At 50.5% G+C, this 56,355-nt stretch carries 61 protein-coding genes (2 of these 61 only partly in view); 28 read left to right on the top strand and 33 right to left on the bottom strand.

Features of this window, described 5'->3' with window-relative positions; genetic code table 11:
• Nucleotides 1-392, bottom strand: partial view of a lipoteichoic acid stability factor AuxA gene (gene auxA, locus WN59_RS09135; RefSeq protein ID WP_046516147.1) — the beginning only. The gene continues 853 nt to the left of window position 1, outside the view; only the first 392 of its 1,245 coding nucleotides appear in the window; it begins with the start codon at nucleotides 390-392; its stop codon lies beyond the left edge, outside the window.
• 197 nt (nucleotides 393-589) lie between these two features.
• Here auxA and WN59_RS09140 point away from each other — a divergent pair, with 197 nt between their 5' ends.
• Nucleotides 590-781, top strand: a complete 192-nt coding sequence (locus WN59_RS09140) for a hypothetical protein (RefSeq protein WP_046516150.1) — start codon at nucleotides 590-592, stop codon at nucleotides 779-781.
• Between the two features lie 220 nt (nucleotides 782-1,001).
• Here the strand turns inward: WN59_RS09140 and purD are convergent, their stop codons facing one another.
• The 11 genes from purD to purE form a co-directional block, all read right to left on the bottom strand.
• The gene (purD, locus tag WN59_RS09145) at nucleotides 1,002-2,246 is read right to left on the bottom strand and encodes a phosphoribosylamine--glycine ligase (RefSeq protein WP_046516154.1); all 1,245 of its coding nucleotides are present in this window, start codon (nucleotides 2,244-2,246) and stop codon (nucleotides 1,002-1,004) included.
• 68 nt (nucleotides 2,247-2,314) lie between these two features.
• Entirely contained in the window at nucleotides 2,315-3,793 is a 1,479-nt protein-coding gene (purH, locus tag WN59_RS09150) for a bifunctional phosphoribosylaminoimidazolecarboxamide formyltransferase/IMP cyclohydrolase (RefSeq protein ID WP_046516157.1), read from the bottom strand.
• Nucleotides 3,793-4,362 (bottom strand): phosphoribosylglycinamide formyltransferase, encoded by a 570-nt coding sequence (purN, locus tag WN59_RS09155; RefSeq protein ID WP_046516160.1) that lies wholly within the window; start codon nucleotides 4,360-4,362, stop codon nucleotides 3,793-3,795. Before purN ends, purH begins: the two co-directional genes overlap by 1 nt.
• The gene (purM, locus tag WN59_RS09160) at nucleotides 4,352-5,374 is read right to left on the bottom strand and encodes a phosphoribosylformylglycinamidine cyclo-ligase (RefSeq protein WP_046516163.1); all 1,023 of its coding nucleotides are present in this window, start codon (nucleotides 5,372-5,374) and stop codon (nucleotides 4,352-4,354) included. The genes purN and purM overlap by 11 nt, the downstream gene beginning before the upstream one ends.
• Before the next feature lies 1 nt (nucleotide 5,375).
• Complete coding sequence (gene purF, locus WN59_RS09165; RefSeq protein ID WP_046516167.1) at nucleotides 5,376-6,794, bottom strand: amidophosphoribosyltransferase; 1,419 nt, start codon at nucleotides 6,792-6,794, stop codon at nucleotides 5,376-5,378.
• Nucleotides 6,773-8,953 carry a phosphoribosylformylglycinamidine synthase subunit PurL gene (gene purL / locus WN59_RS09170; protein ID WP_046516170.1) on the bottom strand — a complete coding sequence of 727 codons (2,181 nt, stop codon included), beginning with the start codon at nucleotides 8,951-8,953 and terminating at the stop codon, nucleotides 6,773-6,775. Before purL ends, purF begins: the two co-directional genes overlap by 22 nt.
• Nucleotides 8,937-9,617, bottom strand: a complete 681-nt coding sequence (gene purQ / locus WN59_RS09175) for a phosphoribosylformylglycinamidine synthase subunit PurQ (RefSeq protein WP_046516174.1) — start codon at nucleotides 9,615-9,617, stop codon at nucleotides 8,937-8,939. Before purQ ends, purL begins: the two co-directional genes overlap by 17 nt.
• The gene (gene purS / locus WN59_RS09180; protein WP_046516177.1) at nucleotides 9,614-9,871 is read right to left on the bottom strand and encodes a phosphoribosylformylglycinamidine synthase subunit PurS; all 258 of its coding nucleotides are present in this window, start codon (nucleotides 9,869-9,871) and stop codon (nucleotides 9,614-9,616) included. Before purS ends, purQ begins: the two co-directional genes overlap by 4 nt.
• Entirely contained in the window at nucleotides 9,871-10,575 is a 705-nt protein-coding gene (gene purC / locus WN59_RS09185; protein WP_046516181.1) for a phosphoribosylaminoimidazolesuccinocarboxamide synthase, read from the bottom strand. Before purC ends, purS begins: the two co-directional genes overlap by 1 nt.
• Nucleotides 10,572-11,696 carry a 5-(carboxyamino)imidazole ribonucleotide synthase gene (purK, locus tag WN59_RS09190; RefSeq protein WP_046516185.1) on the bottom strand — a complete coding sequence of 375 codons (1,125 nt, stop codon included), beginning with the start codon at nucleotides 11,694-11,696 and terminating at the stop codon, nucleotides 10,572-10,574. Before purK ends, purC begins: the two co-directional genes overlap by 4 nt.
• The gene (gene purE / locus WN59_RS09195; protein WP_046516189.1) at nucleotides 11,683-12,165 is read right to left on the bottom strand and encodes a 5-(carboxyamino)imidazole ribonucleotide mutase; all 483 of its coding nucleotides are present in this window, start codon (nucleotides 12,163-12,165) and stop codon (nucleotides 11,683-11,685) included. The genes purK and purE overlap by 14 nt, the downstream gene beginning before the upstream one ends.
• Nucleotides 12,166-12,494: 329 nt before the next feature.
• Here purE and folD point away from each other — a divergent pair, with 329 nt between their 5' ends.
• A complete protein-coding gene (gene folD, locus WN59_RS09200) occupies nucleotides 12,495-13,346 on the top strand; it encodes a bifunctional methylenetetrahydrofolate dehydrogenase/methenyltetrahydrofolate cyclohydrolase FolD (RefSeq protein WP_046516193.1) in 852 nt (283 codons plus the stop codon).
• 118 nt (nucleotides 13,347-13,464) lie between these two features.
• Here the strand turns inward: folD and WN59_RS09205 are convergent, their stop codons facing one another.
• From WN59_RS09205 to WN59_RS09230, 6 genes are all read right to left on the bottom strand, one after another.
• Nucleotides 13,465-13,683: a hypothetical protein gene (locus WN59_RS09205; RefSeq protein WP_046516197.1), complete on the bottom strand. Its 219-nt coding sequence runs from the start codon at nucleotides 13,681-13,683 to the stop codon at nucleotides 13,465-13,467.
• 128 nt (nucleotides 13,684-13,811) lie between these two features.
• Nucleotides 13,812-14,768, bottom strand: a complete 957-nt coding sequence (locus WN59_RS09210; RefSeq protein ID WP_046516202.1) for a calcium/sodium antiporter — start codon at nucleotides 14,766-14,768, stop codon at nucleotides 13,812-13,814.
• Between the two features lie 96 nt (nucleotides 14,769-14,864).
• Nucleotides 14,865-15,257, bottom strand: coding sequence for a hypothetical protein (locus WN59_RS09215; protein ID WP_046516205.1), 393 nt, complete (start codon nucleotides 15,255-15,257; stop codon nucleotides 14,865-14,867).
• Nucleotides 15,258-15,348: 91 nt separating this feature from the next.
• Nucleotides 15,349-16,788 carry a sensor histidine kinase gene (locus tag WN59_RS09220; protein WP_052747370.1) on the bottom strand — a complete coding sequence of 480 codons (1,440 nt, stop codon included), beginning with the start codon at nucleotides 16,786-16,788 and terminating at the stop codon, nucleotides 15,349-15,351.
• Nucleotides 16,788-17,474 carry a response regulator transcription factor gene (locus WN59_RS09225; protein WP_046516209.1) on the bottom strand — a complete coding sequence of 229 codons (687 nt, stop codon included), beginning with the start codon at nucleotides 17,472-17,474 and terminating at the stop codon, nucleotides 16,788-16,790. Before WN59_RS09225 ends, WN59_RS09220 begins: the two co-directional genes overlap by 1 nt.
• A gap of 158 nt (nucleotides 17,475-17,632) precedes the next feature.
• The gene (locus tag WN59_RS09230) at nucleotides 17,633-18,766 is read right to left on the bottom strand and encodes a globin domain-containing protein (RefSeq protein WP_046516213.1); all 1,134 of its coding nucleotides are present in this window, start codon (nucleotides 18,764-18,766) and stop codon (nucleotides 17,633-17,635) included.
• A 181-nt stretch (nucleotides 18,767-18,947) separates the two neighbouring features.
• Here WN59_RS09230 and WN59_RS09235 point away from each other — a divergent pair, with 181 nt between their 5' ends.
• Both WN59_RS09235 and WN59_RS09240 read left to right on the top strand, forming a co-directional pair.
• Entirely contained in the window at nucleotides 18,948-19,364 is a 417-nt protein-coding gene (locus WN59_RS09235; RefSeq protein ID WP_046516216.1) for an RrF2 family transcriptional regulator, read from the top strand.
• Between the two features lie 5 nt (nucleotides 19,365-19,369).
• The gene (locus WN59_RS09240) at nucleotides 19,370-20,107 is read left to right on the top strand and encodes an immunoglobulin-like domain-containing protein (RefSeq protein ID WP_046516221.1); all 738 of its coding nucleotides are present in this window, start codon (nucleotides 19,370-19,372) and stop codon (nucleotides 20,105-20,107) included.
• 57 nt (nucleotides 20,108-20,164) lie between these two features.
• Here WN59_RS09240 and WN59_RS09245 read toward each other — a convergent pair whose 3' ends face one another.
• Nucleotides 20,165-20,677 (bottom strand): type 1 glutamine amidotransferase domain-containing protein, encoded by a 513-nt coding sequence (locus tag WN59_RS09245; protein ID WP_046516225.1) that lies wholly within the window; start codon nucleotides 20,675-20,677, stop codon nucleotides 20,165-20,167.
• Between the two features lie 165 nt (nucleotides 20,678-20,842).
• Here WN59_RS09245 and WN59_RS09250 point away from each other — a divergent pair, with 165 nt between their 5' ends.
• The gene (locus tag WN59_RS09250) at nucleotides 20,843-21,082 is read left to right on the top strand and encodes a hypothetical protein (protein WP_046516228.1); all 240 of its coding nucleotides are present in this window, start codon (nucleotides 20,843-20,845) and stop codon (nucleotides 21,080-21,082) included.
• A 19-nt stretch (nucleotides 21,083-21,101) separates the two neighbouring features.
• On the opposite strand, the gene WN59_RS09255 is transcribed toward WN59_RS09250, so the two are convergent.
• Entirely contained in the window at nucleotides 21,102-21,557 is a 456-nt protein-coding gene (locus WN59_RS09255) for a hypothetical protein (protein WP_046516232.1), read from the bottom strand.
• 94 nt (nucleotides 21,558-21,651) lie between these two features.
• On the opposite strand from WN59_RS09255, the gene WN59_RS09260 reads away from it, so the two are divergent.
• From WN59_RS09260 to WN59_RS09275, 4 genes are all read left to right on the top strand, one after another.
• Nucleotides 21,652-21,870, top strand: a complete 219-nt coding sequence (locus WN59_RS09260; protein WP_046516236.1) for a hypothetical protein — start codon at nucleotides 21,652-21,654, stop codon at nucleotides 21,868-21,870.
• 37 nt (nucleotides 21,871-21,907) lie between these two features.
• Nucleotides 21,908-22,087 carry a CsbD family protein gene (locus WN59_RS09265; RefSeq protein ID WP_046516239.1) on the top strand — a complete coding sequence of 60 codons (180 nt, stop codon included), beginning with the start codon at nucleotides 21,908-21,910 and terminating at the stop codon, nucleotides 22,085-22,087.
• A gap of 36 nt (nucleotides 22,088-22,123) precedes the next feature.
• Nucleotides 22,124-22,360 (top strand): hypothetical protein, encoded by a 237-nt coding sequence (locus WN59_RS09270; RefSeq protein WP_046516242.1) that lies wholly within the window; start codon nucleotides 22,124-22,126, stop codon nucleotides 22,358-22,360.
• Between the two features lie 119 nt (nucleotides 22,361-22,479).
• Complete coding sequence (locus WN59_RS09275) at nucleotides 22,480-22,704, top strand: hypothetical protein (protein ID WP_046516245.1); 225 nt, start codon at nucleotides 22,480-22,482, stop codon at nucleotides 22,702-22,704.
• A 101-nt stretch (nucleotides 22,705-22,805) separates the two neighbouring features.
• On the opposite strand, the gene WN59_RS09280 is transcribed toward WN59_RS09275, so the two are convergent.
• The 3 genes from WN59_RS09280 to WN59_RS09290 all read right to left on the bottom strand — a co-directional run bounded on the left by WN59_RS09280 (nucleotide 22,806) and on the right by WN59_RS09290 (nucleotide 26,901).
• Nucleotides 22,806-23,531, bottom strand: a complete 726-nt coding sequence (locus WN59_RS09280) for a hypothetical protein (RefSeq protein WP_156172421.1) — start codon at nucleotides 23,529-23,531, stop codon at nucleotides 22,806-22,808.
• 162 nt (nucleotides 23,532-23,693) lie between these two features.
• Entirely contained in the window at nucleotides 23,694-25,124 is a 1,431-nt protein-coding gene (locus WN59_RS09285; protein ID WP_046516251.1) for an APC family permease, read from the bottom strand.
• A 157-nt stretch (nucleotides 25,125-25,281) separates the two neighbouring features.
• Nucleotides 25,282-26,901 carry an SLC13 family permease gene (locus tag WN59_RS09290; protein ID WP_017548353.1) on the bottom strand — a complete coding sequence of 540 codons (1,620 nt, stop codon included), beginning with the start codon at nucleotides 26,899-26,901 and terminating at the stop codon, nucleotides 25,282-25,284.
• 410 nt (nucleotides 26,902-27,311) lie between these two features.
• On the opposite strand from WN59_RS09290, the gene WN59_RS09295 reads away from it, so the two are divergent.
• The 3 genes from WN59_RS09295 (at nucleotide 27,312) to WN59_RS09305 (ending at nucleotide 30,388) form a co-directional block, all read left to right on the top strand.
• Nucleotides 27,312-28,613 (top strand): acetamidase/formamidase family protein, encoded by a 1,302-nt coding sequence (locus WN59_RS09295; RefSeq protein WP_046516254.1) that lies wholly within the window; start codon nucleotides 27,312-27,314, stop codon nucleotides 28,611-28,613.
• 140 nt (nucleotides 28,614-28,753) lie between these two features.
• Entirely contained in the window at nucleotides 28,754-29,809 is a 1,056-nt protein-coding gene (locus tag WN59_RS09300; RefSeq protein ID WP_046516258.1) for an LLM class flavin-dependent oxidoreductase, read from the top strand.
• Nucleotides 29,810-29,821: 12 nt separating this feature from the next.
• Nucleotides 29,822-30,388, top strand: coding sequence for an NADPH-dependent FMN reductase (locus WN59_RS09305; protein ID WP_046516261.1), 567 nt, complete (start codon nucleotides 29,822-29,824; stop codon nucleotides 30,386-30,388).
• 45 nt (nucleotides 30,389-30,433) lie between these two features.
• On the opposite strand, the gene WN59_RS09310 is transcribed toward WN59_RS09305, so the two are convergent.
• Both WN59_RS09310 and WN59_RS09315 read right to left on the bottom strand, forming a co-directional pair.
• The gene (locus WN59_RS09310; protein WP_046516264.1) at nucleotides 30,434-31,408 is read right to left on the bottom strand and encodes an LLM class flavin-dependent oxidoreductase; all 975 of its coding nucleotides are present in this window, start codon (nucleotides 31,406-31,408) and stop codon (nucleotides 30,434-30,436) included.
• A gap of 60 nt (nucleotides 31,409-31,468) precedes the next feature.
• Nucleotides 31,469-33,247, bottom strand: coding sequence for an SLC13 family permease (locus WN59_RS09315; protein WP_046517241.1), 1,779 nt, complete (start codon nucleotides 33,245-33,247; stop codon nucleotides 31,469-31,471).
• A 263-nt stretch (nucleotides 33,248-33,510) separates the two neighbouring features.
• Between WN59_RS09315 and WN59_RS09320 the strand changes: the two genes are divergently transcribed.
• A complete protein-coding gene (locus tag WN59_RS09320; protein WP_017548346.1) occupies nucleotides 33,511-33,726 on the top strand; it encodes a hypothetical protein in 216 nt (71 codons plus the stop codon).
• A gap of 393 nt (nucleotides 33,727-34,119) precedes the next feature.
• Nucleotides 34,120-34,701 (top strand): pyridoxamine 5'-phosphate oxidase family protein, encoded by a 582-nt coding sequence (locus tag WN59_RS09325; RefSeq protein ID WP_046516268.1) that lies wholly within the window; start codon nucleotides 34,120-34,122, stop codon nucleotides 34,699-34,701.
• A 26-nt stretch (nucleotides 34,702-34,727) separates the two neighbouring features.
• On the opposite strand, the gene WN59_RS09330 is transcribed toward WN59_RS09325, so the two are convergent.
• Nucleotides 34,728-36,188, bottom strand: a complete 1,461-nt coding sequence (locus WN59_RS09330; RefSeq protein ID WP_231577190.1) for a protein adenylyltransferase SelO — start codon at nucleotides 36,186-36,188, stop codon at nucleotides 34,728-34,730.
• A gap of 185 nt (nucleotides 36,189-36,373) precedes the next feature.
• Between WN59_RS09330 and WN59_RS09335 the strand changes: the two genes are divergently transcribed.
• Nucleotides 36,374-37,306, top strand: coding sequence for an aldo/keto reductase (locus tag WN59_RS09335; protein ID WP_046516277.1), 933 nt, complete (start codon nucleotides 36,374-36,376; stop codon nucleotides 37,304-37,306).
• Between the two features lie 94 nt (nucleotides 37,307-37,400).
• On the opposite strand, the gene WN59_RS09340 is transcribed toward WN59_RS09335, so the two are convergent.
• A complete protein-coding gene (locus WN59_RS09340; RefSeq protein WP_046516279.1) occupies nucleotides 37,401-38,051 on the bottom strand; it encodes an HAD family hydrolase in 651 nt (216 codons plus the stop codon).
• Nucleotides 38,052-38,159: 108 nt separating this feature from the next.
• On the bottom strand, nucleotides 38,160-39,224 hold the full coding sequence (locus tag WN59_RS09345; RefSeq protein ID WP_052747372.1) for a S8 family peptidase: 1,065 nt from the start codon (nucleotides 39,222-39,224) through the stop codon (nucleotides 38,160-38,162).
• A 266-nt stretch (nucleotides 39,225-39,490) separates the two neighbouring features.
• Here WN59_RS09345 and WN59_RS09350 point away from each other — a divergent pair, with 266 nt between their 5' ends.
• From WN59_RS09350 to WN59_RS09405, 12 genes are all read left to right on the top strand, one after another.
• Nucleotides 39,491-40,681, top strand: coding sequence for a M20 metallopeptidase family protein (locus WN59_RS09350; RefSeq protein WP_046516286.1), 1,191 nt, complete (start codon nucleotides 39,491-39,493; stop codon nucleotides 40,679-40,681).
• A 30-nt stretch (nucleotides 40,682-40,711) separates the two neighbouring features.
• On the top strand, nucleotides 40,712-41,422 hold the full coding sequence (locus WN59_RS09355) for a DUF5058 family protein (protein ID WP_046516289.1): 711 nt from the start codon (nucleotides 40,712-40,714) through the stop codon (nucleotides 41,420-41,422).
• A gap of 26 nt (nucleotides 41,423-41,448) precedes the next feature.
• On the top strand, nucleotides 41,449-42,159 hold the full coding sequence (locus tag WN59_RS09360) for a small-conductance mechanosensitive channel (protein WP_231577192.1): 711 nt from the start codon (nucleotides 41,449-41,451) through the stop codon (nucleotides 42,157-42,159).
• Between the two features lies 1 nt (nucleotide 42,160).
• A complete protein-coding gene (locus WN59_RS09365; RefSeq protein WP_046516291.1) occupies nucleotides 42,161-43,405 on the top strand; it encodes a M20 family metallo-hydrolase in 1,245 nt (414 codons plus the stop codon).
• A gap of 157 nt (nucleotides 43,406-43,562) precedes the next feature.
• Nucleotides 43,563-44,489 (top strand): DMT family transporter, encoded by a 927-nt coding sequence (locus WN59_RS09370; protein WP_046516295.1) that lies wholly within the window; start codon nucleotides 43,563-43,565, stop codon nucleotides 44,487-44,489.
• A 164-nt stretch (nucleotides 44,490-44,653) separates the two neighbouring features.
• Complete coding sequence (locus WN59_RS09375) at nucleotides 44,654-46,783, top strand: BglG family transcription antiterminator (protein ID WP_046516299.1); 2,130 nt, start codon at nucleotides 44,654-44,656, stop codon at nucleotides 46,781-46,783.
• Nucleotides 46,749-47,189 (top strand): PTS sugar transporter subunit IIA, encoded by a 441-nt coding sequence (locus tag WN59_RS09380; protein WP_046516301.1) that lies wholly within the window; start codon nucleotides 46,749-46,751, stop codon nucleotides 47,187-47,189. Before WN59_RS09375 ends, WN59_RS09380 begins: the two co-directional genes overlap by 35 nt.
• A gap of 2 nt (nucleotides 47,190-47,191) precedes the next feature.
• Nucleotides 47,192-47,461, top strand: coding sequence for a PTS sugar transporter subunit IIB (locus WN59_RS09385; RefSeq protein ID WP_046516304.1), 270 nt, complete (start codon nucleotides 47,192-47,194; stop codon nucleotides 47,459-47,461).
• 22 nt (nucleotides 47,462-47,483) lie between these two features.
• Entirely contained in the window at nucleotides 47,484-48,794 is a 1,311-nt protein-coding gene (locus tag WN59_RS09390; protein WP_046516307.1) for a PTS ascorbate transporter subunit IIC, read from the top strand.
• 24 nt (nucleotides 48,795-48,818) lie between these two features.
• Nucleotides 48,819-49,811: a phosphotriesterase family protein gene (locus WN59_RS09395; protein WP_046516309.1), complete on the top strand. Its 993-nt coding sequence runs from the start codon at nucleotides 48,819-48,821 to the stop codon at nucleotides 49,809-49,811.
• 12 nt (nucleotides 49,812-49,823) lie between these two features.
• Nucleotides 49,824-50,555 carry a creatininase family protein gene (locus tag WN59_RS09400; protein WP_046516312.1) on the top strand — a complete coding sequence of 244 codons (732 nt, stop codon included), beginning with the start codon at nucleotides 49,824-49,826 and terminating at the stop codon, nucleotides 50,553-50,555.
• Complete coding sequence (locus WN59_RS09405; RefSeq protein ID WP_046516315.1) at nucleotides 50,552-51,280, top strand: SIS domain-containing protein; 729 nt, start codon at nucleotides 50,552-50,554, stop codon at nucleotides 51,278-51,280. The genes WN59_RS09400 and WN59_RS09405 overlap by 4 nt, the downstream gene beginning before the upstream one ends.
• Before the next feature lie 65 nt (nucleotides 51,281-51,345).
• On the opposite strand, the gene WN59_RS09410 is transcribed toward WN59_RS09405, so the two are convergent.
• The 4 genes from WN59_RS09410 to WN59_RS09425 form a co-directional block, all read right to left on the bottom strand.
• Nucleotides 51,346-51,777, bottom strand: coding sequence for a RidA family protein (locus WN59_RS09410; protein ID WP_046516316.1), 432 nt, complete (start codon nucleotides 51,775-51,777; stop codon nucleotides 51,346-51,348).
• 174 nt (nucleotides 51,778-51,951) lie between these two features.
• Complete coding sequence (locus WN59_RS09415) at nucleotides 51,952-52,689, bottom strand: SDR family NAD(P)-dependent oxidoreductase (protein ID WP_046516319.1); 738 nt, start codon at nucleotides 52,687-52,689, stop codon at nucleotides 51,952-51,954.
• A 113-nt stretch (nucleotides 52,690-52,802) separates the two neighbouring features.
• Nucleotides 52,803-53,726: an AEC family transporter gene (locus WN59_RS09420; RefSeq protein ID WP_046516321.1), complete on the bottom strand. Its 924-nt coding sequence runs from the start codon at nucleotides 53,724-53,726 to the stop codon at nucleotides 52,803-52,805.
• A gap of 119 nt (nucleotides 53,727-53,845) precedes the next feature.
• Nucleotides 53,846-54,757, bottom strand: a complete 912-nt coding sequence (locus WN59_RS09425; protein ID WP_046516326.1) for a DUF7916 family protein — start codon at nucleotides 54,755-54,757, stop codon at nucleotides 53,846-53,848.
• Between the two features lie 83 nt (nucleotides 54,758-54,840).
• On the opposite strand from WN59_RS09425, the gene WN59_RS09430 reads away from it, so the two are divergent.
• Nucleotides 54,841-55,527: a copper homeostasis protein CutC gene (locus WN59_RS09430; protein ID WP_046516329.1), complete on the top strand. Its 687-nt coding sequence runs from the start codon at nucleotides 54,841-54,843 to the stop codon at nucleotides 55,525-55,527.
• A 162-nt stretch (nucleotides 55,528-55,689) separates the two neighbouring features.
• On the opposite strand, the gene WN59_RS09435 is transcribed toward WN59_RS09430, so the two are convergent.
• Nucleotides 55,690-56,355, bottom strand: the 3' portion of a protein-coding gene (locus tag WN59_RS09435) for a DUF998 domain-containing protein (RefSeq protein WP_052747374.1). 33 nt of this gene lie beyond the right edge of the window; 666 of the gene's 699 nt are visible here — the last part of the coding sequence; its start codon lies off the right edge, out of view; its stop codon occupies nucleotides 55,690-55,692.

Consider the following 56,355-nt stretch of genomic DNA (forward strand, 5'->3'; position numbering starts at 1 on the left):
AGTGAGAACCACCCGTATACCTGGTGCATCAGGACGGTCGTTATGATGAACAGGAAGAATGACAGACCGATGAAGAAGAACGACAGGCCTGTATCATAATCCGTCGTCTGTCTGATCGTCTGTGCAATCTTCAGCATCACACCGCCGAAAATTATGATGAGTATACCGGCGATGATCGGAAATTCACCGATCAGCATACTCAGGACAGTAGTCCCTTCCAGGAAGAATGCATTAACCAGATCGAAGACCGTCCTGATTGCAGACTCATCCACCTCCGCTGTTCCGCTGCGGATATGCCCTGTATTGAATAGTACGAATATGCCAAGCAGCACAAAGAATACACCGAGCAGTATACTGATATGGACTTCGCTCTGCTGTTTGATCTTTTTCATTCAGTTTCACCTCAATCCATTCCCATTATAGAGGATTATCCTTCACAATGCATTGAATCATAATACCGGCGGACACATAAATTTTCATGGCGGCGGTAAACCATGTTTATCATACATGACCTCTGGGTATCTATTAATAATACAGATGAGAAATAATATTATATGATATCTATACCTGATTGGGAGTGATGACACAAATGAGTTTCAAAGATGAGAAAGATAAAAAAGAAGAACTGGAAGACGCTGCCGAAGAGGCGCGTGAGCAGGAGAATCCTGCCGAGGAAGTAGAGAAGAACGAAGACCGTAAAGTGCCAAAGGGCAAAGACATCGAAAGCGACGAGGAAGGCACCGACCGGACTGAAAAGGAAATCCAGGATTCATTTGAATAGGCTGAATGGAAAAACCATAGAAGCAGTACCAGGTATCCGCTGTCTTTGATTTGTAAGTTACAGTTTACCGGACAGGAACGTTGTACTTTGCACTGTAAATCCGCAGATGTTTCGATTGATGGAAAACAGTTTGAAGAGACCTCGGATGCCTGTGGAATAAGCAATACCCCGGACGCTTTTCATCCGGGGTATTTCAGTGTTCCCATATTGTTTGGATTCATCATAAAGCTCTGTGGGCAATATCTTTTCTGAAGAACAGTTCGCCCTCCTCAAACTTCACCTGCCCGACATTTTCGTATGCCGTCTCCACTGCCTGATCCACTGTTTCACCATAGCCTGTGACGAGCAGGACCCGGCCGCCGGATGTCATATAGAGACCATCCATATCCTGGCATAATCCGCTGATATAGCAGTTTTCACGGACGGCATCGAACTCTACATACTTATCTTTTTGATAAGCTTTCGGATATCCGTGACTTGCGAGCATGACGCCGACCATGCACCCGGGTTTGAAGCGGAGCTCGAAAGGCTCTTTGCGGTGGACTTTCTCCAGTACCTCGCCGAGATCATCCTCCATCATCGACAGAAGGATTTGGGCCTCCGGGTCCCCGAAGCGGGCATTGAACTCTATCACTTTGACACCGTCTGCAGTCACCATGGCGCCGAGGTAGAGGATGCCGAAATAATCAAGCCCCTCCTCCACCATGCCTTTGGCGACGGGCCTGACGATTTTCTCGATCGCTTCAGCGCGGTGGGATTCACCGATATGGCTGACGGGCGCATAGGCGCCCATGCCGCCCGTATTGGGACCGGTGTCCCCGTCGAATGCCCGCTTATGGTCCTGTGCAATCATCTCGAACGGATGGGTATATTCACCATTGACGAGCACCATGAGTGAGAACTCTTCCCCTTCCAGGAACTCTTCGATGACAATCGTCCCGACCTCGCCCATCAGTTCATCCAGGCCGGCCAGCGCTTCATCCATATCCATCGCAACCACTACGCCTTTGCCTGCAGCAAGACCGTCTTTTTTCAGGACGATCGGAGTGCCCTCGCGCTCGATATAGGCACGGGCCGCTTCGTAATCATCAAAACGCGCAAACTTCGCCGTCGGTATATGGTATTTTTCCATCAGTTCTTTAGTGAAGGCTTTGGAGGACTCCATCTGCGCCTCTTTCCTTCTCGGACCGAACACTCTGATGCCGTGCTCATCCTCGAGGTAATCCACGATACCTGCAGTCAGTGGTGCTTCCGGTCCGACAACCACCCACTCGACTTCATTCTCGAGACAGACGCCGGCAATGGCTTCGAAATCATTTTCCGTAACACCGTGGATCACCTCGGCAACATCGGACATTCCGGCATTACCGGGTATCGCAAATATCCGGTCTACTTTACTGGATTCTGCAAATTTTCTCACTAAAGCGTGTTCGCGGCCTCCGCCGCCGATCACCGCTACATTCATAAGTCTGCTCCTTTCAGTGTAAGAGGGGCTCCCATGTCCGCTCGGGACCATCTGTTTTACCTGCCATATTAATGTTTGAAGTGGCGCATGCCTGTAACAACCATCGCCATGTCATGAACGTCACAGTAGTCGATGGATTCCTGATCCCGCTTGGAACCGCCGGGCTGGATAATGGACTTTATGCCGTGTTCATGCGCAAGTTCGACGGTATCCGGCATCGGGAAGAATCCGTCGCTTGCCATGACGACATTGTCTCCGAGCTCAAGCGCCCGTTCGATTGCGATTTTCAGAGCACCGACGCGGTTCATCTGTCCCGCGCCGATTCCCACTGTCTGCCGGTCGTTCGCAAGGACGATGGCATTGCTTTTGACGTGTTTGGCCACTTCCCAGGCAAGGGCCATGGCTTTCATCTGGTCCCTGGTCGGGCTGGCTTTTGTAACCACTTTGATGTCCTCTTCCCTGAGTGAACCGGTATCCTCAGACTGCACAAGGTAACCCCCGGATACACTGACAAACTCCTCAGCATGCTCATCTTCATGGAAGTCCACTTCGAGCAGGCGGACGTTCTTCTTCTGTGTCAGTACTTCCAGCGCCGCTTCATTGAAGGAAGGGGCGATGATCACTTCGAGGAAGATGCTGTGGAGCTGCTCGGCGGTCTCCTTATCCACCGTCTTGTTCAGTGCGACAATGCCGCCGAATATGGACTGGGAGTCTGCTTCATGCGCATTTTTGAACGCCTCTGCAACCGTCTCCCCTGTACCCACGCCGCACGGATTCATATGCTTCACTGCCACAGCTGCCGGCATGTCGAATTTCTTTGCCAGCGCAAAGGCCGCATCCGCATCCCGCAGATTGTTGTAGGAAAGCGCCTTGCCATGAAGAACATCCGCATTCAGGATGGTATTGTGCTTATCCGATGTGCGGACGAGACGGGCGGTCTGATGCGGATTCTCCCCGTAGCGCAGCGCCTCCTCCGCCTGGCTGAAATGATTCACGATCGCCTGGTCGTAATCATTCGTGTGGCTGAACACTTTGATCATCAGACCCCGCCGGTATGTAATATCCAGAGTGTCCTCCTCTATCTTCTGGATCACTTCCCCGTAATCCTCAGGATCAACGACCGTCGTCACATGGCTGAAATTCTTCGCTGCGGCGCGCAGCATCGTCGGGCCGCCGATATCGATGTTCTCGACCGCTTCATTTTCTGTGACCTCTTCTTTCCTGACGGTCTCCTTGAAGGGATAGAGGTTGACGGCTACGAGGTCGATCGTTTCAATGCCGTTCTTTTTCAGTTCTTCCATATGCTCCGGATTGTCCCGGTCGGCAAGTATGCCGCCGTGTACTGCCGGATGGAGCGTCTTGACACGGCCGTCCATGATCTCTTCAAAATCTGTCAGGGCGTCTACGCCTTTGACTGCCACCCCGAAGGATTCAATTGCTTTCTTTGTCCCTCCGGTCGAATAGATTTCATAATCATTCCGGACAAGACCGCGGACGAAAGCTTCCAGACCACTTTTATCAGAAACGCTGATCAATGCTTTTTTCATCATTCGACACCTTCAATCACTTTTTTTAACGCTTTTGGATAGAGTTCATATTCAAGACTGTGGATTTTTTCCTCCAGCACTTCAAGTGTATCATTTTCAGAGATTTCAATCGCCTCCTGGGCAATGATTTCGCCTGTATCGATGCCCGAATCCACGAAGTGGACCGTCACGCCGGTCACCTTCACCCCATAATCATATGCATCGGCTATCCCGTTTTTGCCCTTGAATGAAGGGAGCAGGGACGGATGCAGATTGATGATCCGGTGCTCATATGTTTCTATGAAGTGGCGTGAGAGTATGCGCATATAGCCTGCAAGCAGCACATACTCCACTTCGAATTCATGCAGTGCTTCGGTTATCGCATGCTCATGGGCCGCCCCTGATTCAAAATCCCCGCGCTGGAATACGCGCACCGGCACCCCGAGCCTGCCGGCACGCCTGATGGCATGGGCATCCTGTTGATCAGTGACCATGACTTCTATATCTATGCCGATGCCGCCTGCATGCCTGACGAGATTCTCGAAATTCGAACCGCCGCCCGAGGCAAGTACCGCCGCTTTAACGGCCATGGATCCTGACTCCGCTTTCTCCGGTCACAGTACCGATAATCTGTGGGGATTCACCGGCCGATTCAAGTGCCCGGAGTGCCTCGTCCGCATCATTTTCATCAACTGCAACTATGAATCCAATACCCATATTGAAAACGTTGTATGCTTCCCGGGAGTCGATTCCGCCGAGTTCGAGCAGCCATGAGATGATACGGGGCACTTCAATGCCGCTCACGTCAACATCCGCACCGAGATCTCCGGGCAGCGCGCGTGGAATGTTTTCAATGAACCCTCCGCCGGTAATATGACTCATCGCTTTGACATCCACTTTTTCCACGAGCGCCTGCACGCTTTTCACATAGATGCGCGTCGGCTCAAGCAGCTGGTCGATGATCGGCCGGCCGCCAAGGTCTTTGTTTACATCAATATCATTGTCGGCAATGAGTTTCCTCACCAGACTGTAGCCGTTGGAATGGATGCCGCTTGAAGCGAGTCCGATGATCCTGTCACCCGGTTTCACGCCGGAGCCGTCGATGTACTCATCCTTCTCAACCGCGCCGGCGGCGAAGCCGGCGATATCGTATTCGCCGCTTCCGTACATCTCTCCCATTTCGGCAGTCTCCCCGCCGATCAGTGCACAGCCGGCCTGCACGCAACCCTCCGATACACCGTCCACGATGTCAGCAACCATTTCCGGGATCACTTTATTGACAGCGATGTAATCGAGGAAATAAAGCGGCTCGGCGCCTGTCGTCAGAATATCGTTTACACACATCGCCACCGCATCGATGCCGATCGTATTATGACGGCCGTGATCGATCGCGAGCTTGAGTTTCGTGCCGACGCCGTCCGTGCCCGATACGAGCACCGGCGCCTTCATATTGAGTTTGGACAGGTCGAATGCCGCACCGAAACCGCCCAGGCCCCCGATGACTTCCCTGCGCATCGTACGCCGGACATGGGTCTTCATTCTTTCAACCGCTTCATAGCCGGCTTCGATGTCGACGCCGGCCTTCTTGTATTGTTCTGACATGTCAGACTCCTTTCGTCTTCAGGTCTTTTTCCTGAGGCAGGACCTGGTCGATGATCTCAATCGGATAGTTTCCCGTAAAGCATGCATCACACTGCCCTCTTGAGCCGTATGAATGATAGACATCATGCATCGCATCCACCGACAGGTATGTCAGGGAGTCCGCATCGATTTCCTCACGGATCTCCTCGGTGGATTTCTGTGATGCGATGATTTCCGCATGGGTGGACACATCGATGCCGTAGAAACATGGATTTTTAAGCGGCGGTGAGGATACACCCATATGCACCTCTTTTGCCCCCGCCTTCCTGAGTGCCTTCACGATGAAGCGGCTCGTCGTCCCGCGCACGATGGAGTCGTCGATGACGATGATGCGTTTCCCTTCGACAACATCCCGCACCGGTGAGAGCTTCATGCGCACAGCACGTTCGCGCGCCTCCTGCCCCGCGGAGATGAACGTCCTGCCGACGTAGCGGTTCTTCAGGAGCCCCTGCTCCTGTTTGATGCCCGCCTCCTCCGAGAACCCCTTGGCTGCAGCCAGACTCGAATCCGGCACACCAATGACGATGTCTGCATCCACATCCATCTCTCTGGCCAGCTGTTTGCCGAGCGATTTGCGGATCGTGTACGTTGAAGTGTGACGGAATTCTGAATCCGCCCGTGCGAAGTATATATATTCCATCGAGCACATATTCGGCTTCTCGCTGTCTGTGTACCTGTCGAAGTCGATGCCGTCATCACTCAGGGTGATCAGCTCTCCCGGCTCGATATCACGGATGTACTCCGCACCGGTCGCCGTAAATGCACATGTCTCACTGGCCACACAGTATGAGTCATCTATCTTGCCGAGCATGAGCGGGCGGACGCCGTGGTCATCGAGCGCAATCGTCAGTGAATCCTCATCCAGCACGACGAAGGCGAATGCACCCTTAAGCTGCCTGAGTGCCGACTTCATGCGCGTCTTCCTGTCACTGCTCTTGTTCTTGCGCAGCAGATGTGCCAGGACTTCCGAATCGGATGATGTCTGGAAGATCGCGCCGTCATCCTCCAGTGCCTCGCGGAGCCTCACCGCGTTCACGAGATTGCCGTTATGGGCGAGGCCGAGGTCGCCGCGGTGGCTCTTGAACAGGAACGGCTGTACATTGGACAGCTCGCTGCCGCCCGTCGTCGCATACCTCACGTGCCCGATGGCATGCGGGAACTCGCGCAGGGAGACCAGCTGGTCCTTGGACAGCGCCTCGGTCAAAAGCCCCATGCCGCGGGCGCCGAACAGATACTCGCCGTTTGCGCAGACGATGCCCGCGCCCTCCTGGCCCCTGTGCTGCAGGCTGTGGAGTCCGATATACGTCAGTTCGCTTGCGCGCTCATGATTCCATACTCCGAATATTCCACATTCCTCGTTCAATCCACGGATGTCATACATTTCGGGATTGCCCCTTCCCACGCTTCTGCAACTTCAGCAAGATCCCTGCTGATTTCAGCGTCGCGTGTTTTGATTCTAAATCCTTCTTCTGTCAGTCTTCCTATCTCCACTGCATCTTTGATTTCTTTTCCTGCATCCGCAACAATGATGTATCTCGATGCATTCTCGGCGAAGAGATCCTCGCCGTCGATGTCCACGGAAACATCCACTCCGAGCCCATGGAATGCAGCGAGCTGTGCCAGTTTGACAGCGATGCCGCCGCGCCCCAGCGGGGAAATCTTCCTGATGTCACCTTCTGTGAGGCGCCGGCGCAGATCCATGCCGCGGCTGTATTCGAGTTCAAGGTCGATGCCGCGGACCTGTTTCGACACTTCATCATCGATCAGTTTTTCGATCTGGCTGCCGGCGAACGATTTCTCCGTTTCGCCCACCAGGTACAGTGCGTCGCCCGCTCCGATGGACAGGCCGTCCATGAAATTCACATCCTCGATCAGCCCGACCATGCCGATGACCGGCGACGGCAGGATGGAAGCGGTCCTGTTTTCGTTATACAGGCTCACGTTGCCGGAGACGACCGGCGTTGCAAGTGCCCGGCAGGCTTCCGCCATCCCTTTCGTCGATTCTTCAAGCTGGCTGTAGATTTCAGGGTTTTCAGGGCTGCCGTAGTTCAGGCAGTCCGTCATCGCAAGCGGCTCCGCCCCTGTCGCGATGATGCTTCTGAACGTCTGCGCGACCACTTCCTTGCCGCCGTTGTATGGATCCGCGTACACATAGCGGCTCTTGCCGTCGATTGCCATCGCAATCGCCTTCTGTGTCCCTTCGACCCTGACAATGCCGGAGCCGAATCCGGACTTCTGTACCGTATTCGAACCGACCTGGTTGTCATACTGCTCGTAGATGTAGCGCTTGGAACCATGTGTCGGGTGGCCGGCCAGTTCATCGAACACTCTGTTCAGATCCTCTTTTGAATAGTCATGGACCTTTTCATCCGTCTCCGGTTTCTCTCCTTCAAGGATGTAGACCGGCGCTTCGTCGGACAGCGGCTGCACCGGGATGTCCGCATACAGTTCATCTTCATAATAAAGTTTCAGCCTGTCCGAATCCGTCACCTCGCCGATGACAGCCGCATCAAGCTCAAAGTCTTCGAACATGTCGAGGAACTTCTGCTCCGTACCGTCCTCGACAACGAGCAGCATGCGCTCCTGCGTTTCGGAAAGCATCATTTCATACGGGGAGATCCCCTCTTCCCTCACCGGTACCTGATCGAGGTAGAGGTTCATGCCCGCTTCGCCTTTGGCCGCCATTTCAGAGCTTGAGGAAGTAAGGCCGGCTGCGCCCATGTCCTGGATGCCGACGAGTTCAGGCTGGTCGATGGCGGCAAGCGTCGACTCCATGAGTTTCTTGCCAGTGAACGGATCGCCGATCTGCACGGACGGGCGTTTGGATTCCGATTCCTCACTCAGCTCTTCCGAGGCGAATGTTGCACCGTGAATGCCGTCGCGGCCTGTTTTGAGGCCGACGTAGATCACCTTGTTGCCTGCACCTTTCGCCGTACCCTTCTGCACTTTGTCATGGTCCATTACGCCCACGCACATTGCATTCACGAGCGGATTCCCGTCATATGACGGATCGAACTCCACTTCCCCGGAAACCGTCGGTATGCCGATGCAGTTGCCGTAGCCGCCGATGCCGGAAACGACGCCCCGCAGCAGGCGGCGGTTGTTCGCTTCAGTCAGCTCTCCGAACCTGAGGGAATTGAGCAGCCCGATCGGGCGTGCACCGATGGAGACGATGTCGCGGATGATGCCGCCGACACCCGTTGCCGCCCCCTGATAGGGTTCGACTGCAGACGGGTGGTTATGTGATTCCACTTTGAAGACGACCGCCTGGTTGTCACCGATGTCCACAACACCCGCACCTTCGCCCGGTCCCATCAGCACGCGGTCGCCGGAAGTCGGGAACTGTTTGAGGAAAGGTTTTGAATGCTTGTATGAGCAATGTTCACTCCACATTACAGAGAAGATGCCGATCTCCGTATAGTTCGGCTCACGGCCGAGAATATCGATCACCTTATCGTATTCCGCATCCGTCAGCCCCATTTCCGCATAGAGCTTCTGGTTTCTGATATCTTCTGTCGTCGGTTCAATGAATCTGGACATGATTTGCCTCCCACTTGGTCATTTCCTCAAATAATTTCAATCCGTCGTCGCTGCCGAGCAGCGTCTCAAGCGCCCGTTCAGGGTGCGGCATCATGCCGAGCACATTGCCGCGTTCGTTGATGATGCCCGCGATGTCATTCCTCGACCCGTTCGGATTTTCATTGTACGTCAGTACTATCTGGTTGTGCGCTTTGAGCTTTTCGTATGTCGCATCGTCACAGTAGTAGTGGCCTTCACCATGGGCCACCGGGTATACGACATCTTCGCCCTGCCCGTAGCCGCGGGTGAACAATGTCTCACTGTTGGCGATTTTCAGCGATTCGTCGCGCGAGATGAAAGTATGCTGGTCGTTGAAGATGAGTGCACCCGGCAGGAGCCCGATTTCGGTCAGGATCTGGAAACCGTTGCATATGCCGAGAACGGGTTTGCCCGCCTCCGCCGCTTCCTTGATCGCTTTCGTCACCGGGGCGACCGCCGCCATCGCGCCGCTGCGGAGATAGTCGCCGAAGGAGAAGCCGCCGGGGATCAGCACACCGTCGTATCCGGCGAGCGATGCCGCCCGGTAATCTACAAATTCTGCCTCAGCCCCCGCTTTCAGAGCGGCATTCAGCAGGTCGCGGTCACAGTTGGAACCCGGGAACTGTATTACAGCGAATTTCTTCATTCCGACACCTCATCCAGAATCGTATACTCATACGTTTCAATCACTGTATTGGTGAACAGGCGTTCAGACAGGGATTTGACGATCCTGTCAATGTTGTCTGCTTCTGTTTCGTCAATGTCAAAATAGAGGATCTTGCCCACGCGGATGTTGCTGATTTCATCATGGCCGAGTTCATGCACTGCACGGTTCAGCGCCTCACCCTGTGTATCGAGCACCTGCTGCTGTAATGTCACTTTAAGTTCTACCTTTTTCATTATTTTACTGCCTCCATCTTTTCATAGAATTTTGTATAAGTATCGATCAGTGAGCCTGTACTGTTGCGGTAGACATCCTTGTCGAAATTTTCATCGGTCTCGGCGTCCCATATGCGGCATGTATCCGGTGAGATTTCATCGGCGAGGAGGATGTTCCCTTCATTGTCCCTGCCGAATTCGACTTTGAAATCGGCCAGTTCCATGCCCATCATGTCCATCATCCTGATGAGGACTTTGTTGACTTTGAGCGCCGCCGCCTTCAGTTCCCCGATCTCCGCTTTTGTCGCAAGACCGAGCTTCAGCACATGGTCGTCTGTCAGTATCGGATCATCAAGTGCATCTTCCTTATAATAAAATTCCACAAGCGGCGGTTTGAATTCATCACCTTTTTTAAAGCCGAGCCGCCTGACGATGCTCCCGGCCGCCCTGTTGCGCACCGTCACTTCAAGCGGGATGATGCCCAACGGTTTCACCGTCTGTTCCGTATCGCTGATGCGTTCGATGAAATGGGACTTGACGCCATTTTTCTCAAGATATTTGAAGATATCGGAGGAAATCAGATTGTTCAGCCGGCCCTTGCCTTCCATGAAATCACGTCTCGCACCATTGCCTGCCGTCACTTCATCCTTATATTCAATGCGGAGCACTTCGGGATCTTCAGTCTTAAAGACTTTTTTCGCCTTGCCTTCATACAGCAGCATCACTTGGTCTCCTTTGTGAAATCGCGGCTGAGCGCGTCCAGTGTATTTTCGAGGTTGCCGGTGAGTACGGTGACATGTCCCATCTTGCGCGCCGGCTTGCGCGCCGGCTTGCCGTAGATATGGATGTGCCAGTCGGGATGGGTGAACAATTCATTGTCCAGCCGGTCCAGGTCCTCACCGAGCAGATTCATCATGACCGCGTTCTGATGGAGATGCACTTTTGGCATCGGATGATCCAGTATCGAAAGGATGTGCGCATCGAACTGGCTGATGTTGCATGCCTCGATCGAATAGTGCCCGGAATTGTGGGGCCGCGGCGCAATCTCGTTGACATAGAGTGTGCCGTCTGTGTCGATGAAGAATTCGATGGTGAATGCACCGACAAAGTGCAGCGCGTCCATGATCTTCGCCGCTTCCTCCTGTGCCTTTTCCGTATAATCCACCCTGGACGGGACGATCGTGCGGTAGAGGACCTGGTCCTTGTGCAGATTTTCCTGCAGCGGGAAATAGATGACCTGCCCGCTCACACTCCTTGCGATGGTCAGGGAGACTTCCCGCTCAAGCGAGATGTATTTTTCCGCCACAAACGCCGTCTCATCAAAAGGGATGCCGGCCCGATCGATGTCCGCCGCCGTCTCCAGCAGATACTGGCCTTTGCCGTCATAGCCGCCCGTCGCCGTCTTGACGATGACGGGCGCACCGTGCGCATCCATGAATCTGCGCACATCCTCTGCTGACGCGACTTTTTCATAAGGGACGATTTTCGCACCGGAGGCACTGATCGCCTCTTTTTCCGTCTCACGGTTCTGCAGCGTCAGCACCGTCTCTGCCCCCTGCGGCACATGGTAGTCGCCGACCAGTGTGTGCAGTATTCGCGCATCGATGTTTTCAAATTCATAGGTGACGACATCGGACATTTCGCACAGCGATTTCAATGATTCAAGGTCGCCGAATTCCGCATTGATGAAAGTGTGGCCCGTCGCGCTCGCCGGCGCATCCGCCGACGGATCGAGCACCGCCACTTTGTAGCCCATCCTGAGCGCCGACTGAGCCATCATCTTGCCGAGCTGTCCGCCGCCGATGATGCCGATGGTTGCTCCGGGTGCCAGTTTAATTGAGGTCATTCTGCATCTCCTCCACTTTATCTTCGAGTGACTTCTGATAGTCATCCAGTTTTTCATAAAGTTCCGGCGAGTTCACTGCCAGCATGCGCGCGGCAAGGATTCCCGCATTCTTGCTGCCCGCCTTGCCGATTGCCGTCGTGGCGACCGGAATGCCGCCCGGCATCTGCACGATGGATAATAAAGAATCCATGCCCTGCAGCGCTTTGGACTCGATCGGTATGCCGATCACCGGGACGTTTGTAAGTGACGCCACCATCCCCGGCAGGTGTGCCGCACCGCCGGCGCCGGCGATGATCACATCGATGCCGTCCGATTTGGCATTTCTCGCATAATCCACCATCATTCCCGGGGTGCGGTGCGCGCTCACCACCTTTTTCTCGTAAGCCACGCCGAAATGATCCAGCATATCGCATGCATGCTTCATCGTAGGCCAGTCGGAAGAGCTGCCCATGATTACTCCAACAGTCATAATAGTATAACCTCGCTTTGAAATATGTTTGTTTTCAACTCATGCCCAGTTTAACAATAGCAGGGGCTTTATTCAACTGAAAAACGAACAATTTAAATCTTATTATTTTAATTGTATGTGTTTACGAACGTTGTGGGTGTTGTTTTGGTTTATAAGTTCGGTTTTCGGGTTATTTTTGCGATTTATGGTGTATTTTGTCTTCATAAGTGTAATGCGGGGCGCAGCTTGCATCAGTATGACCCGAACGGTCGATCAGGATTCACTGTGGAAATTTTCAGGCAAGTTATGGATAATGGAGGGAGGCAGACTAAACAGATAGGAGAATGAAAATGACAGCAAATTTGTTGAACGGACGCGAAATCGCCAAAGATTACCGCGCCGGGCTCGCAGAAGAAGTTGAAAAACTCAAGGAAAACGGCATCACACCAAACCTGACGGTCATCATCGCCGGCAACGACGGCGCCTCCCTCAGCTATGTACGCTCAAAGAACAGGGCGGCCGAAAAGATCGGCATGACATCCGACATCGTCCATCTGGATGAAGATGCAACCGAAGACGAGGTCCTGGAAGAACTCGACCGCCTGAACAACGACGACAATGTCAGCGGAATCCTCGTGCAGGTCCCCCTGCCGGATCAGATCAGTGAAGAAAAGGTCCTCGAATCCATTGCACCCCATAAAGACGTCGACGGCTTCAGTCCGGTCAATATCGGCCGCATGTATACAGGTCAGCGCACATTCATCCCCTGTACACCACTCGGCATCATGGAACTCCTCAAGCATACAGGATCGCTTGAAGGGAAAGACATCGCCGTCATCGGACGCTCCCACATAGTCGGCCAGCCCGTCGCAAAACTGCTGACCGATCAGAACGCAACCGTCACACTGATGCACTCCCGCACAAAGAACATGACCGATAAACTGAGCGGCTTCGATGTCATCGTCAGTGCCGTCGGCTCCCCGGGACTCATCAAAGCCGAACATATCAAAGACGGTGCAATCGTGATCGACGTCGGCAACACAATGGTCGGCGACAAACTCGTCGGCGACGTAGACTTCGACGCCGCCAAAGAAAAAGCCGGCTGGATCACACCGGTGCCGGGCGGCGTCGGCCCCCTCACAATTACCATGGTCCTGAACAACACATTACTCGCCGCCAAATGGCACAACGGAGTGGAATAGCTTTACCGCAGTATACGTCCGCACCCTTTCACAGGGTGCGGTTTTTGGTTTTAATCTACGTTTTTGCCAACGGTCAGCCGTTTCTCATTCCATTGACCGTAATACTGACAAATTGTCCTCAGACACTTTTTTCTTTACCTTCACAAAACCCGCAATTCACACATCTCATAAACAGCCGCCACCCGTCCCCTCCGTATTGGCCGACAAACCGGTCGATCTCAATCTCACCTTCAAATCCACACTGGAGCCTCTCCAGTTCGCTGGCACCCCGGCCGTCCAGTCCCCGCCTGCATTCCGCTGCCTCCAGCCACTGATGCTCCAAAGTCTTCTTTCGCATTGAAACAAATCCTCCTTCCAATAAAAAAGCCCTTTCCCTATATATGCGGAAAAAGGCCGGTTTGATTATTTGTTCCATCAAGTATTTTATTTAGTCTGAGAAAATTGATTAACACATGGCCGAGCCGATCAGTTCCTGATGATAATGAAGATCATGTAGATGATGTATGCAAATACAAGTACAAAACCTTCTCCCCGGCCGATGTTGTAGCGGGTCCTTGAAAATATGAGCAGCAGCACCGTTAGAAGTATCATGATCCACATATCAGTGAAGATTTTCGCATCCAGTGTCAGCGGGGCAACTGATGCAGCACTGCCCGCCACAAAAAAGATGTTGAAAATGCTGCTGCCGACAGCATTCCCTATCGCGATGTCTCCCTGATTCTTCATCGCAGCCGTGACGGAAGTGATCAGCTCGGGGAGTGAAGTGCCAATGGCCACAATTGTAAGACCGACCAGCGTCTCGCTCATTCCGAGTGAAAGTGCAATCTCAGTGGCGCTGTCCACTACAAGGCGTCCGCCGAATATGATTGCAGCGAGTCCGCCAGCAGTGTAGAGTGCGTTCTTCCCCCACGGAGCACCAACATCCGTATCCACCGCATCACCGCCCTCAGACCTGTTCTTCATAGCCATTTCAAAGACGTAATACAGAAACACACTGAAGAACAGGAGGATGATCAGACCATCCCCGCGGGAGACAATATTCTCCACTGCCCCGTTCAGGAAAACGTCCGCCATCAGTATAAGCAGGACGACAGCTGCAAGCAGTGAGAAGGGAATCTCCTTTCGGATTGTTTCGCTCTTGACGGTGAGCGGGGTGATCATCGCCGTCACCCCGAGCACCATGGTGATGTTGAAAAGGTTGCTTCCCACGATGTTGCCGAGCACCATGCCGGCGTTATCATCCAGCGCAGCCAGTATGCTGACCGTTGCCTCGGGTGAACTTGTGCCGAGGGCAACGATCGTCAGCCCGACCAGCAGGGGCGATACATTGAGCTTGATCGCAATATTCGATGCACCTTCCACAAAATAGTCCGCCCCCTTGATGAGCAGGACGAATCCCGCAATCAGAATAATATAAGACAAATGACGCACTCTCCTTTAAAACACAGGCTATTATCCCTCTATTCCCGAAGACAGACAAAAAAACCCACTTTTCATACAAAAAGTGGGCATCATCAATCATTTTTTCTTTTCAACAAAGAACGTGACAACAACGAACAAAGCAAACGCAATCAGTGTAATACTGCCGCCGACGATGAAATACACGATCGTAAACGTCTCATTGAAGCCGAACGGATTAAGCATATAGAAATACATCCCCGAAGTCAGAACCAGGGCTCCCAAAATACCAAACGCACAGTGCAGATGCACGAGCAGCGGCTTAGAGACAGTGTACACACTGTAGAAGACCCCCCATGCAAACATCGACAGCCAGCCTACAAGGAGTATGTGCGTATGTATCGGACGCATCGCGTAATCCATCTCCCCTGCCATCTGCGAGCCGATGAACACACCGAGCAGCCCGAATACCGTCGCAATTCTGATCAGGTTGATTCCCCATTTTCTTTCCATTTTCCGCAATTCCTCCATTTATTCATTATTTTAATAAAATTCAAGTTGCCCCTGACACACCGCCGCAACGGGACATTCCCCCGGAATCATATCATTTCCAGAGCTTCACGATGAATTCCGTGCCGGCCCCCGGCGTACTGTCCACTTCAATCGTACCGCCGAGCATTTCCACAGTTTCGAGGACGATTGCAAGGCCGAGGCCGGAGCCTTCACTCGAACGCGCCGCGTCCACCCTGTAGAACCGTTCGAATACCTTGTCGAGGGCATCTTCAGGGATACCCATGCCCGTATCCCGGACACTGACCTCGACATGATCTCCCATGTCCTTCAGGGTGACGGCGATTTCATCACCGTCTGACGAATATTTCACTGCGTTCGACACCAGATTATCCCATACATTCCACAGGAGGTCGCTGTCGGACTCCACCGTCACTTCATCCAGGGAGTAGGACAGATCGATGCCGGACTCATCCAGCCGCCAGCGGAACACCCTTATTACGTCCCGGATCTGCCCGTCCAGCCGGACAGGCTCCATCTTCGCCGTATAAGACTGGTGATCAAATTTGCTGAGCAGCATCAGCTGACTCGCCAGCGACGACAGCCGCTTCGCCTCCGAATGCACGACCGAGGCAGCTTCCCGCGCCTCACCGCCTTCCACTTCACCGTCCTCAAGCAGTTTCGCGTACCCTTGTATATTGACTAGCGGCGACTGGAGATCATGCGTCACATCGCTGATGAATTTCTGGCGCATGCGGTGGTTTTCCTGCAGCTGCCCCTTCATCGCATCGAGGCTCACGGCAAGCTGACCGATCTCATCCCTGCTGTAGCTGCCGGAGGCGATATCATAATCGAAATTCTCCCGTCGGATTTCATTCGCCGCCGTCCTGAGACGGCCCAGGGGTTCTGTCAGACGGCGGCTCATCACGATGATGAATATGAGGCTCACCAGCACCGCCGTCACGAAGAACACAAGCAGGATGATATGGAATTCACTGAACATCAGGCTGCTGTCCTGCTTGATGAACAGCGCGTGGCGTTCGCCGCCAAGCATGACTGGCACACCGACGGTGTTACGCACATCATTCATGAAGTGCCCCATCATGAACCAGTTCGCGACAGCGGCATCCTCTCCTTCGTACACCCCGCCGGAGAGCACCGACTCGAGCGTCGACTGTTCCATGGTGGTCCGTTCAAACGGGATGCCGGCAAAGTGCGCCTCGTATCCGCCGTTAAACGGCCCTTCCGTCAGCGTCACTTCCCCGCCTGTACCATCCTCCCCCCCACCGGATACCAGCACCACCTGGTAGTCCAGCGCATCGAGCATATCCATGGCCACAGTGAGGCCGGAGCCGGCCGGAATATCCTGCTCCAGCGCATCCTTCAGATTTTCGGCAGTCACGAGCATCTGCTCATTCATCTTCGGTTTCGAGTAGACCGCATAGAGCACGTTCGACGCCAGCAGCGACACGGCCAGGCTGACGGCAACGACGGCAAAAAGCACCGCTATGAAGCGTTTATAGAGCATATCCATCACGCATCATCCTCCAACGCGCTCTGCTCCAGCCGGTAACCGACACCGCGCACCGTCAGCACGCGCACTTCTGCACCGAATCTGCCGAGCTTCTGCCGCAGCCGGTTCATGTGGGTATTGATCGTATATGTACTCGTCTCAAGATCGCCCCACACACTTTCGGCGATATGCTCGCGCGTCACCACTTTTTCAGGTGTCTCCATCAGGCAGCCGAGCATCTCGAGCTCCTTCACCGGCAGCATGTGCGTACGGCCCATGACTTCCACCTCATAATGCTCCCGGTCGATCGTCACCCCCGCAAAAGACAGCCTCGTATCCGACACAGGGTGCGCGCGTTTCAGCACCGCGCGGATGCGGAACAGGAGCTCCTTCGGCTCGAACGGTTTCACTATATAATCCTCGGCGCCTGCCGTGAACCCCTCCTCCTTGTCATCGAGCTGGCCCTTCGCCGTGAGCAGGATCACAGGAGTCTCAAGGTCCCCGCTCAGAATCCGCGTCAGTTCAAAACCATCCATCCCGGGCATCATCACATCCACGACCGCAATATCCACTTCCTCATCCTCAAGATGCCGGAGGGCGCCGTCGGCATCCCCGAAATCCGCCACATCGAAGCCGTTCCTCTCAAGGTAGAGTACGACCAGATTGCGGATGTTCGCATCATCCTCGACCACCATCACTTTGTTCATCTCCCATGCACCTCCGTAAAAAACTCTATCATCCTTATATAAACACAATATAAATATTTTAGAAATGAAAATCTCGCCCTGCCCAATTCCCGCACAAGCGAAAAAAACGCCCACCGCGCCATGCGGTGAACGTTTCAGTACAGCGAATCATCCGATTATTATGCGCCGAGGCTCATTTTCGGACCGAACGGCTCGAAGTGGATGCGGCTCTCGTCGATGCCCATCTCCTTGAGCTCCTTCATCATTGTGCCCATGAAGCCCATGGATCCGCAGATGTAGATCTGCCTGTCTTCCGTGCCCTTGAAGTCCTCCTTGTTCAGGAATCCTTCGGTTTCGCTGAATTTGACTTTGAGGTCAGCACCCTTTTCCCGGATTGCAGCCATCTGGTCCTTGAACGGCTGATGGTCTTCGTTGATGCAGCTGTAGACGTATTTGACATCCTTGCCTTTGGCCACAGCGTCCTCCGCCATGGACATTACCGGAGTCGCGCCGACGCCGCCTGCGATGAAGAGCAGTCTGTCATGGTCCTCTTCGACCTTGAAGTCGCCGGCAGGGGCTGACATGAACAGTGCATCGCCTTCCTCGATTGCGTCGTGCATGTAGTTGGAAACGACACCTTCCCTGCCTTTGACCGCTTCGCGTTTGACGGCGAACCGGATGCCGTCCTCTTTATCGATTGCGCAGATTGAGTAGTGGCGGAGGGCTGTGTTGCCGTAGCCTTCCGGATTCACTTTGACGGTGATGTACTGGCCGGCTGTGAACGTCTTGTCCACTTCGTCGGAATCCACTGTGAACCTGACGATGTCCGGTGTCACCTGTTCTTTCTTTTTGACGATGAACGGTTTGAAGCCGTCCCATGCCGCAGTGTCATACATCTCTTTTTCAATGCCGATGAATACATCGGCGATCTTGCCGTAGTACTCGCCCCACGCATCGATGATTTCAGGTGTCGCAGCGTCACCCAGCACCTCCTGGATCGCTTCGAGCAGATATTTGCCGACGATCGGATAATGTTCAGGCAACACTTCAAGTGCACGGTGCTTATGCGCGATGCCCATCACTGCAGGCACGATGGTTTCGATATCTTCGATGTGCCTTGCCGCAGCAAGAACTGTCATTGCCAGCGCCTTCGGCTGGTCTCCGACTTTCTGGTTCGTCTTGTTGAAGATGTCGAGAAGTTCAGGGTGTGCTTCAAACATCCTTTTGTAGAATACTGTCGTAATTTCAGTTCCGTGTGCTTCGAGAACCGGCACGGTTTCTTTGATAATCTGTTTTTTAGCTTCAGCAATCATGTGTTCAAGCCCCTTTTATAAACATATATTTTTAATACATCTTTAGTTTAAAGGTGTATGTTTACTTTTTCAAGGCATTTGTTATCATTTTCACATATCGTTCACAAAATCGCTTTCATAAGGTGGGAAGTTTTATTTAAATGACAATTCCGTGTATAATCTCCTGGAGGAGTTGATGAGGATGAAGCTTACTTTATACACCGACTACTCCCTCCGGGTACTCATGTACCTGGGGATGAGGGAGACGGAAGAGAAAGTCCAGATCGATGAAATCGCAAACTTTTATAATATATCGAAGAATCATCTGACCAAAGTCGTCCATCACCTTTCGAAGCTCGGATACGTCAGAACTGTGCGTGGCCGGGGCGGCGGGATTATGCTAAACTATAGGCCAGAGGATTTGAACATAGGAGAAGTCGTCCGCAGTACGGAAGACAACTTCCACATGGCGGAATGCTTCAATGCCGAAAACAACCAGTGTGTGCTGACACCGGTATGCAGCCTGAGGTTTGTACTGGGGGATGCATTGAAAGCCTATCTTGAAGTGCTCGATAACTATACATTGGAAGATATACTTCCAAGCGGAATTCCGGGGTGACGAAGATGAATTCAAAAACAATGCTGAAAGTCATGGCGGGGCTGCTTCCCGCAGCACCGATTACGGGTGACTTCATAGATAAAAGCATAGATACAGAGGAAATCAGTGAATCAGACAGCAGCGCGGATTCAAAATATGCGGATTATGACGGGCCCACGATGGAAGAGGAGATCGCGTCCCACAGTGGCAGCGTCCCTGCCCTCAAGGGGACGGAAACCATAAATGTGCAGGTCGGGGATGCATTCGATCCGCTGGCCGGCGTCTATGCCGTCGACAGTTCCGACGGCGACATCACCGATAACATCGAAGTGACCGACAATGATGTGAATACGGACAGGGCCGGCAATTATACCGTATCCTACAGGGTGGAAAACTCAAGCGGCAACTGGTACGAATACACCCGCCAGATACAGGTATCCGATAGAGAGAGTGACGCGGTGCCGATGGTGCCGCCGACAGAAGAACAGCTCTCGGGTGAAGGCTCCAAAGAAGCATCCGATCCGGAATCTTCCTCGAAAATCACATTCCTCGGCCTCGATGACATCACCATCCAGCAGGGGGACGAATTCGATCCGAAAGAGGAAGTCCAGGTCATCGATGTGGACGGCAGTGACATTACAAACAAACTGTACATTTCAGGCGAGGTCAACACGGACCAGCCTGGGGAATACACGATCGCCTATGCAGTGTTCGACCACTTCGGCGATTCCCATGCAAAGGCACGGACGATTACAGTTGAATGATATGAAAAAGAAGCCGCAGCGGAAAATTCCGCTGCGGCTTCTGTCGTTCCTTCATTATTACGCAAGCTGATTTTTGATTTCAGCGTTGAAGTCCGGCAGGTCGTCAGGAGTACGGCTGGTTACGAGATTGCTGCAGACAACGACGGAGGCATCCTGCACTTTGGCGCCCGCGTTTTCAAGGTCCTTCCTCACTGAACGGAATGAGGTCATGTTACGGTCGTTCACAAGGTCCGTATCAATCAATACCTGAGGACCGTGGCAGATTGCAAACGTCGGTTTGTCATTTTGCAGGAAGTGTGCTGCAAACTTGCCGAAACGTCCCTCTTCATCTGAACGCAGGAGATCCGGCGAGAATCCGCCTGGAATCAGAATCGCATCATAATCGTCCGCATTCACGTCGGCAATAGATTTGTCGGCTTTGAATTTGCCGCCCTGTTTGCCTTCGATTTCACCGGCTTCGGTGGAAATGACCTCGACTTCATGCCCTTCGGCTTCAAGCGCCTCCACCGGGCTTGTATATTCTACATCTTCAACCATGTCCGTCATGATTACTGCTACTTTTTTTGCCACAATACATCTCTCCTTTGGAATTGTCCTTATTCTTTCTACACACTATATCTTCCACGCCCCGTCAATTTTTAAACATGCTTGCAGTCATTTTGTATGAAAAATTCATATGAAACCGTTTGACAAAACGAACAGGCGTTCTTATAATTGTATGGCAGGAGTGATGATATGCAATTCTCATATGACGAAGAACTTGAATATAAGATTCTATACAACGTCAAACACGATGTGTTCGACTATCCAAATACAAGCATGTCCGAATACGATATCAGAACCGTCGATTTCCATATGAAGGTGATGGAGCAAAAAGGGCTGGTCGTACTTACACCGTTCACATACGATTTCTACTACAGCAGCATCGAACTCACCGCAGAAGGTGACAGGAAGCTGTCACAGAAAGCTTCATAAGACCCGTAAGGGTCTTTTTTTATGCCTCCACATCCAGTTTGAATGTATCTATGAGCCAGTCCCTCGTCCGTTCATCTTCAATCCTCTCAACCGGCTTGCCGCCGACAAAAAGTCCGTCGTCAAGCAGGCCGTCACCAAGCTCCGGCACCAGTGCCAGCCACTCCATCCTGAGTACATACTCCTCACTGCCGAAATGCGGATTGATCCGCATGATCTCCCTGAACGGGTACTCCTCGCGGTCGATCATGAGCCCGCCCTGGTGCATTTCAATCGTTTCAATCGGCACCGCAGACGCCCTCACCCTGCCGGCGCCAAGATAGCCGTGCCTAGTGGAATAAAGTGCGACGATATCCCCTTTTGCGATTCCCATTATGTCATGTATATTGCTTCTTCCACTCACGCTGATGATCCCGAGCTTCTTATACAGGTCGTAATCCCTGAATGTACTGTTAAACCTGCCGTTGATGAAATACATATGTACCACCTCGTCTTTACAGCACTCTACCCCGCCACTCCATGTTTCATGCAGAATAAGCCGGGTAATTTATCTATATAAGGAGCTGGTTGATATGGCAGCAAAGAACAGGGAAGAAAAACGTTCCGCCAAACGGCAGGAAGACCTGCCGAAAGAATACCAGTATAGAGAAGAGGAAAATGAGTACCAGTATGAAGACAGGGAACAGGACCGCCTCGATGACTACAACAAACTCGGCAAAGAATACTATTACAATGAAGAGACAGACAAAAGCGTATTCCATGACAACCGTCATGATTCAGGCAACAGATAGTAAATGATAAAGGAACCAGAAAATGAGGTGAAATGAAATGGCTGAAGATAAAGGCAAGAAAGATGAATTCATCGGCAAGGCGAAAAAGGCGGCCGGTGATGCACTGAATGACGAAAAGACCAAAAATGAAGGGAAACGTCAGGAGACAGAAGGCAAAGTGAAAGACGCCGCAAAAGATATCAAGGAAAAAGGGAAAGACATGTTCCGGGATAAATGACCGGCCGGAGAAACAGATGGAAAGGAGCATCTTTGAATGATGGAAGACATGTATGAACAGCAGAAAAAAATGCGTGAAGAAGCAGAGAATAAAGCAGAAGAAGGTAAAAGCCAGAAAGAACAGATGAAAGAGAAAGCCCAGGAAAAACAGGCGGATTTCGGGGACGAAAAATCAAAAGTGCAGGCAAAGCAGGAAGAAACGCAGGGCAAGATCAATGAGGCAAAAGACCAGGTACAGGAAAAAGGCGATAACCAGTTCAACCAATATAAGTAGCCAGACCCCGTACTATAACCATGAACTGCAAAAAAATTATAAAAGTCCGTATATCACGTTTAATCACTTGTACGGATAGGGTAAGGAAAAATATCACTCATTAAAAGGAGATGTTTATCATGGCAGAAGAGAAAAAAGGACTATTTGACAAGGCAAAAGACAAGGTAAACGAACTCAAAGACAACACAAGCAAAGAGGATGTCCAGCAGGGCTGGGACACAGCAAAAGAACATGGTGATGAACACCTTGGGGAAAATGAAAAATGGAACAGCGCCAAAGAAAAGGGCGACAGCGCTATGGATAAATTCGGTGGCGGTGGAAACGAAGAAGAAGAAAACAAATAATATTCATTAAAATGATTACACTACCCCATGCCCGGTTTCAACAGAGACCGGGTATTTATAATGGGGAAATATAAAAAACCTCCCAGCAGGAGATTTTTTATTCATCGTTCACTTGTAGCTGCGAATTCTTCCTCTGGGGCGGGATTGCCTTCTGCGGGCAGCTCTTCCAGTGTTTTCATATGGATTTCTGCGCTGCTCATGTATTTACGGCTGTTTTCTGTATGGATGTCGAGGAGTTCTGAATGCATCTGTACATCTTCCGAAGCGTTCATCAGCTTGAACTCTATCAGCGCGAGTGTCCGGTTCGAGATTGCGAGTGACAGGTCTGATTTCATTTCTTCCGTCTCTTCCTTATGTTCTGCGGAAAATGTATCCGCGATCTTTATGTTATTCACCCGCTTCTCAAGTTCCTCATATTCTTCATGCAGGGTTTCGAGTTGATCGGCCACTCTGTCCCTGTCGATGCCGTTTGAATGATACTGCTGATACATCGGTATGAACATACTGTTCCATATTGTTGTAATATCCGACTGGATGCCGTCCACTGCGACTGACAGTTCATCCATGTTGGCTGCACCGGCATCGTCTGATGCATGCATCGGCGTGCCGGCATGCCTCCCGCCCAACCCGGCTGTGTCCGGTTCAGGGTATCCGCTGTCAGATGCTGTTCCCCCGCTGCCTGCTGTATCCACAGGCAGACTGTAATTATCCATCGTGGTAAGCCGGGGCGGGTTTGCCTGCAACTCCTCCTGCTTCACATTCTGATTCCCACCCTGACTGCAGCTGCATAAAAAGACGGATGCGAATATCAAAAATTTAGCTTTCACTTTGTCGTCTCCCTCATCTGCAATATTGTCGCGGTTATCGAAACATCACTTTACATTGTAACATGATTGTAATATTAGAAAAAGGACTATCCTGGAGGCGGGGTTGTCCGCATACCAAAAAACAGCACCCGGATGAATGTCTCCGGACGCTGCAGGATTTTACTAATCATTTTTCTCATTCAATATCAGATAATCCAGCTCCTCTTTTTTCATCAAGTTGAGCTTTCTGTACTGGATTATGAAGAACAGTGCACCGAGTGCAACCCAGGCACCGAGCGCAAGGTAGGACGGCGCTGTGAGCGATGCCGGCGAACCCGGATACAGCAGCAGCACAAGGAATACGATCGAGATGACCGCACCGAGCCATCCGAAGATGACATACAGCAGATTGAAGTTTTCCCTGCTGCTGAAGAATTTCGCCGCAACGAGGCTGGTCACAAGAAATGCAACCGATACACCTGTGGATGACATATCGACAATCCAGCTGAGGGCCGTGCGTCCGAGCCACGGTGCGGCCAGGCACACAGTCATGACGAAGAGTACTGCGACATACGGCGTTTTATTCTTGTGGTGCAGTCTCGCGAACACTGACGGTATGAAGTGGGCACGGCCGAGTGCGAACAGAAGCCTCGATGAGGACATGAAGAACCCGTTGAGCCCTGTAAAGATGCCGAATGATATCGCGAGTGCGAGCAGTGCCATGCCGAGTCCTCCCATGGAGGTCTGTACGACGGACCCCGTCACCCAAAGGGCACCGCCGATCTGTTCCTGGTCCGGATAAATCCATGACGTGACAAGAATCATCAGGACGTAAGTGATGATTGATGCAATGATGCCGAAAACGATCAGCCTGAACGTCTTGTCTGCGCTGAATTTGAATTCTTCGGCTGCCTGCGGGATATTATCGAAACCGACATACATCCAGGGTGCAATCGCAACAATCAGGATGATTGATGTCCATATGCCGCTCTCATTATTGAACAGAGGCTGCGCATTCTCGAGTGAGAACTCACCGACAAAGAAAGATCTCACGAACAGAGTCGCAACGACTGCGGCCATGAACATACAGAAAATGAACTGGATGTTTCCGGACAGTCCACTGCCTTTGATGCCGATGAAGGCAAATGCTATGAGGACAAGTGATGTCAGAAGAACTTCCATTATATAGACATCCCAGCCTGCAATCGTATACAGATAGCCTATTTCAAGGAAATCAGGGAGTATGAACTTAAACAGCAGACTGAATGCACTGGCATTGAGTGCGACGACACATATGTAACCGAGTGCCAGGAACCATGAAGCGATGAAACTGACATTCCGTCCGAATCCGACGTAGCTGAAAGCGAACTCCCCTCCCGAAACCGGAAACTTGCTCGTCAGTGCGCCATAGGCCACGGCAATGATCAGCATCAGCAGTCCGCCGATCGTTATGCCCAGAGTGGATCCGAGTGTCCCCGATGAAATCAGCCAGTCTCCCGGCAGGATGAATGCCCCCCAGCCGATGCTCGAACCGTAGGCAATCGCCCAGATGAAACGTTTCGACATCGTCGTTTCAAGTTCTTCACGTTTAAAAGCGGTATTATCTTGTACCATGATTGATTTTAACTCCCCTGTTATGCTTAAGTTTTCTCTATAGATTATATCCTATCAGAATAGGGTGTAAACGTAAAATTGCGATTGGGACCGACACGAAGACGGGATGAAATACAGAGAGGGAGGTGCAGCATTTTGCTGCACCTCCCTCTTTACATCATCCGCTGAAATTCATCAGGTCGATGCCGAATATAACCGGCATCAGAAGGTATACAAAGATAACGATCAGCACAACCGCAGCTATGTTGAGTGCAAAGCCTGTTTTCGCCATTTCCTGGATGCTGATCTTATTCGTACCGAACACGATGGCATTCGGCGGTGTGCCCACCGGAAGCATGAATGCGCAGTTCGCTGCCATTGCTGCCGGTACCATCAGCGTAAGCGGATGGACTTCCAGTGCAATCGCAAGACCTGCAAGCACCGGGATGATCATTGTTGCCGTTGCCGTGTTGGAAGTGATTTCAGTGAGGAACAGGATGCCCAGTGCAACGATGGCTATGACAATGACGATGTGTACCCCTTCAACCTGGCTAAGCAGTTCACCCAGCCACTGGTCCACACCGGTTTCCACAATCGCCGCCGCAAGCGCGAGACCGCCTCCGAAAAGAAGGAGCACGCCCCATGGGAGTTCTCTTGCAACTGACCAGTCGAGTATGCGCTTTGAGCCCCTTTTTGTCGGCAGCAGGAACAGGATCACTGCAGCCAGCATCGCAATCGCTCCGTCAGTGAGCATCGAAGTCACTTCGATGTTCTCCCAGATGAATCCGCGTGTGATCCACATGAATGCGGCAAACAGGAAGACGATCAGTACGAGAATCTCTTCTCTTGATATTTTGCCCAGTTTCTCAAGTTCACTTGTGATGATCTTCTTGCCGCCGGGCAACTGTTTCATATTATGCCTGAAAGCAACATAGTTCATATAAGCCCATGCGAGTCCAAGGAAGATGATGACAATCGGCACACCGAACATCATCCACTGTGCGAAACTCAGGTCCAGATCGAAGATCTCTTTCAGCTGGCCCGCCATGATGATGAGCGGCGGTGTACCGATCAATGTCCCAAGCCCCCCGATGGTGCCGGCATAGCCGATACCGAGTACAAGGGATTTCTCAAACATTTTCAGATCCGCTTCCATGCCGGATTCGGTAAGGGCGTTCGCTTCATTGATGATCGCCATACCGATCGGAATCATGATCATCACCGCTGCGGTGTTACTCACGAACATGGAGAGCAGCCCCGTTGCGATCATGAAGCCTAGAAGGATGGTCGCCGTCGTTGTCCCGATCGCATTGATGATCGACAGTGCTATCCGGGTATGTAGATTCCATCTCTCCATCGCCAGCGCAATCAGGAAACCGCCGAGGAACAGGAAGATGATGTCATTGCCGTAGGAGCTGGTTGTCGTGCCGCTGTCCATGACACCGCCCATCGGGAACAGGAACAGGGGCATGAGGGATGTAGCCGGAATCGGTATGGCTTCAGTGATCCACCAGCTCGCAATCCATAGTGTTGAAGCGACAACGAACACACCCGCACTGTCCAGCCCTTCGGCTTCCAAAAACAGGAGTGTCAGGATGAAAAGCACCGGTCCCAGTATCAGCCCGGTCAGCTGGAGACGATTATAGGACTTTTCAGGCCCCTCATCATCGGTAGAATAGCTTCCCTTTTCAGCGTGTTTTTTAGACTCGTTCACACTGAAGAACTTCAGCAGTGATTTCGTCTTTTTGGATTCACGCCACAGATTATCATAAGATTTTTTAACTTTGGAATCGCTCACATTTTACCTCCTAATAGACTGAATTCAATATCTTAAAAAACATTATCATATTTTCAGAAATTTTACTATCTTTATTTGAATGATGCAAATGAAATATCTGATACATCATCTTCCGAAAGAAAAAATGCACTGCCGGCATGGCAGTGCATCAATCAGGAATATTTTTTATAAGGCAGACAAGAGGGATGGGAGTACAATGCATGTACAGCCAACAGATTACTGGAGGAGTATCTGAGGCTGATTACAATATAACAGGCGAATATGAAATTCGAATTAAGGAAATGTAAATATCGTGTAATGATACGGCAGCCTTACTATGAGGGAAGGCACACATGCATAATGAAAGCCCTTTCTCCGCTGTCGTGATAAAATGGAAGTATTGATAATATACCCGGAAGGAGCTGTATCAAATGGCAGAACGAAAAGCAAGACATACTGTATTTGTTGACGAGTTTACCAACGGCATACTGGATCCGGAAGAAGAGATGCGCTATTTTGTGAAGGACGGCGGCCACATCGTGGCCAATACTGCACCGGGCTGCTGGGGGCCGATGATCACACCTGAACTGAAAGGCGGCCATGAGGTGACGAAACCGGTCTATGTGGAGGGCGCGGAAGCCGGTGATGCGGTGGCGATTCATATCAATTCAATCCGTGTGACGTCAGACGCCACCGCTTCGGGCAATGACAAGCCGATGGAAGGCCGGTTCACGGGCGACCCGTTTGTCGCCGGCGTATGCCCCAGCTGCAGTGCAAAAAACCCGAAATCGAAAGTCGAAGGTATCGGCCAGGGTGCGGTAAGGTGTGCCGAATGTGGCGAAGATGTCACGCCGTTCACCTTCACGAATGCCTATACGATGGGTTTTGACAGACAGCGGACCATAGGCCTGACCCTTAACAAGGAAAATGCGGAGATCATCGCCCGGGAAGGCAGGAAATACATGTGCACTCCTGAAAATTCCATACAGCATCCCGTAGTGACTTTCGCACCGCATGACATCGTCGGTGCCATGGCAAGGGTCATCCCATTCCTCGGCCAGCTGGGGACCACGCCCTCCCGTGCCTTCCCCGACTCCCATAATGCCGGGGACTTCGGACAATTCCTGATCGACGCACCTCACGACTACAGCATGACCGAAGAACAGCTTGAAGAACGCACCGATGGACATATGGACATAAACCGTGTCCGGGAAGGGGCCGTGCTGATCTGTCCGGTAAAAGTTCCGGGCGGCGGGGTATATCTCGGGGATATGCATGCAATGCAGGGCAATGGTGAAATCGCCGGACATACGACAGATGTCGCCGGCATCGTGGATCTGCAGGTTGAAGTCATCAAGGGAGCGCGTATTGCGGGACCGGTACTGCTCCCGCTCACTGAAGACCTGCCGCCGCTTGCAAAACCATTTACAGAGAATGAAATGAAAAAGGCAAAAGAGCTTGCCGATAAATGGAACATGGCTGAAATCGAAGAAAGCTATCCGGTCTCATTCATCGGCACAGGCGCAGATCTGAACGCAGCGACAGAAAATGGCATGGCGCGCGCAGCAACACTGTTCAATGTGACAGTGCCGGAAATCATGAACCGGGCAACCATCAACGGGTCAATCGATATTGGCAGGAACCCCGGCGTTGTGACTGTGACGTTCCTTGCACCAAAAACGCATCTCAAGCAGGCCGGGCTCTGGAATACAGTCAGAAATGCATACCTGTAGTTTTTCATCGGTGCATCCCGGCTTGGGGTGCACTGATTTTTATTGGTAACCACTTTCATACTTTCGTCCCGGATGTATAAAATCATGCATTCCGTTATAATTGATATATGGTAACTTACTTATAAAAAGGAATGAATCGGATGGATCAATACAGGATAGACAAGGACTACGGTCTTGAATTCGGTCTCTATACATTGGGGGACCATCTTCACAACCCGCATACCGGTGAACGGATCCCGGCCGGGCAGCGCATAAAGGAGATCATAGAAATCGCCAGGCTCGCCGAACAGGCAGGCGTCGATCTCTTCACAGTCGGTGAAAGCCATCAGGAATACTTTACGACCCAGGCACATTCGGTTGTGCTCGGTGCCATCGCCCAGGCGACGGAGAAAATCAAAATTGCGAGCTCTTCCACCATCATCAGCACACTGGATCCCGTCCGTGTGTATGAAGACTTTGCAACGATCGACCTCATATCAGACGGCAGGGCGGAAATCATTGCCGGACGGGCCTCGAGGGTCGGCAACTTTGAGCTGCTCGGCTACGAGCTGCATGACTACGAAGCACTTTATGAGGAGAAGTTCGACCTTCTCCGTCTCATCAATGAAAACGAAATCATCAACTGGGAAGGACAATTCCGGAAACCGCTGCGTAATGCCCGGGTGCTCCCCCGTCCGAAAAACGATTCGATGCCGATCTGGCGGGCAGTCGGCGGTCCCCCTGCAAGTGCTGAAAAAGCCGGTCGGGCCGGCGTTCCCATGTTCCTCGCAACACTCGGAGGCCCTGTTTCTTCATATAAATACACGATTGATGTATACAGAGAGGCTGCCGCACGAAGCGGGCACGATCCCGAAAGCCTGCCGGTGGCGACCGCCGGCTTCTTCTACCCCGCCGAAACAACACAGCAGGCACAGAGGGAGGTTTATCCCCACATCAATGACGGGATGATCCGTACGAACGGCCGCGGCTATCCCAAACAGCATTTCGCACAGGGAGCGGACCCGAGGGATGTCATGAATGTCGGCAGCCCGCAGGAGATCATCGAAAAGATACTCTACCAGCATGAAGTGTTCGGCCATCAGCGCTATATCGGGCAGATGGATTTCGGCGGCGTCCCGTTCGACAGACTGAAGCGTAACATCGATATCATCGGCAGTGAAATACTGCCGGCAATCAGGAAACATACGAAAAAATAGGAGGCATCTTCCATGAACATCGTAATATTATCCGGTTCCGTTGCAGGCTCCAAAACACGGACCGCGATGGAATACGTGAAAGCATCTTTCAACAATAACCATCCGGAGCATGATACTGAACTCCTTAATCTGGCTGACTTAGATATACAATTCAGTGACGGCCGCAATTTCCTGGATTACAGCGGAGATACCGGATATCTCACCAAAACTCTGATGGAAGCTGATGCCATAGTCATCGGCACACCCATTTTCCAGGCTTCCATACCGGGGGCACTGAAGAACGTCTTCGACCTGCTTCCCCAGGACGGTTTCAGGGATAAGACAGTCAGCATGCTCGCCACGGCCGGTTCATCCAAACACTTTCTCATCCCAGAGAACCAACTGAAACCGATCATCGGATATATGAAAGCACAGATGCTGCAATCCTATGTATTCATAGAAGAACGGTACTTTGCAAACGGGGAAATCACAGATGACGACGTCATCTTCCGCATCGACAGACTGGCAGAAGACACACTCGTCCTAGCGGAAACCTACCGGAAGATCAGGGAAGAGAAGGAAGCATCTTACGGCTTCTGACAAAACCGGGCGGATATCAGATTTTGATATCCGCCCGGTTTTTATTCATAGGTAAAGTTCGCTTACGCGTTCAAAGGATTTCCGCTTCTCTTCCCAGTCATACAGATTAGTGAGCAGGAGCCAGTCTTCACACTGATAGATTTCACTGAAATGGTCAAGTTCCCTTTTGACTTTTTCAGGGCCGCCGATGATCATCCGTTTCCTGTTCTTCCCGACGCTTTCTTTTTCCTTTTCATTCAATGAGGCCATGCGTTTCTGTGCAGTTTTGACATCCGGTACCTGGCTGTCCAGCCCCTTTTCCACATTCAACAGCCAGATATGCTGTGACGCTGAGAGATGCTCTGCATGTTCATCGTCCTCACCGCAGACGACGAATACGCATGCCTTCGCCTTCGGTGAAGCGAGCAGCCCCGGCTTGAAATTCCGGCGGTATGTTTCAAATGATGCTTCACCCCTGTCCGGTTTGATGAAATGTCCAAAAACATATCCGATACCGAGAGATGCCGCCATTTCGGCACTGTTCTCCCCGAGTCCGAGGGCATACAGTTCCGGTTTGCCTTCTGTCCTCGGTGCCGCCCTGACCTGCCCTTCTTTGTTGAGATAGCCGGTCAAAGCTTCCAGCTTCTCCGGGTAGTCCCCCATCTGATTGTGCTTGAAATCGGCAAGCCTTTTCCTGACGAACTCGCCTCCGCCTGTGGAACGCCCGACACCGGCCTCTATCCTTCCTGGATACAGGGACTCGAGCTGTGATATTTGTGCTGCTACCTTATATGCACTGTACTGGGGCAGAAGAATGCCGCCAGATCCGACTTTTATACTCTCAGTCCGTGCCGCAGCAGCGGCCATCATGATTTCCGGTGAACTCGATACCATGCCGCGGGTCGCATGGTGCTCTGCGAACCAATAGCTTCCATAACCCATATTTTCTGCATGACGGGCCATCTCAAGCGCACCAGTCGCAGTCTCTTCAGCCGTCCACCCTTTTGGCTGTGGCATCTGATCCAATATTCCAATTCTCATTCATTGATGCTCCTTAAAATCAGTTTTTCAGATGGAATCCATCTTTCTCCAATATGCTTTTCAGAACCAGACTGTATAAATGATGAATGTCGCAATCACCATGGTGATGAGTGACAGAGGGGTACCGACTTTGATGTAGTCCGAGAATTTGTAGCCGCCGGGCCCATACACTATGAGGTTTGTCTGATAGCCGATCGGTGTAATGAAACTCGCAGAACCTGCAATGGCAATCAGTACGACGAATCCGATATGATCGCTGTCCATCTGCGAGGAAATTTCAAGCGCTATCGGGAACATGAGGACCGCTGCTGCACTGTTGGTAATCAGCTCGGTGAATATATTGGTCACGATATACAGAATGACGATGATTCCTATAATGCCGAAGGGCCTTGCGAACGCCACCATGTTTTCAGCTATCAGCTGTGCCAGCCCCGACTGTGTGAGGGCGGCACCCACACCAAATGCGCTGGCTATCAGAAGGAGTACATTCACCTGTATATAACTGAATGCCTCCTCTGCATCGATGAGCTTGAACCCAAGAAGAATGACCACTGCAATCAGCATCGCTTCAAACATGCTGAGCAGGCCGAAAGTGACGGAACTGACCATGGCAAGCAGCAGGATGATTGCAATCCACCCTTTCACGCTGTTCTGTTTCAGTGAATCAGGCGGCGAGACCGACGTCATTACATAGAAATCCGAGGAATGCATGTGATCCTCGAGGAACCTTTCACCGCAAAGCATCAAAAGTGTGTCACCGGGCTTCATGATGATATCCCCCACACGGCTTTTGATCCGTTCATTGTTGCGGTGGACCGCAATGACACCTGCGTTGTATCTATTGCGGAACATCGACGATTTCAGGGAATGGGAGACCATCGATGACTGATGAGAGACGACCGCTTCAACCAGATGGTTATCACCATAGTTCAGGCTCTCCAGAGTTTCGTTCGTACCGGTGATCACATTGAGCCCTTTTTGCTTCTGGAGGTCGGCAATCGTATTCAAGGTTCCCGAAAACAGGAGGTGGTCCCCTTCACGGATGATCGTCGTCGGGGTAACCGGAAAAATACGCTCCTCCTCCCGGATGATTTCGATGATGTATACATTTTTGAGAGATGTGGTGGAGGCATCGATGATATGGGAGCCGATATATTCAAAGTCCCTCTCAACGACCGCCTCGGCCAGAAATTCCTTCACTTCCTGCCTGATCTGCTCCTTCGCCCCTAATGTGCTCGGCAGTAGCAGATAGCCGATTGTCAGGATATATATGAGGCCGGATATTGTAATCGGTATACCGACAACCGACAGCTGGAAAAATGAGAAGCCCTCGAGTCCGGACTGAATAAGCAGCCCATGGACGATAAGGGTCGTCGATGTCCCGATCAGGGTTATCGTACCGCCGAGTATTGTCATATAGGAAAGCGGAATCAGAAATTTGGAAGGCGATATGTCGTTTTTCTGGCACCAGTTCTTGATGATCGGTGTCAGTGTGACGACGATGGGTGTATTGTTCAGGAACCCGGATGAAACAGCAACCGGCGCCAGCAGTTTCAGCATGGATTTCCTCGGACTTCGGCTGTCATTGAGAATCCTGTTGATGAAATTTTCAATGATGCCGTGCTTCTGTATCGCCCCTGCCACGATGAACAGGAGCAGTACGGTCAGCATACCCTCGTTGGAAAAACCGCTGAGTGCCTGCTCTGTTGAAATCACACCAGTCAGCAGGAAGATGACCAGGAAGGAAAACACTGTGAAATCTGCACGCATCACTTCAAACAGCAGCATGATCAGCATAACCACTATCATCAATGCGACAAATATCATCTCTCCGGTCATATCCATCCCCCCCCCATCCCAGGTGTTCGTTCCTCTTATTACCTCATATGATAGCATATGGACAGAAACGCAGTAATCATTTTTGTCTGAAATTTCCGTTTAATATTCATGTGAATACATATATATGCCAAAGCGGGAAAATTTTAAAATGAAACCGCTCCAAGTTGTATTTTTTCATATTACCATGATTAAACGCCTCAAAATCGGTTATAAAAAATATTACAATCAGGAAATCATTATCAGGGAGAAAAGGAGGTAAGGAAATGGAGAAGTTTTCCAAAGATGACATCAGCACCATGCTGATGGAAAAAGGGAACATTTCCATGCTGAATGTACCTGAGAAATGCCGGCATGGAAACATCGTCAAAAGCTATGACAAGGGAGCCCCCGACAAATATGTATGTACAGAATGCGGCATGCCGAGCAAGAACCGGGCGGCATTTTTCAAGTATCAATGTTCACACAGACTGATTCACTAGGAAGTAATTATTGGGGCTGATCAGATGAATACCGATGCTGATTGTTAACACTGTGAGCCGGCAGAGAGCCGCACAGAAGTGCTCGCAGTCATTGGGAGCCCGCCAGCCAGTTTAACAATCAGGATCCGGGAACAGACAGTATGACCGAGAACCAGTCGCTGAAATTCAGTATTTCAACCATCCCCGGCATACAGGGAACCGCAAAAATCAGCATTATGATCATATTATGAATTCATGCAATCATAATGGTATTTACTTTACTTTGAAGTGGTGAGGTACTATATTCTATGTACATCACGTTAGTGGTGTAACACATTTTACCTCCCCTAAAATATGACTCGGCTGCGCCGGTGGGCGCAGCCGTTTTATGTATAGAAAGAAGGATCTGTTCAAATGTCGAAAGGTGAAAGAGAGCTTCAGAGGCAGTACGGTACTAAGCGGCGGGCAGATGCGTTCTACAACAATCAGATGATCGATTTTCTAAACCCGCGCATGAAGGACTTCATTGCAGCGCGTGACCTGCTCTTCATTTCAACATCGGATGCTGCAGGAAACTGCGACGCATCACTCAGAGCGGGACACCCCGGTTTCGTGAGGGTCCTCGGTGACAGGACGCTCATCTATCCTGAATACCGTGGAAACGGCGTGATGGCAAGCATGGGTAATATTCTTGAAAATCCGCATATCGGCCTCATGTTCATCGATTTTACAGAGGATCAGATCGGACTCCATATAAACGGCGCAGCACATATCGTGGAGCATGATGCACTGCATACACTCGGTCTCACCGAAGAGAATATCCGGCTTATGCAGGAGATCGAGCAGGGCCGCGCCGAACGGTGGGTCGCCATCGATGTCCATGAAGCCTACATCCATTGTTCAAAGCACATTCCCGTCATGAAGAAGCAGACGGATAGCTCCGGTCCTGAGACTCCAAAGAAACACCGCGGGGACTATTTCGATGTCAAAAAATAATGGGTGCGGGGAATCCCCTGCACCCATCAAGTTCCGCAAAATGTCTGAAGGACGGCTTCCGACGCTTCAGGCGGGTTTTTATACATATCCTCGTGTGAATCATCATAAGGCTTTGCCAGCACTTCATTCAATTTGTTGAAATGGCTATAATCACCGTAATGCATCGCCTCATCCAGCGCTTTTTCCACGAGGTGGTTCCTCGGGATGACTGCCGGGTTCACCGATTTCATCAGTTCATATGCCGCCTCGATCCCCGACTCCTGATCCTCGAGCTTCCGCTTCCATTTATCATGCCATTCACTGAAACCTTCCGCTTTCGCAAGTTCGGTCTTTTCAGCCTGACCCAGCGCCATCATCCTGAACACCCGTGTGTAGTCGGCCTCAGCCGCCACCATCATGTCCAGCAGTTCTGTGATGAACATCTCGTCGTCTTCGGACTCCTCCGTCAGACCGAGTTTCTTCCGCATGCCGTCGAGCCAGAACCCTTCATACAATCTGCCGTATTCCGACAATGCATCCTGGGCGAGCGATATCGCTTCGTCCTTATCATCAGCGATCAGCGTTAATAAAGTCTCCGCAAACCGTGCCAGGTTCCACTGCCCGATTGCCGGCTGGTTCTGATACTTGTACCTTCCGTTGATGTCGATCGAACTGTATACCGTCTCCGGATGATAGGCGTCCATGAACGCGCATGGACCGTAGTCGATCGTCTCACCGCTGATCGTCATGTTATCGGTGTTCATCACCCCATGGATGAATCCGACCAGCATCCAGTCTGATATGAGCTCTGCCTGGTTGTGGATGACCGCTTTCAGGAAGGACAGATATTTATCTTTGTCAGGAAGATCTTCCAGTTCCGGATAGTGCCGGCTGATCGCGTAATCCGCAAGCGTTCTGATATCCGTCTCATCGCCGGTCCTCACTGCATATTCGAATGTGCCGACGCGCAGATGGCTCATTGCCACGCGGGTCAGTATGCCGCCCGGCAGGATTTCCTCGCGGGTCACCCCTTCTCCGGTGGTCACGACCGCAAGGCTCCTTGAGGTCCTGATGCCCAAGGCATGCATCGCCCCGCTGATGATGTACTCCCGGAGCATCGGTCCGATCGGTGCCCGGCCGTCACCCGACCTTGAGAAAACCGTGCGGCCCGATCCTTTCAGCTGCAGATCAAACCGTTCCCCCTCCGGCGTCACCTGTTCCCCGATCAGCACCGCCCGGCCGTCACCGAGCATCGACAGATTACCGAACTGATGGCCAGCATAGGCCTGGGAAATCGATGATGCCCCTTCCGGCATACGGTTGCCTGCAAAAACTTTCTTCCCTTCATCCGTCTGGAGTTTCTCTTCATCAAGCCCGAGCTCCGCTGCCAAAGAGCTGTTGAAGGCAACGATTTCCGGAAAATCCACAGGCGTCGCGCCTGCTTTACGATAGAAGCTGTCCGGCAGCAATTCAAAAGTGTTATCAAAATTAAATCCGAATGGATCCATATTATCCCTTCTTTCACTGTGGGTCGCTGTCTCCATTCTACCATTTAACAGTCCTCACCCCTAACGAACGATTTCAGGGCGGAATGAAACGCCGATCAATATTTTTGCATTCAGCACAAATGTTTCCTATTCTGGATGGAGTGGGTATGATTTCACCCTCTATCAAAGGAAGGAAGGTTGATGTTATGAAGAAAGAAGTTAAAATCGGTAAATCTGATTTGAACGTTAACCCGATCGGGCTGGGCACGAATGCAGTCGGCGGGCACAATCTTTTCCCGGACCTTGATGAACAGGCGGGCAAGGACCTCGTCAAAACTGCAATTGAAAACGGCATTGACTTTATAGACACGGCCTATCTTTACGGTGCCGGCCGTTCTGAGGAGCTCGTCGGCGAAGCTGTGAAGGAGACCGGAAAGCGTGACGCGCTTGTCATCGCGACGAAAATCTCACCGATCTTCGACGGTGATGACATGTCCCAGAGCAACGAACCGACATTCCTGAAAGAGGAAACCGAAAAAAGCCTCGAGCGTCTTCAGACCGACTATATCGACCTGATGTATCTCCACTATCCTGATGAAGGGACACCGAAGGATCAGGCGGTTGCCGCCCTCAAACAATTGAAGGATGAAGGCAAAATACGTGCCATCGGCGTATCCAACTTCTCTCTCGATCAATTGAAAGAGGCGAACAAAGACGGTCATGTCGATGTATTCCAAGGGGAATACAACCTGCTCAAGCGCGGGGCCGAAGATGAACTGTTCCCTTATCTGAAAGAACAGGGCATATCATTCGTTCCATTCTTCCCGCTGGCATCCGGCCTCCTGACAGGTAAATTCACGAAGGAAGACACATTCAATGACCTGCGCGAAAACCTCCCGGCATTCCAGAGCGGAGAATTCGGAAAAAACATCGATAAGGTGGAAAAACTCCGGCCGATCGCGGAAGAAAAAGGCGTCGACATCGCCCATGTCGTACTGGCATGGTATCTCACCAGAGACGTCATCGATACGATCATCCCCGGCGCCAAGCGCTCCGAACAGGTGCTGAATAATCTGAAGGCGCTCGAAGTCGAACTGACGGCTGAAGAGGTTGCAGAGATCGATAATATATTCTCATAACCAAATTTCAAAAAGACAGCTCCGGCTGTCTTTTTTGTATGAAGAAACAAAAATCAGGCTCATATCCGCTATGAGCCCGACCCCGGATTACGCTCTATTCTTTTACGGCAGGTTTCCCCTCCAGTATTTCAATGATTTCCTCATACGTAATGTCTTTTGCGAAATAATCGACCGTGTCGAAATCCATGTCCCCGGTCATCTCATTCGTCAGCACGATGGCATTCATGCCCGCACGGACCGCCGCAAGTGAACCGTTCACCGTGTCTTCGATGGCATATATATCGGCAGGCGCGAGCCCGAGATCTTTCCCGGCGAGCCGGTAGAGTGCCGGGTCCGGCTTCACATGTTCCACGTCCTCCTTGCCGCGCACGCTGACAAATGCATCAAGAATGCCGAAATGTTCAAGCATCGGGGTGATATCTGAACGCCTGCTGCTCGTCGCCACTGCCACCGGGATCCCGTTATCCCTGCAGTAGTCCATCAGTTTCAAGATGTGCGGATAGCATTCCAGTTCAAGACATGTACGCAGGTGTTCCTCCGCAATCGCCCGTACGCCTTCCTCGCCCACACGTTCCAATATATAAGCATCCAGTTCGTCGGACTCCGAGCCGATCGATTCTTTATACCTCTCTATCTCCAGCGGCTTGTGCCCCCGGTCTGCAAGATTTCTATTGATCGCATTATACAGGTTCGTTTCACTGTCGATGATCGTGCCGTCAAAATCCAGAATTACACCGATACTCATGCAAACACATCCTTACACTTCTATTGTCACATATACTACCACAGCTCCCGCGACACTTGAACCAATAATAAAGCCATCCCTTTTCAGATGGACGGCTTTCATTTTAAATCATCTGTTCACGGCATCAAGGAGCTGTAACAGCCCGCTGCCGTACCATTCAGCATTATCACCTATATCCTTTGCGGTGGAGATGATACGCTCTTTGATCTCTGCGGCCGATTCTTCGGGGAAAGCTGCCCTGAGCACTGCGCCGGCACCGGAGACGTGAGGTGCGGCCATGGAAGTGCCGTCTAATCTGTCATAGCTGTTCCCGGGGACTGAGGACAGGATCGAAGCGCCGGGTGCTGCCACATCGACGCCCGGGCCGGTGGAGGAGAACGGCGCCCTGGCGTCATTATCATCCGTTGCCGCGACTGCCAGAACGGCATCATGCTGTGCCGGATAGCCTACCGTATTCCCCGTCCCCTCTTCATTCCCTTCATTGCCGGCCGCTGCGACGACCAGGATGTCATGTTCATTGAATGCTATATCCACAGCATCCTGGATCGCCCGCGAGGGTTCCGGCGAGCCGAGGGACATATTGATGACACCCATTTCATTCTGGATGGCCCATTCAAGTCCCCGTACGACACCTGCGGAGGAACCCGAACCATCACCGTCCAACACTTTTATCGCGTAAAGTGACGCTTCCGGGGCCACGCCCACGACGCCGGTATCATTATCAAGCGCCGCCGCCGTCCCGGCAACATGTGTGCCGTGTCCGCTGCCGTCGTTATAGAGATCCGCATCTTCCCCGGAATCGAATACGGAAAACCCGTCCGCAACATTCAGGTCTTCGTGTGCTGCATCGATGCCTGTATCGATAATGCCCAATTTTACACCGCTGCCTGCATGGCCCTCCTGATGGACTTCCGGCGCCTGGACCCGCGTGATGCCGTACGGGACTTCCTGCTGGTATGCATAAACGGGAATGTTTCTCTCCACATAACTGATATCCGGGTTCTTATTCAGGCTTTCCATCAGCTCTTCAGTGATTTCACATTCAATCATCCTCGCAATTTTAAATTCATGTATCACTTCTTCATCTGCGATTCCCAGTGATGAGTACGTTGAAAATTCGGATTCCTGTTTGAATTTCACCAGAAACATGCCTTTTTTCTTTTGTTCGGCCATAAATGGAGGCCCCCTTTTAAAAACTGTGATTCAAAACCGATATTAAGAAATATCTGATAATTCAATTATATAATAAAAATACCCGTGTTTTAAATATAATACCTTATACCCCAACATATAATTCTAAAGGGAGCACCATGCACATTTTGATGGCTGCGCTCCCCGCCCCGGTAAGTGCACCAACCGTTTATTGCTTGACTAAATGAACTAAACACAATATTCTGAATTATATGATTGTTCAATATTATACACTGGGGATGATAAATTTGCAGGAAACTCTGTTCAAAAGACTGGAAGCACTATATCCGGAGATGGTGGCATTCAGAAGAGACTTACATATGAATCCAGAGCTCTCACATCATGAAGTGGAGACACCGGAGAAAGTGGCAGTATTCCTTGAGGCACTGGGGCTTGACGTCCGGACGGGAGTCGGCGGCCGCGGGGTCGTTGGTAAACTTGTGGGAGGAAAACCGGGCGGTACCGTCGCCCTGCGTGCGGACTTCGATGCGCTGCCCATCCATGATGAGAAGGATGTCCCGTATAAATCGCAGGTGGATGGAGTCATGCACGCATGCGGCCACGACGTGCATACTTCGGGACTTCTGCATGTTGCGAAAGTGTTAAGCGAACACAGGGAAGAACTGCCGGGAACCGTCGTGTTCATCCACCAATTCGCCGAAGAGGTCATACCGGGCGGTGCGAAATTCATGGTCGAAGACGGCTGCCTGGATGGTGTCGATGCGGTTTTCGGCGCGCATGTCAGTTCCACCGAGCCGCTTGGTTTCGTCGGCTACCGGGAAGGACCGGTCATGGCGAACGGTGATACTTTTGAAATCACGATCCACGGCACAGGCGGACATGCCGCGAATCCCCATCTGGCTGTGGATCCGCTCGCCATCGGCGGCCAGGTAATGTCATCGCTGCAGCAGATTGCGAGCCGCCAGACAGATCCGCTGAAATCCGCCGTTGTCACTGTCGCTTCATTCAACGGCGGCGACAGCTTCAACGTCATCCCCGACACTGCGAATATGAGGGGCACCGTCAGGACTTTCGAACCGGAAGTCAGAGACGCTGTGGAGAGATCGATAAAATCAATCGCCGAATCCACCTGTGAAGGTCTCGGCGCCCGGGCGGAAGTGGAATATGTGAGAGGGTATCCGGCGGTTGTGAACGATCCGTGGGAAACGAAACGTCTGAGAAGAGTCGCGGAATCCATATACGGCGAAAGCAATGTTTCAGAAATTCCTCCTATGATGGGCATGGAGGATTTCGCCTACTATGTGAAGGAAAAGCCCGGCTCGTTCGCATGGGTCGGCGGAGCAATGCCCGATGAAAAGGATGTGTATCCGCACCATCATCCAAAGTTCGATGTCCATGAGGAATCGATGCTTTATATCGGCCGGCTGTTCATCGCCACCGTGCTTGATTATATGGAAAATCCGGAAAACAAAGAATGATTCCAATATAAAAACAAAGGGGTAATTCGTATGGGAGACATATTACAGGTAGCAAACAGTGCACCGTTTTGGATATTCGCATCCATCATCGTCGGCATCGTCGTATTCCAGGCATTCATATTTTTATGGATCGCCAAAAAGTCCGCGCCGGATGCCGGCATGTCGCAAAGGGATGTCACAACAGCCATCCGTGCCGGCTTCATCAGTTCCATCGGTCCGTCATTCGGCATCGTGATCGTGCTCGTCTCTCTGATTGCACTGATCGGCTCACCGATCACGCTGATGCGCATCGGCATCATCGGCTCTGCAGCCACCGAATCCAGTGCGGCCGCCATCGGGGCATCGTCTGCCGGCACGGAACTCGGCGCCTCAGATTTTCCTGTCGAGGCCCTGAGCGCAGTCGTATGGACGATGTTCCTCGGCGGGATGGGCTGGCTCCTGTTCGCAATGATATTCACGAAATCCATGGGCAATGTCCAGGACAGGATCCAGAAACGGAATCCGAAGATCATGGCGAGCGTGGCACTGGCTGCGATGCTCGGAGCGTTTGCATATCTTGCGAATGAACAGATGGTCACGAGCCTGAACCATGCCATTGCGGGAATCCTCGCCCTCATTTCAATGATCGGCATGATGATCATTGCCGACAAAAAGGACATCAGCTGGCTGAAGGAATGGGCATTGGGCTTTTCCCTCGTCATCGGCATGGCGACCGGCTATCTTTCAACATTCATCATTTAAAAGAATATTAGTAAAGGGGTTTTTAAATGACTTATTCAACTGACAGCACTGTTGGAATGACCACCGCTGAAACTGCAAATACGGAACAGGATACGATGGCTTCATTTTACAGACGCTCACATTTCTGGGGCAGGACCACCCTGCTCGTACTGATCATCATGTGTTTTGCACCGCCGCTCTATATGTCGTTCGTGCTCGATGCCCATCCGGGCTGGGGCGTCATCGCAACCGGCCTGGTCGGATATGCTTCATTCATCGGTATCATGTGGGTGCTGGAACCGATCACCTATTACCCCACTCTGGGTGTGGCCGGGACCTATCTCGCCTTTCTGACAGGCAATATCGCCAATATGTGCCTGCCCTGCTCTTCAGCCGCGCAGAAAGCCGTCAATGCTGAACCGGGCTCCAAAAAGGCTGAGGTGGCGGGCGTATTCGGAATCGCCGTCGCTTCATTGGCCAACATCGTCGTCCTTCTCATCATGGTCATCGGCGGGACATACCTCATCACATTGATTCCGCCGTATATAGAAGGTGCGTTCAATTTCGTGCTGCCGGCCATATTCGGCGCGGTGCTCGGACAGTTCGCGTATAAGACGCCCCAGTACGGCGTGGCTGCGCTCATCATCGGCATGATCATCCTATTCTCACCGATTTTTTCACTCATAAAGATCGCACTCTGCGTGGCACTGACGATCACCGCAGTACTCTTCATGGAAAAAAAGAAAGGAAATATCTAAAATGAATCTGACTATCAACACAGACCGCCTGGCCGGACGTCTGGCCGAACTGGCAGAGATCGGCAAAATCGGCAGGACCGGTGTATGCAGACTGGCGCTATCGGAAGAATATAAAGAAGGTATGGATCTTGTCAGGAAATGGATGGATGAAGCCGGCCTCAAAACCCGATTCGACAATTTCGGCAACCTGATTGGCCGGCTGGAGGGGAAAAATCCCGATGAACCGGCTGTCATGCTCGGCTCCCATATCGATTCACAGCCTTCCGGCGGAAGATATGACGGTACCATCGGTGTGCTGGGCGCCCTTGAAGCGGTCCAGACGATGATGGAAAACGGCATCCAACCTGAAGTGCCGGTTGAAGTCATATCATTCTGCGACGAGGAAGGCCACCGGTTCGGCGTCGGGCTGTTCGGATCAAGGGGGATACTCGGTGCTCTGGAACCGGGCGAACTCGAAAGAGCGGATGAAGACGGCGTGACAAGGCGGGAAGCACTGATCGGATTCGGAGCCGATCCGGAGAAACTGCAGGAATCAGAATACGATACCGGCAAAATCGCTTCATATATCGAGATGCACATTGAGCAGGGGCCGAACCTCGAGGAACAGGATGAACCCATCGGCATCGTCAGCGGCATCGCAGGACCCAGATGGCTCGGTGTCACACTGACAGGCATCTCGGGCCACGCCGGCACAGTGCCCATGCCCATGAGACAGGATCCAGTCACAGGTGCCGCAGAAATCATCACCGCATTCAACAGCATCGTACAGACAGAAGCCGGGGCGCCCACCGTCGGCACCGTCGGAGATATCAAAGTCAGCCCCGGCGGCCGTTCCATCATCCCGGAGAAAGTGGAATTCACCATCGACCTGCGGGACAGCGACCTCACGCGGCGTGATGAATACGAACAGCAATTAAGGGAAGCCGTGAAGGATATTTCGGAAAAACACGGACTGGATTATGAAATATCAGACGACGGCGGCACCACCCCGAAAGAGGCCAGCAGAGAAATCATGACCATCATGTCAGAAGAAAGCGAAACCATGAACCTCGCCCCGCCCGTCCTCATGAGCGGCGCCTTCCATGACGCCAGTCACATGGCAGACGCGTGCGACATGGGAATGATATTCGTGAGATCCAAAGACGGCATCAGCCACCATCCCGACGAATACTCGACCGATGAAGACATCGCGATCGGGACGGAGCTGTTGTATAAGACGATGCTGAGGCTGGTTGGCAGTGTCTAGCATCAGAAAAACTGAATCTATATTTCAGCATAGACTGATGCCTGCACATTCAATACATGTGGGCATCAGTTTTCTTTTGAGGGGTTAATATTGATACTGTCTACTGAAAAATCGTATCATTGATATATTGTTTTTATTAGCAAGGATGGATTCATATATGAACAGATTTAATTTTACCCTGCCGCCAAACATATCGAAATGGCTTACCTATCCCGTTCTAATGCTCTGCGTGATCATCTGGGGCAGCAATTTCATCATTGGCAAGGTGCTTGTCGATCACTTCGACCCCTACAGCATCACGGTCATCCGGCTGATTGCGATCAACCTGTTCCTCTGGATTTTTGCTTCGAAATATTTCACGATGCCTAAAGTTCCGCTCAAGGTCTGGGTTGTAATCATCCTGTCAGGTGTCATCGGAATTGCGGCGAACCAGTATACGTTCTTCCTGGGGTTGGTCACGGCGAATCCGGTGACGTCGGCGCTGATTCTGGCCCTGGCTCCGATCATGACGGCGATATTCACGGTCTTCGTCTTCAGTGAACGGCGCGGACTGAAATTCTGGCTCGGTGCTTTGCTTGCACTGTTCGGTGTTATCTTGAGTACTTACAACGGCAGTGCGATCATATTCGGCATTGGTGAATCGGTCATCATCCTGACGATGCTGACGTTCGCCGTATTCATGGTTCTGATCCAGTGGCTCGCGAAATATATCAATGCGATACAGATCACTCTATTATCCAATACATCCGGACTGCTTGTCCTCGTCCCATTCCTGCCGGCAGCGGATTACGGGCGGATGGCCGCAGCCGGCATGCCGATGTGGCTGCTGCTTGTCATCAGCGGAATCATCGTGCACGGTCTCAGCAACATGATCTGGAACAGGGAAATGCCGAAAGTGGGCGCAGCGAATGCATCGCTCCTGATGAACATGGAGCCGTTTGTTGCGATGGCCGGTGCGGCGCTTGTACTCGGCTCTACAGTGAGAGCCACTGAAATCACCGGGGCCGTCCTCATCATCGCCGGTGTGACACTGTCGCTTTACAGGAAAAGGCAGAGGCAAAGCGAAAAAATTTATGAGAAGTGAGAGAGATCACCATATAATATGGTGGTCTTTTTTGTATCAGTCCAATTTTGCATAAATGCCAATGTGCCATTTGGACTTATTTCTATGTGCTTACCGGGATATTATATACTTAAGTAACAATTATCTGAAATGTCAGTCATCTGATATTGGAAAGGAAGATTGTTATGGACAAACGCAGTTCTGCCATTCTGCGCTTACTCGCAGAAAGCGATAAGTACTTATCAATAGAAGAACTGGCCAGTTCTTTGAACGTTTCAAAAAGGACCATTTACAATGACATCGAAAAAATTAACCAGTGGCTGACTGATGTACACGGCAGTCAGATTGAAAAAGTGCATGGCATGGGGATTTTTATCCCTGACGAAGTGAAGGCTGGAATCTGGTCCTCGATGGACCGGGAAAGTGTCTCCTATTATGAATACTCCAAAGGAGAAAGACATGCATGGATTTTCCTATTGCTGTCATTGGATATTGACACTCCTTATTTTATAGGTACTTTTCAATCTTTGTTCAAAGTCAGTCGTAACACAGTAATAGACGACATTAAGCAAGTAAGAAAGAGTATAAATAAGCAGGATATATCAATCACTTCTTCTATTTCGGAAGGATATCTGGTTGCAGGAAATGAAATCGGCATCCGCCATATGATAATGGATTATGTACAGTACCTATCTTCCAATGCCGGGCTATCGACGGAAAAAGACATGCATCTCAATCTGCAGGAAAAGCTCTTCACCCCGTCCGATATACATTTAGTTGGGAACCTGCTAAGTGCATATGAAGAGATGGCCGGAACCGGTATTGCTGAGGATATCCGTCCTTTAATTTCAACATGGATGCTCTGCTTTTATCAGAGAATGAGGAACGATAGGACACTGCATCTTAGCCATTCGGAAAAAGAAGCCATAAAAGCGGCACCTGAATTTAAAATCGCCGACAGTATATTCGAGCAATTTTTGGACGTTTTCACTGAGGATGAGTCTGTCTACTTCACCCGGATCTTACTTGGTGCAAAAATCAGGTTTTCAAAGTCCAGTGATTATGAAACTGAAAATATATTAAACCTTGAATCCATCGTCGATACACTGATTGATAGTTTTCAACAGAAGGCTGCTGTGACCTTTCCGGAACAAAATTCATTGTATCAGAACCTGCTGCTTCATATGAAGCCGGCATACTACAGAATTAAATATCATATAAATATTTCCAACCCGCTAACAGACAAAATCAAGAAGGAGTATAAAGAGATATTTTCAATTACAAGAGAGATTATCCAGCCCCTGGAAAGATTGGTCTGTCAAAAAATCAATGATGATGAACTCGCATATATCGCGATTCATTTTGGCGGGTGGTTAAAAAGAAATGCACTGACTGTAAACGAACGTATTTTGAGAATCATGATTGTATGCCCAAATGGCATTGGCACCTCAAGGATAATGGAAAATCAGATGATCAATCTGCTTCCGGAATATGAAATTGTTTCTTTATTCGCCGAAAAGGACTACGAAAAATTGTATTCACTGACCAGCACTGTGGATTTTGTCGTTTCCAGTGTGCCTCTGGAAGATAAAGGTGTTCCAGTGATAGTGGTCAATCCTCTCTTCAGCGCAAAAGATAAAGAAACACTGTTGACCCACGGCAAACTGGATCAATACACCTATAGTCAAAATGAAATGCCGAAAGTGGATACACTCCTTGATATCATCGATCAGTACGCTGACATCAAGGACTCAGAATCATTAAGAGAAAAAATTATTGAATACCTCTCACCCACTGTAAATACAGAGCCAGATACCCATAAGCCTATGTTCAAGGATTTGCTGCCTCTTAACAGAATCCAGGTAGTCAAGACGGTTGAAGACTGGAAAGACGCTATTGAGATCGCCTCGAGACCGTTGATTGGAGATGGATGTATAGCATATTCATATGTAACAGCAATGAAAAAACTCATCATTGATAAAGGAACCTATATGGTCACCTCCGATTCCATAGCTTTTCCTCATGCTTTACCGGCAGATGGGGTCAGGCACACAGGGATGAGTCTCCTGCTTGTTAAAAACAGCATAAAGATAAAAGACAAACCTGTAAAACTGTTTATCGTCCTGGCTTCAGAAGATAATGAAAAACATTTAAAAGCAATGGAGCAGCTTACCAGAATCCTTTCTGACAGAACCAGGAAAAATCATATTCTAAATGCAGAGAATCGCCATGAAATTATTAAGTTGCTGAATTTTAACGAAGGTAAAGGAGATGGTAACTGTGAAATTCCTGACAGAGAAACTGATAGATGCTGAATTCGACGCTTCCGATGCTGAAGAGGCTATACACCGCGCAGGTACATTACTTGCCAACGCGGACGGCGTCGAACATCAATACATTGAAGCCATGATCAGGTCCTATAGAGAAAATGGTTCATATTTTGTATTATCGCCTAAAATCGCCCTCCCCCATGCAAGACCTGAAGATGGCGTAAAAGATGCTTCTGTATCTCTGGTCAAGTTGAAGTCTCCTGTTGAATTCGGCCATAAAACCAATGACCCCGTTTCTTTAGTATTCGGGCTGGGGGCTACATCAGGAGATGAACATCTGGAAATACTTCAAAAACTCACCCGCCTGCTCAATGAAAAAGAAGCAACTGATGAACTTATAAACGCAAAGAACATCAAGGAAATTATAAAAATCATAGAAAAGAGGAATTGAAAATGAAAAAAGTACTTACAGTTTGCGGATTGGGCCAGGGAACAAGCCTGATTTTAAAAATGAATGTGGAACAGGCCCTTGCAGACAATGATTATCAGGCAGATGTGGAGAATACTGACCTCTCGGCCGCTTCCAGTATGAACGCCGATTACATCTTCACAAGTAATGAAATAGCGGAAAGTTTGAAAGAACATTCTGCCAAAGTCATTATTATCAACAGCTTTTTCGATATGGAAGAAATAAATGAAGCCATACAGCAGAACGTAGATTAATAACCAAAGGGGTTGGGATACCATGAACACTATTACTGATGTTGTTATGTGGATAGCCACCAATATTTTTGGTCAGCCGGCTATTCTCATAGGCACCATTGTCCTGATTGGATTGCTCGTACAGAAAAAGACAACCAGCCAGGTGCTCAGCGGCACATTCAAAGCAATCATCGGCTTCCTGATTATCACCGCAGGTGCTGACATCATTTCAGGATCACTCACCGTTTTCGAGCCACTATGGGCAGAAGTCTTTAACCTGGGATCAGAGTCCATTTCAGATTTCATGGGACAGGAAGCTTTCACGGGAGAGTATGGAAGCATTGTTGCTCTCGTGATGTCACTCGGGTTCTTACTCAATGTGCTGCTTGCCAGGTTTACACCATTTAAGTACATCTACCTGACAGGGCATATGATGTTCTGGACTACAACAATCTTTGCAGGGATCGTTGTGCAGTCTGCACCGGATGTCGGCTTCTGGCAACTGGTCATCTTCCTGTCCATCATTATGGGACTGTATTGGACCCTGCAGCCTGCAATCGTACAGCCCTTCATGAGAAAGGTTACAGGAAACGATGAAATTGCCCTGGGCCATACATCGGCTTCGGTTTCACTATTGGCTGCACTGATGGGAAAATGGCTCGGTAATAAAAACAACGATTCTGAGAAGATCAAAGTCCCGAATGGCTTGGAATTCCTGAGGGATTCCAATGTGATAACAGCGTTGACCATGGGGCTTCTATTCTTAACAGGAGCGATAGTCGTCACATTGAGAAACACTCCCGGTGCTGAAGAATTGGTTGCATCTTCTGGTGATCAGAATTTCATCGTCTACTCCATCATTCAATCATTCATGTTCACTGCCGGTATCGCAGTAGTACTTGTCGGTGTCAGAATGTTCATCGGTGAAATGGTACCGGCATTCAAAGGGATAGCGACAAAAATTGTTCCCGGTGCCAAGCCTGCACTCGATTCGCCAATTGTATTCCCTTATGCACCCAACGCGGTAATACTGGGGTTTGTCGGAGCTTTTGCAGGAGCCCTCATCTGGTTGTTCATCCTTGGTAATACCGTTGCGTATGTTTTCGTTCCGACAATGATCGTACTGTTTTTCCATGGTGCCACCGCAGGCGTATTCGGCAACTCGACCGGTGGCGCCAGAGGCGCTGTCATCGGCGGATTCGCTACTGCGACTGTAGTTGCCTGGGGCCAGTATGTAATGGTAAGGATGCTGCTGTCGGATACGATACCGGATACAGCTATGTGGGCAGCCGATTCGGATATGTTCATACTGGGACCGATAGTCAAGTTATTAGCAGAACTCCTATTCGTTTAATAACAGATTGAAAGAAGGGAAAATATGAGTTTCATAAGAACATTTAAGGGAGATATCAACCCTGAAGAATTGGGTGTCACCTACAGTCATGAACATATAGTCTGTCGTCCTCCCTATTGGGTGGAAATGGGACAGGATGATCTTATCCTCGATAATCCGGAGGCTTCATTGAAAGAGGTCCTGGATTTTAAGGAACTGGGCGGTGAGTCCATAGTCGATGCTACTGCCGTTGATTACGGCAGAGATATCAGAAGTGTTGCCGAAATTTCAAATGAAACGGGCATAAACATCATCGGAACCGCCGGCTTCAATAAGGGTTTCCTGTGGTCTGCCAAAATTCCGGATCATCTTAAATCCGTGACCGGCGAGTACGGAACTTACGGGCAGTGGATTGATGCCACATCCATAGACAAACTCGCTGATTTTGTCATCAGCGAAGTGGAAAATGGATTGGAAGGAACAGGGTTCAAAGCCGGACAAGTCAAATTCGGTACAGGGTATAACAGTATCAGCCCGTTGGAAGAAAAAACTTTGCGTGCTGTAGCAAGAGCACATCATCACACTAAAGCACCTATGCATTCACATACTGAAGCCGGCACTATGGCTTTGGAGCAGATACAGCTGTTAAAAGAGGAAAATGTTGATCTTTCTTCCATGAGCTTTGGTCATATGGACAGGAACCTGGACCCTTTTTATCATAACAAAGTAGCCGAAACCGGGGCATTCCTATCCTTCGACGGCATCTCAAAAATTAAGTATGCTCCTGAAAGCGAAAGAATACGGTGTATATTGGACCTTGTAGATAAAGGATTCGAAGATCAGATACTCGTCAGCGGAGACACAGCAAGGAAAAGCTATTTCAAACATTACGATCACGGACTGGGGTTTTATAATATTTTGGGGAACTGGGTGCCACGTTTCAAAGAAGAGGCAAAGCAGAACGGATATGATGCAGAAAAACTCGTGCGCAAGTTTTTCATTGATAATCCAAAAAGGTGCTTCACCTTTAAAAAGTAAGGATGAGTGACCATGAAATTCGAATTTGAAAATTCATACGAGGTTTCAGACAAGATAAGAGAAAAGAAAATTGCAGTACTCCCTGTCGGAGCAGTGGAAGCACATGGCCCACATCTTCCTCTCTCAACCGACAATATTCTGGCTGAAGAGATGGCAGGCAAACTCGCAAAGAGAGTGGATGCATTTGTACTGCCCACTCTTCCATACGGTCAGGTATGGAGCCTGAGAAACTTTCCGGGGAGCATAAATGTAAGCAATGAATCATTGATCAGTATTTTATATGATATCGGTCACAGCATTCACAGGCAGGGCTTTTCATCATTCGTAATGATGAATGGGCATCTGGGCAATAGTACCGCTCTGAAAGAGGCGGCCCGCAAACTGTTTGATGAAATTCCGGATTTAAAAGTATACTACTTTTTCTATCCTGGAATGAAGGAATATGCGGAGGAAGTCAGAGAGAACAATGCTGCTCACGGCACTTATTTTCATGCGTGTGAAATTGAGACATCATATATGCTTTATCTCTCCCCTGATCAAGTCAACATGGATAAAGCTGTCAGGGACATTCCCGACATTTCGTTGGCGGCTGACGTGACCCCTACACCGTGGGAGACCTTCACGGACTCAGCCGTACTCGGCGATGCCACTCTGGCTGATGACAGCAAGGGCGAGTATATATTAGAAAAAGTTCTGGACAACATGGTGGATATACTGACTCAGAATGAGGGGGCGGCGAAATGATCAGCTCTTATTTCAATGAGATAAAAAGAATACTCGAAAACGTAGAAAATTCAGAGGCGGAGAAGATGAAAAAAACTTCTTCATATATGGCAGATACCATTAAGAACGATGGGATCATCCATCTTTTTGGGTGTGGACACTCACATATTCTTACTGAAGAGGTATACTACCGTGCCGGCGGGCTCGTCCCCATCCGTCCCATTCTTCATGAACCACTCATGCTTCATGAAGGGGCGCTCAAATCTTCGGAATTGGAAAGAAGCGTAAATTATGCCGTGAAATTTATGGAGCATCAGGATATAAGAAGCGGAGACTTGATGTTTGTCATCTCTACGTCGGGCAGAAACCCCGTTCCTGTAGACGTTGCCCTTTACGGCAGAAAATATGGAGCAACCGTCATCGGCATCACTTCAAAGGAATACTCCTCCAGTCAGCACTCAAGACACCCTTCAGGGAAACATCTATATGATGTAGTCGACCTTGTGATCGACAACCATTCCCCCGCCGGGGATGCAATAATGAGCCACCACCAAATATCAGAAAAATTTTCGCCCAGTTCCACAGTGGCAGGTGCTTCTATATTAAATGCAATAATTTCAGAGGCAGTTGTTTTGCTGGCAGAATCCGGGTATACACCGCCGATTTTTCTGAGCGGAAATATGGAGGGTGCAGATGCCCATAACCAGAAATTGGTTGAAAAATATAAAGACAGAGTGCCACTCTAGAAATATATAGGACCGCTGTGCGAATGAATACACGGCGGTCTTTAAAACTGCTTTTCTATACGTTTCTAACCTACTCCGACTATCAGCTGCACTTCAACCGGTGCATCGCCGGGCAGTGAACTGACGCCCACTGTCGTCCGGCTGCCGATGCCTCTTTCGCCAAGTTCTTCCATCAGATATGTGGATGCGAAGTCGGCGATTCTCGCATGGCCGTTGAGCCTTTCTTCTGCATTTATATATATTGTCATGCTGATGACCTGCCGGATTTCTTCGCCCGTCTGCAGTTTTTCCTCTGCGGCGGATAAGGCGTTGCATGTCGCCTGCTGCATGATCTGCCGGTATGTCTCCTCAGAGTGGCTTGCCATGAGTTTCCCTCTTTTTATCAGCACACCCTCCACTGTCGGTGTCATGCCTGCGGTATAGATGATATTCCCAAAACGTGTCGCGAGTTCATATTGCCCTTTCGGTACCGGCCGGTATTTTACGACATCTTTCATTTACTGTACCCCTTCACTCATATGATCAATTTTCAGTCCCCTGAGCCCTTTATGAAAAAACTCAAGATTATATTACTCCAGCATATTATCATTTAGCAATCAAAATCTTAAAATTTCCAATAAAAAATGCCACTCCGCCTGAAGTGGCATCATGACCTGTCTGTTTCCGGCGATTTACTGGGCGGTATAACCGCCGTCGACCAGCAGTGTGATGCCGGTTGTGAATTCATTTTCTGCAAGGAATATGACTGCATGGGCAATCTCTTCCGGCTCACCGAGCCTGCCGATCGGGTGTTTGCCGACGAGATTGTCGTAATATTCGCCGAGGGCTTCCCTGCTCACCATGCCTGATTCCACATAACCCGGCGCGACGGCGTTGACCCTGATCTTGTCCTCTGCATATTGAAGGGCGACGGATTTGGTCATCAGGTTCACCGCGCCTTTGGATGCATTATATGCAAACGCTGTCGGTTCCCCGACACTGCCCAGGATGGAGGCGGTATTGATGATTGCTCCGCCGCCTGCTTTCCGCATTTCCGGAATGGCATGCTTGGAACCGAAGAAAACACCGTCCTGGTTGATATTGATGACCTTTTTGTAGTCTTCGTATGACAGTTCGTGGGTCATTCCCTGAATGCCGATGCCGGCATTGTTGAACATCACATCGAGCCGGCCGTACCTGTCAACGGCCTCCGCTATGAGGTTTTTCACTTCCTGTTCACTGGATACATCCACTTTGACGAACGACACATCACCGTATCCGCTCAGTTCTTTCTCCGCTTCTTTCCCGCCTTCTTCGTTGTAGTCGCCGATGACCACTTTGGAGCCTTTATCCAGGAATGCCCTGGCTGCGGCAAGCCCGATTCCTGAGGCACCGCCTGTAACTACCGCCACTTTGCCTTTAAGATCCAATCTGAACTCCTCCTTTGATTTTCTATACCCTGTTCCCGCCCTGTAAACGTCTTTAAATATGACCTTTTCATGACAAAACCCTCCCGCTATGGCGGAAGGGTTAAGGGTGATTATCAGAACAGGTGCATTGCCAGATAGATGACGAATGTCACCGTTATGCTGCTGAGCAGCGTGGAATAAAGGACCGTCTGTGCATGGAGTTCCGGCTCTACATCGTATTCCAGGGCGAGTGTCGCTGTATTCCTTGAAGTCGGGAATGCACTTGCGATGAACAACGACTGTGCGATGACACCGTCGAGTCCCAGCATGTAAATGAGGATGAGCGCAATTGCCGGACCGAGAATCAGCCGGCCGGCCAGGGCCCAGCCGATGACCTTGTGGAACGTGCGGATCTGTATGCTCTCGAGCTGCATGCCGAGAAGGATGAGGGCAAGTGCGGCAAACCCACCTGCCAGCTGTTCGATCGGCACCAGTGCAAAATTCGGGATCGGCAGGTCGAATATTTTAAGCAGTGCCGCCAGCCATAATGCGTGGATGATCGGCAGTTTCAAAAGTTCCCGCAAAATATCCACGAGTGATTTCGAAGTGGAAATTAGGTTGTAGAGACCGTAAGTGTAGGTCAGCAGGTTCTGGACGACCAGCACGATGATCTGGACAGACACACCGAGCGGGTGGGCGCTGAAGACCAGCTGGCTGACCGGCAGGCCGTAGTTTCCGGAGTTCATCAGGGAAATGCTGTTCTTGAGCACCGTCTGCTCCGCTTTTTCCAGATTCAGCATTTTGGACAGGATATTACCGGCAATGATCAATATCGTGATGAACAGTCCCAGATAGATGAACAGCTGTGCCAGAAGCGATATATCAATTTCCGCGTGATATATATTTATGAATACCGCTGCCGGCATGAAACAATATGTCACCAGGTTCGCAATCGGCCTCAGCCTGAACTGGAACTTTTTCTGAAGCAACACCCCCACGCCCAGCAGGATGAGGATTGGTACGATGACATCAACAAATACGAGGCTGATATAGCTCAATAAACTTCATCTCTTTCCTATATCATAAGATATTCTTATTATATCATCAGATATTGATAAGATTAACTATAACACCCGTATTCTTATTTCAAAAAACTTATGGAGAATGATTATACCGGCTACCTGTTTATCGACACCGCCATCCGGCTGAAAGTATGTCTTCTCCCCCGGATTGCGATGGAATATGTGAAGATGTTTTCCGGAACAGCGATGCCGTAAAATCCCGCATCACCGATGTGATGGATGTCGGCGCCTGCCATCTTGGCGCCCAGTGCAATTTCCCTGATCGTCTGTTCGTCCGAACCTTCCTGGCTTGTGCCGATTGTCAGCATGACGAGTGCACCTTTTGAATGGGCGTGTCTCACGTATTCCCCCGTCTTCTCCAGTGTGATGCCGGGCACTGTTCCGGGCGCCGGCATGAGGATGACGTCCGCACCGGCTTCTATGAACTTCGAGATATCCTCTTCTGTAATGATGTCTCCGCCGGTTTCACCCGCAACACCTGCACCGTGCATCTTGCCGGCGATGATCATGCCATTTTCCCCGAGTATTTCACGGGTCTTCTTTATCGCACCGAGGATTTCTCTATTCGTCACACCCGTTTTCGGATTGCCTGTCAGGCAGATGAAATCGAATCCGAGTTTTTCCGCTTCTTTGAGTGAAGCTTCTGTCGCCTGTCTGCCGGTTTCGAGCATATCAAAGTCCGCAAGCTTCTCCGCATCCAGGTCAACCGGCTCCAGATTCACACCCACCGGTCGTCCGGTGAGGTGCTTGACCTTTTCCACAGATTTTTCCCCCGCTTCCAGCCCCGATATTTTCGGATCGAACACATCAAAAATGTTGAGCAGTAAAAGATCCGCGCCGAACGATGCAGCGAGTTCGGAGTTTGTGACATTCGGATACAGTGGCGGCACCGTTGCCATGTTTTCCGACAGCATCGTCCTTCCCTCCCCCGCCCTGATCGCCTGCTTAAGCTCCTGTCCATTCATTTTCCCGAAATCCGACGCCGTACAATCCAGTATCCTCTTCATGGAACCACTCCTTTTATTTATCAATAAAGCCCTGTGGGCTATAATGAACTCAATACATTCATTATAGAATAGAGGCTGATAAAATGCTTTTGGAAATCATCGCGGCAGATTTGAAAGACGTGCACGATCTGAATCAGACGGCAGCCGACCGCATTGAGCTATGCGGAGAGATGGACAAGGACGGACTGACACCTGAATATGAACTGATACGTGAAGCTGTGCAAGTATCTGAGGTTCCGGTTAATGTCATGATCCGGCCACACGATGACACGTTCAGTTATACGGATGAGGAAGTCGGACAGATGATTGAAGATATCAATTTCGTCAAAGAACTGGGAGCGAACGGCATCGTGACCGGCATCATCACCGATGATCATATGATCGATACTGCATCGCTCGCCAGATTGGTTGATGCAGCAGGAGAAATGGAAATCACCTTCCATAAGGCATTCGATGAAATCGGTGACCAGATGGCGGCATTGGAAGTTTTGAGCAAGTTTCCTCAGATCAGGACCGTCCTGACATCAGGCGGACCAGCTTCCAGCGCGGATAATATCGAACAGCTGAAGCAACTCGTCATCCGCGGAAAAGAATTGGGCATCACAGTCATGCCCGGCGGCGGCATCAACATGGAAAACGTTTTGGAAATCGTTGATACAGCAGCTCCAGAGGCCATACACTTCGGAACCGGAGTCAGGGTAGACGGCAGTTTCGGCAGCAGGATTTCCGGAGAAAAGATTGCGGAGCTCAAAAGGATTTTGGGAGATTGATCAGCTCCAACGGTCATTCGTTCCTCCTTTCAACGACTGTTAGACTTCCAACAGTCGTCGAACCATGCTTTGAACGTCCATTAAACTTCTAACAGTCGTTCTATATCAATTCAAACGTCCGTTAACTCCCCAACATACACCTCGATCCAAATGAAACGGACATTACGCCCGCCGCGTAATGTCCGTTCTCCATAATATAATCGCGCCCACAATCATCCATAGCCAGACGAATCCGTACAACAGCCGCTGCATCAGTCCGGGTGCGAATCCGATCACTATCAGCACAAGGCTGAGTGCCGACAATGCCGCGCATATATATGTCCATACTGAAAACCCCGGCATTTTATCCCGTATGGTTTTTGCGATGATGAGCATTGCCGGTATTTGCAGGACCATGCCCGGCAGCGAAAAGATCGTATGTACAGAGAAGTTGACGTCTGCAGGGAAAATGCCGGAAATGCTGTAGCCGAGTCCGTACACGACCCACATCCCGGTTGCGATCCTCACTCCGATGCCCTCTCCAAAAAACCGGTGGAGCAGCACTGCCCCGAGGGCGATGAGTATACCGGTGACGATGAATGTGATATTCATCAGACCACTGAGTGGTGAACATATGTGATACGGCGCCAGGCTGTAGGCATGTGACATGCATCTTTCGACCCCGAGATCGCTCATCGGCTGATTCATGAAACTGTATGCTGATATCATGCGGGATGTGACAATCCACTCCACTGGAAAATAGAAGATCAGCAGGATCCAACTCATGAATCCTGCTGTGTCAGAAGTTCTGCTGCCGCGTTTCGCTATGAAAAATGCCGCCAGTAAAAG

The sequence above is a fragment of the Salinicoccus sediminis genome (genome assembly GCF_000986795.1).
Classification (GTDB): domain Bacteria; phylum Bacillota; class Bacilli; order Staphylococcales; family Salinicoccaceae; genus Salinicoccus; species Salinicoccus sediminis.

What these genes read in the sequence shown, in the direction of transcription:
- WN59_RS09140 (WP_046516150.1), top strand. Translation starts at nt 590, where the DNA reads ATGAGTTTCAAAGATGAGAAAGATAAAAAAGAAGAACTGGAAGACGCT.
- purD (WP_046516154.1), bottom strand. Translation starts at nt 2,246, where the DNA reads ATGAATGTAGCGGTGATCGGCGGCGGAGGCCGCGAACACGCTTTAGTG.
- purH (WP_046516157.1), bottom strand. Translation starts at nt 3,793, where the DNA reads ATGAAAAAAGCATTGATCAGCGTTTCTGATAAAAGTGGTCTGGAAGCT.
- purN (WP_046516160.1), bottom strand. Translation starts at nt 4,362, where the DNA reads ATGGCCGTTAAAGCGGCGGTACTTGCCTCGGGCGGCGGTTCGAATTTC.
- purM (WP_046516163.1), bottom strand. Translation starts at nt 5,374, where the DNA reads ATGTCAGAACAATACAAGAAGGCCGGCGTCGACATCGAAGCCGGCTAT.
- purF (WP_046516167.1), bottom strand. Translation starts at nt 6,794, where the DNA reads ATGTATGACATCCGTGGATTGAACGAGGAATGTGGAATATTCGGAGTA.
- purL (WP_046516170.1), bottom strand. Translation starts at nt 8,953, where the DNA reads ATGTCCAGATTCATTGAACCGACGACAGAAGATATCAGAAACCAGAAG.
- purQ (WP_046516174.1), bottom strand. Translation starts at nt 9,617, where the DNA reads ATGAAGAAATTCGCTGTAATACAGTTCCCGGGTTCCAACTGTGACCGC.
- purS (WP_046516177.1), bottom strand. Translation starts at nt 9,871, where the DNA reads ATGAAAAAGGTAGAACTTAAAGTGACATTACAGCAGCAGGTGCTCGAT.
- purK (WP_046516185.1), bottom strand. Translation starts at nt 11,696, where the DNA reads ATGACCTCAATTAAACTGGCACCCGGAGCAACCATCGGCATCATCGGC.
- purE (WP_046516189.1), bottom strand. Translation starts at nt 12,165, where the DNA reads ATGACTGTTGGAGTAATCATGGGCAGCTCTTCCGACTGGCCTACGATG.
- folD (WP_046516193.1), top strand. Translation starts at nt 12,495, where the DNA reads ATGACAGCAAATTTGTTGAACGGACGCGAAATCGCCAAAGATTACCGC.
- WN59_RS09205 (WP_046516197.1), bottom strand. Translation starts at nt 13,683, where the DNA reads ATGCGAAAGAAGACTTTGGAGCATCAGTGGCTGGAGGCAGCGGAATGC.
- WN59_RS09215 (WP_046516205.1), bottom strand. Translation starts at nt 15,257, where the DNA reads ATGGAAAGAAAATGGGGAATCAACCTGATCAGAATTGCGACGGTATTC.
- WN59_RS09220 (WP_052747370.1), bottom strand. Translation starts at nt 16,788, where the DNA reads ATGGATATGCTCTATAAACGCTTCATAGCGGTGCTTTTTGCCGTCGTT.
- WN59_RS09225 (WP_046516209.1), bottom strand. Translation starts at nt 17,474, where the DNA reads ATGAACAAAGTGATGGTGGTCGAGGATGATGCGAACATCCGCAATCTG.
- WN59_RS09230 (WP_046516213.1), bottom strand. Translation starts at nt 18,766, where the DNA reads ATGATTGCTGAAGCTAAAAAACAGATTATCAAAGAAACCGTGCCGGTT.
- WN59_RS09235 (WP_046516216.1), top strand. Translation starts at nt 18,948, where the DNA reads ATGAAGCTTACTTTATACACCGACTACTCCCTCCGGGTACTCATGTAC.
- WN59_RS09240 (WP_046516221.1), top strand. Translation starts at nt 19,370, where the DNA reads ATGAATTCAAAAACAATGCTGAAAGTCATGGCGGGGCTGCTTCCCGCA.
- WN59_RS09250 (WP_046516228.1), top strand. Translation starts at nt 20,843, where the DNA reads ATGCAATTCTCATATGACGAAGAACTTGAATATAAGATTCTATACAAC.
- WN59_RS09255 (WP_046516232.1), bottom strand. Translation starts at nt 21,557, where the DNA reads ATGTATTTCATCAACGGCAGGTTTAACAGTACATTCAGGGATTACGAC.
- WN59_RS09260 (WP_046516236.1), top strand. Translation starts at nt 21,652, where the DNA reads ATGGCAGCAAAGAACAGGGAAGAAAAACGTTCCGCCAAACGGCAGGAA.
- WN59_RS09265 (WP_046516239.1), top strand. Translation starts at nt 21,908, where the DNA reads ATGGCTGAAGATAAAGGCAAGAAAGATGAATTCATCGGCAAGGCGAAA.
- WN59_RS09270 (WP_046516242.1), top strand. Translation starts at nt 22,124, where the DNA reads ATGATGGAAGACATGTATGAACAGCAGAAAAAAATGCGTGAAGAAGCA.
- WN59_RS09275 (WP_046516245.1), top strand. Translation starts at nt 22,480, where the DNA reads ATGGCAGAAGAGAAAAAAGGACTATTTGACAAGGCAAAAGACAAGGTA.
- WN59_RS09285 (WP_046516251.1), bottom strand. Translation starts at nt 25,124, where the DNA reads ATGGTACAAGATAATACCGCTTTTAAACGTGAAGAACTTGAAACGACG.
- WN59_RS09295 (WP_046516254.1), top strand. Translation starts at nt 27,312, where the DNA reads ATGGCAGAACGAAAAGCAAGACATACTGTATTTGTTGACGAGTTTACC.
- WN59_RS09300 (WP_046516258.1), top strand. Translation starts at nt 28,754, where the DNA reads ATGGATCAATACAGGATAGACAAGGACTACGGTCTTGAATTCGGTCTC.
- WN59_RS09305 (WP_046516261.1), top strand. Translation starts at nt 29,822, where the DNA reads ATGAACATCGTAATATTATCCGGTTCCGTTGCAGGCTCCAAAACACGG.
- WN59_RS09310 (WP_046516264.1), bottom strand. Translation starts at nt 31,408, where the DNA reads ATGAGAATTGGAATATTGGATCAGATGCCACAGCCAAAAGGGTGGACG.
- WN59_RS09315 (WP_046517241.1), bottom strand. Translation starts at nt 33,247, where the DNA reads ATGACCGGAGAGATGATATTTGTCGCATTGATGATAGTGGTTATGCTG.
- WN59_RS09320 (WP_017548346.1), top strand. Translation starts at nt 33,511, where the DNA reads ATGGAGAAGTTTTCCAAAGATGACATCAGCACCATGCTGATGGAAAAA.
- WN59_RS09325 (WP_046516268.1), top strand. Translation starts at nt 34,120, where the DNA reads ATGTCGAAAGGTGAAAGAGAGCTTCAGAGGCAGTACGGTACTAAGCGG.
- WN59_RS09330 (WP_231577190.1), bottom strand. Translation starts at nt 36,188, where the DNA reads ATGGATCCATTCGGATTTAATTTTGATAACACTTTTGAATTGCTGCCG.
- WN59_RS09335 (WP_046516277.1), top strand. Translation starts at nt 36,374, where the DNA reads ATGAAGAAAGAAGTTAAAATCGGTAAATCTGATTTGAACGTTAACCCG.
- WN59_RS09340 (WP_046516279.1), bottom strand. Translation starts at nt 38,051, where the DNA reads ATGAGTATCGGTGTAATTCTGGATTTTGACGGCACGATCATCGACAGT.
- WN59_RS09345 (WP_052747372.1), bottom strand. Translation starts at nt 39,224, where the DNA reads ATGGCCGAACAAAAGAAAAAAGGCATGTTTCTGGTGAAATTCAAACAG.
- WN59_RS09355 (WP_046516289.1), top strand. Translation starts at nt 40,712, where the DNA reads ATGGGAGACATATTACAGGTAGCAAACAGTGCACCGTTTTGGATATTC.
- WN59_RS09360 (WP_231577192.1), top strand. Translation starts at nt 41,449, where the DNA reads ATGACTTATTCAACTGACAGCACTGTTGGAATGACCACCGCTGAAACT.
- WN59_RS09365 (WP_046516291.1), top strand. Translation starts at nt 42,161, where the DNA reads ATGAATCTGACTATCAACACAGACCGCCTGGCCGGACGTCTGGCCGAA.
- WN59_RS09370 (WP_046516295.1), top strand. Translation starts at nt 43,563, where the DNA reads ATGAACAGATTTAATTTTACCCTGCCGCCAAACATATCGAAATGGCTT.
- WN59_RS09375 (WP_046516299.1), top strand. Translation starts at nt 44,654, where the DNA reads ATGGACAAACGCAGTTCTGCCATTCTGCGCTTACTCGCAGAAAGCGAT.
- WN59_RS09385 (WP_046516304.1), top strand. Translation starts at nt 47,192, where the DNA reads ATGAAAAAAGTACTTACAGTTTGCGGATTGGGCCAGGGAACAAGCCTG.
- WN59_RS09390 (WP_046516307.1), top strand. Translation starts at nt 47,484, where the DNA reads ATGAACACTATTACTGATGTTGTTATGTGGATAGCCACCAATATTTTT.
- WN59_RS09395 (WP_046516309.1), top strand. Translation starts at nt 48,819, where the DNA reads ATGAGTTTCATAAGAACATTTAAGGGAGATATCAACCCTGAAGAATTG.
- WN59_RS09400 (WP_046516312.1), top strand. Translation starts at nt 49,824, where the DNA reads ATGAAATTCGAATTTGAAAATTCATACGAGGTTTCAGACAAGATAAGA.
- WN59_RS09405 (WP_046516315.1), top strand. Translation starts at nt 50,552, where the DNA reads ATGATCAGCTCTTATTTCAATGAGATAAAAAGAATACTCGAAAACGTA.
- WN59_RS09410 (WP_046516316.1), bottom strand. Translation starts at nt 51,777, where the DNA reads ATGAAAGATGTCGTAAAATACCGGCCGGTACCGAAAGGGCAATATGAA.
- WN59_RS09425 (WP_046516326.1), bottom strand. Translation starts at nt 54,757, where the DNA reads ATGAAGAGGATACTGGATTGTACGGCGTCGGATTTCGGGAAAATGAAT.
- WN59_RS09430 (WP_046516329.1), top strand. Translation starts at nt 54,841, where the DNA reads ATGCTTTTGGAAATCATCGCGGCAGATTTGAAAGACGTGCACGATCTG.